Below are 54,640 nucleotides of genomic sequence, written 5' to 3' on the forward strand. Positions count from 1 at the left end.
GTGACGGTGCAGCAGGGAGAAACGCTGTGGCGTCAGGTTCAAGAAGCACTCCAAGGCAATCTCTCCAAACCCACGTTTGAGACCTGGATTCGTCCGGCCACGTGTGTCGACCTGCAGGGCAACGAGCTGCAGCTGCTGGCCCCCAATACCTTTGCTTGCGGCTGGCTGCGCAAGAACTACCTGAGCACCATTGCCGCGGTGGCCAGCGAGATCGCCGGTCGCCCGATCGCGGTCAGCGTCGAGGCCGGTGGTGAGTCCGCCCAGGGCATCACCCTGAACGGTCAGCCCCCCACGACCGCCGGGGTCGAGGTGGCCCCAGGCTCCGCTGCCCCCCAGCAGCGCACGGCCACGGGTGAGGCCCCGCGCAAGTTGGCCCCGGGCCTGAATCCCCGCTACGTCTTCAACCGCTTCGTGGTCGGGCCCAACAGTCGAATGGCCCATGCCGCGGCGTTGGCCGTCGCTGAGGCCCCCGGCCGTGAGTTCAACCCGCTGTTCATCTGCGGCGGGGTGGGTCTGGGTAAAACCCACCTGATGCAGGCCATTGGCCACTACCGCCTGGAGATTGATCCGGAGGCCCGGGTCGCCTACGTCAGCACTGAGACCTTCACGAACGATCTGATCCAGGCCATCCGCAAGGACGGCATGCAGAAATTTCGGGATCGCTACCGGGCTGCCGATTTGATCCTGGTGGATGACATCCAGTTCATCGAGGGCAAGGAGTACACCCAGGAGGAGTTCTTCCACACCTTCAACGCCCTGCATGAGGCCGGGCGCCAGATCGTGATTGCCAGCGATCGTCCCCCAAGCCAGATTCCCCGCCTGCAGGAGCGTTTGATCTCACGCTTCTCGATGGGCCTGATCGCGGATATCCAAACGCCTGATTTGGAAACGCGGATGGCGATCCTGCAAAAGAAGGCGGAGCACGAGCGGGTCAGCCTGCCCCGGGACCTGATCCAATACCTCGCGGGTCGCTTCACCTCAAACATTCGCGAGCTCGAGGGTGCCCTGACCCGAGCCGTTGCCTTTGCTTCGATCACCGGTCTGCCGATGACTGTGGAATCGGTGGCACCGATGCTCGAACCGGCCGGTGTTGAGGTGGAGGTCACCCCGGATCAAGTCTTGAACAAGGTGGCCGAGGTCTTCGGTGTGGGCGTCGATGAGATGAAGAGCGCCAGCCGTAAGCGGGCCGTGAGCCAGGCCCGGCAGGTGGGCATGTACCTGATGCGCCAGGGCACCAATTTGTCCCTGCCCCGCATTGGCGATGCCTTTGGCGGCAAGGATCACTCCACCGTGATGTACGCCGTGGATCAAACCGAGAAGAAGCTGGCGGCTGACCCCCAGTTGGGCCGTCAGATTCAACAGGTCCGCGACCTTCTCCAGATCGACTCCCGCCGCCGGACCCGCTAGGGATTAGCCGGTGATCGGTTCACTGGGGTCAAGGCCTTCGACCTCCCCGGAGAAGACGCGGCTGGCGGTGATGTCCTCCGCTTCGATCGTCATCAGATCCAGCTTGGTGAGCTGACTGCTGTTCATCACATTGAACAGGCGATTGGCTTGGCGCATCCGCGAGCGATCGATCGCATTGCGAATCGAGCGGGCATTGGCAAAGAACGGCAGTTGCATGCGCCGATCGATGTAATCCTCGAAGGCCGCCAGGGCCTCCTCGCTGAAGCGGTAGTTCTCCTCCGCCAGGATCAGCCGCGCAATGGCAAGCAGTTCGCTGGCGCTGTAATCCGGGAAGTCGATGTGGTTGGCCACCCGAGAGGAGAGCCCAGGATTGCTTTGGTAAAAAACATCCATCCGCTCCTTGTAACCGGCAAAGATCACCACCAGGTCATCGCGGTTGTTCTCCATGACCTGGAGCAGGATCTCAATCGCCTCGGCTCCGTAGTCGCGCTCATTTTCAGGGCGATAGAGGTAGTAGGCCTCATCAATAAACAGCACCCCACCCATCGCCTTTTTGAGCATCTCCCGGGTCTTGGGAGCGGTGTGGCCGATGTATTGCCCCACCAGATCATCCCGGGTGGCGGTGACCACATGGCCTTTGCGCACGTAGCCGAGCTTGTGCAGGATTTGGGACATCCGCTCGGCCACGGTCGTCTTTCCCGTTCCTGGCCGACCGGTGAAGGACATGTGCAGGCTGGGGGCCGTGGTGGAGAGTCCCACCTGCTTGCGGGCCCGGTCGACGACCAGTAGGGCGGCGATTTCACGGATCCGGGTCTTGACCGGCTGGAGTCCAATCAACTCTTGGTCCAGCTGATCGAGAACCTCTTGGACCTCGGCCCCCTCATAGGCGGCCTGGAGATCGACGGGCGTGTTGTCGGGCTGCTCAGACGAGGCCATCGATGGCAGCGGCAAACGCGAGGTCAGCCTCGCCGATGCTCGCCCCCTCCTCCTCGGGCCGGAGGGTGATGTTCACGTATGTACGCCCAAAACTGATGTCGGGGTAGCGCCCTTCCTGCTCGCAGAAATCGTTGAGGCGATCCAAAAACGCCCGGTTCCCGGCGTAGTCCTCGAACTCAATCCGGCGCTCCAGCCACTCAACGCGATCGGGCTTGGGCCGGGGATTCCAGAGTTGATCCATGGGTTGACCCTACGCCGCGAGGCAATCGGTGCGGCCAATCACCAGGCGAGCGGCCCAGGAGGCGGCATAGGCGCGATTGGCCTCCTGTTCTTCCGGGTTGGTCGTGTCCAGGGCGTGGGGCATGGTGCCGCTGATGGCGGCGTTGGTCACGCAGAACATCGACTTCTGGAAGCTGCGGCAGATCTTTTCGCGCACGTCCCCTTCTCCGCGGGTGCGCACCAGATACCACTGGTGCAATCGCTCCGGAAGATGGCGGTACATGTCCTGCATCAGCAGGCTGGGGGGCACGCCCGCACCCATCGTGGGCAGAGGGTCGGCATAGAGCGCGCCGTAGGTGAAGGTCGCCTGGTCCGGTGAGATTTGCTGGGCCTGGGCGTTGTAGCTGACGGTGCCCAAGAAGGGCATTCCCCGTAGGAAGACCGCCTCGACGTAGGGAACGGCTACATCCACCAGGAAGGTGAGCTTGGCTTCCGGCGGCAGGATCCAGAACCGTTGGCCGCCGATCATCACGCCGTATTCGATCGGGTTGGCGGCGGCGGCCACGAGCCCCTGCTTGATGAAGTCGACCACATCCGGGATCGATCGCACAGCACCGGAGCGTTCCGCCTTGGCCAGGTCGATGAACAAATCGCTCATCACCCGCCAGAACTGCCCCAAGGCATGGGTGGTGGCGGCGTTGCGAATCAGTTCGCTAAGGAAGTCGGGGAACAGGGGATGCAGGATCGCCAGCAGCGGATCACGTCGGCGCTTGGCGGCAATGATCGCCTTGCAGTTCTCGCTAAAGGCCTCACTGTCGAAGTAGGCATCCATCCCGCCGGTGGCATGCCAGAGCATGCCCTTCATGCAGTACTCGGCGTACTCGAAGTTGATGCGGTCGTGGTTGAGATGGCGCCAGATCTTGGCGGGGCTGAGGTCCCCGTCGAGGTACTTAAAGATCGGGAATGGGTTGAGGAACTGATGTTCCCCTTGGTAGATCAGGTTTTTGCTGTAGGCATCGAGCACCTCGCCATAGCTCTCGAGCACATCGACCACCTCAATGAGGTGATCGGCGGTGTCGCTCAGCAGGGTCTCACCTCCGAGGAGTTTGGCGATGATCTGCTCGGCGTCGAGGCCGGGGGTGCTGTGAACCAGCTCAGCAGGAATGACAGGCATCTCAGCTCACTCCCATCGATTGCAGGGCCAAGGCTGTGAGCGAGGTTTCGCTCAGATAGCTGAGGCCAAACGGTAAGAGGCCCAGGCCAATGATCGCTGCGGCCAGGGCAAGGGCGGGATAGGTCTCCCGGGGAGCTACCGGCGCGAGTTGGACATCCAAGCGTGCATCCCGAATGGGATCGTCGCTGTCGGGGGTAATGGAGAGGCGGCCAAAGAAGGCGCGGTTCACCAGCAGCAGGAAGTACACGGCCGTCAGTCCCGAGCCCACCATCGAAAGCAGGGTGGCGACCGGGAAGGCGCTGATGCTGCCGCGGAAGACCAGGAATTCCGAGATGAATCCGGCCATGCCCGGCAGGCCGGCGCTGGCCATCACCGCCAGGATCATCAACGTCCCCGTCAGGGGGAGACCCTTTTCAGGGCTCAACAAACCATGGAGCACCTTGAGGTCGCGGGTGCCGGTCTTGCGGTAGACGATGCCCACCAGCAGGAAGAGCAGGGCCGAGATCAGACCGTGGGCCACCATCTGGAACACCGCCCCCAGCAGGCTGATGGGGGTGTTGGCCGCGGCAGCCAGGAGCACGTAGCCCATGTGGCCGACGGAGCTGAAGGCGACCATCCGCTTCATGTCGGTCTGGGCAATGGCCGCCAGGGAGCCGTAGAGCACGGAGATGGCCGCCCAGATCGCGAGGCCAGGGGCCAGCTCAGCCCAGGCCTCTGGGAAGAGCTGCAGGCCAAAACGCAGCAGCCCATAGGTGCCGAGCTTCAGCAGCACACCAGCCAGGAGAACCGACACCGGAGTAGCGGCCTGGGTGTGGGCATCGGGCAGCCAGTTGTGCAGCGGCACCAGCGGGATCTTGATCCCAAAGCCCAGCAAGATCGCAACCAGGAGCACGATCTGACCGCCCATGGCCAGACGATCGGAGAGGACCGGGGTGATGCTGAAATCCACGGTTCCAGTCAGCAGCGCCAAGCCGAGGAAGGCGCCCAGGATCAGCATTCCTGAGATCGCTGTGAAGATCAGGAATTTCGTGGCGGCATAGGCCTTGTTCGCTCCGCCCCAGACGGAGATCAAGAGCCAGAGCGGAATCAGTTCCAGCTCATAGAAGAGGAAGAACAGCAGCAGGTTGTCGGCGATGAAGGCCCCGTTCACCGCACCGCTGATCAACAGCAGCATGGCGAAGTAGATCCGCGGTCTTCGGTCGATGTCGCGGGTGATGATCGCCGAGACCAAGGTCAGGGCGGCATTGATCAGCACCAGGGGCAAGGACAGGCCATCGATCCCGAGGGCGTAATCCAGACCAATGCCAGGGACCCAGCGGTGGAACTCCTGGAGCTGCATCCCAGCCACGCTGGGATCGAACTGGACGGTGATCACCAGGCTGGCGATCAGCTGGATCACCAGGATTCCAATCGTGATCAGCCGCAGGCGCCCCAGGGGTTGCTCCCCAGGCCAAAGCAGCAGCGCGGCGGTCCCCAGGAAGGGGATCAACAGCAGAGAACTCAGCAACATCGATTAACCCCCACGCCCCAGCTGCAGCACACCAAGCAGCAAGACAATCGCGAGGAGCACCGTGAGCACATAGCTCTGGGTCTTGCCGCTGACGCTGAGCTTCAGGCCGTTGGCTGTGGCCATCGAGAGATTGCCGACACCATCAGCCATGGCCTTGATCACGTTGAGATCGAACCAGCGGGTGAATTGGGCCAAGTTGGCCACCAGGCTCACCACCGTGCGCTTGTAGATCTCTGGTGTGTAGAAGTCGTAGGCCAGAAGGTCCTGCAGGGTTCGAACCCAAGGGGTGGTCGAGCGCGACCAGAACTGATCCAGGGGAATCACAGCCCCAATGACGACACCAATCAGACCGGAGGCCGCGACCGCAAGCCCGATGCTGAGGCTGAAGGATGCGATCCCCGGAACCGGATCAATGCGCTGCATCATCGCGGGCAGCAGCATCACGATCACGCTCAGGCTGACGATGGGCAGGGCCATCAACCAATTGACCTCTGGGGTGCGCTTGGTTTTGGGCAGTGGTTTGCCAAGGAAGACGGATCGGTAGACCCGGGTGGCGTTGGTGGCCGTCAACAGGTTGGTGATCAAGAAGACCACCGCAAAGCCCGGGTCGCTCTCCTTGAGGCTGTTGATCATCAGGCCGTAGCACCAGAAGGAGCCCAAGGGCAGCAGGCCCACAACACCGGCGCTGCCGATGATGAAGGCCAGAGAGGTCGCGGGCATGCGGGTACCAATGCCGCCCAGTTCAGTCAGGTCCTGGCAGTTGGTGGTGGCGATGATGCTGCCCACCCCCATGAACTGCAGGGCCCTTGCCAGACCGTGGGCAAAGAGCAACAGCAGTGCGATGCCAGGGCGCTGCAGCGCAATGGCGATGAAGACCAGCCCCAAATAGGAGGTGGTCGAGTAGCTGAAGGCGCGCTTGAGGTCCACCTGGGCCAACGACACCAGGGCTCCGCCGATAGCGCTGATGGCCCCCACCGCCAGCAAGACGTCTGTCGCGAGTGGTGAGAGCTGGACGATCGGCATCAGCTTCATCAGGACGATCGCGCCGCAGGTCACCACGACGGAGTTCCTGAGGATCGAGGCCGGGTTCGGGCCCTCCATGGCTTCATCCAGCCAGAGGTGCATTGGGAACTGGGCGCACTTGCCCATCGGACCGGCGATCAACCCCAGGCCAAGCAGGGTGATGCCCAGGGGGCCGAGGGCGCCACTGTCTTTCAAGCCGCCGGCCCAGTCGTAGAGGTCGGTGAACTCCATTGAGCCGGCAAAGGCCGAGAGCGCCACAACCCCCATCAACAGCAGGACATCACCGACGCGCTTGGTGAGGAAGGCGTCCCGAGCGGCCGTGACCACCAGCGGTTGGGCATACCAAAAGCCCACCAGCAGATAGGTGGAGAGGGTGAGCATCTCCAGCAGGAAATAGCTCATGAACAGGTTGCTGCTGAGCACCACCCCACTCATGGCCCCTTCAAAGAAGCCCACCAGGGCGTAGAAGCGGGCCAGCGACCATTCCTTATCCAGGTAGCCCAGGGCATAGACCTGGCAGATCAGGCTCATCGTCGTGACGAGCTCCAGGGCCGCCAGGTTCGTCAGCGAGAGATCGAAGCCGATGCGCAGGTCGAGGTCAGCGGCTTGGAACCAGGCCAGATCGAGGTGCTGGGGGCCGATCTCGTAGACCGATCGGAGCACCAGGCTGCCGTGGATCACGGCCAGCAGGGTGACAAGAAGGTTGAGGTAGGCCGCCGGGCGCGGGCCATTGCGTTTGATCCACCCCGTGGCCCAGGGCAACGACAGGAGCATCCCGCTGAACCCGTACACCGGGATCAGCCAGATCAGTTGCAGGGGAAGGGGGAGAGCAGCGCTCAAACGGTTAAAGAATTGGGCCGCCGAAAGCAGCTTCGGCGGCGGAATCTAGGCGCTTCTGATCCCGGTTGGGCAGATCCTCCAGCGCCGAATGGACTCAGAACGTGGCGCGGTCTTGCAGTGCCCCGCGGCGGCGGGAGCCATAGCGCCCGTAGCCGCGGGGACGACGCCCACCGAGCTCGTTGAGCCAGGTCTCGAGCTCCTGCATGTGGTGCTGCTCGTCCTCCAACAGGGATTGGAAGAAGGCCGCGTTGTTTTGGTCGTTGACCAAGCGACAGAAGCGGACCGCCTCGTCGTAATGGTTGACGAGCTGCTGCTCGAGATCGGCGTTCTGCTCAAGCAGACCCACTAGATCGGCGGCATGGGTCACCGGCTGCAGTTGGGAAGCAGCCGGTGCCGCGCCAAGCGACAGCATCTGTTGGACGATCCGTTCAGCGTGCTGCATCTCTTCGACGGTTTCCTCACGGAACCGATCGGCCGATGCCGCATCACCCCAGAGCCCCACGAGGGAGGCCTGGGTCATGTACTGCTGAACAGCGGTCAGCTCAAGGCTGAGGGCACGCCCAAGAAAACCCAGGACGCGCGGATGGACGGCGTCCATGGTCATCAGGCCCGGCGGTTGTTGCTGCTCACCAAAGCAGGCTCGACCTCGGAGTGGGGGCGGGCAATGATGTGGGCGGCCACGAGGCCATCACCCACGCGCTCGCAGGCATCGGCGCCGGCGCGAACGGCGGCGTTCACAGCACCGGTTTCGCCGCGGACCAGAACGGTGACGTAACCACCACCGACAAACTCGCGACCGATCAGGGTCACTTCGGCTGCCTTGGTCATGGCATCAGCAGCCTCGATGGCGGGCACCAGACCGCGGGTCTCGATCATGCCGAGAGCGATGCCTTGAACGGAAGAAGCCATGGGGGAGGTGCGAGTGGAGGGGGTGGAGCGGTTGCCGCCGGAGCCCGAGCCGGAGGCAGAGGAGCGAGAGGCGGCAGCACGGGTGCTGCTGCGACGGGCAGCGGGAGCAGCTTTCGCTGCTGTGCTGGCCGCACTCTTCGCAGGGGTCGAGGCGACCGTCTTGGCGGTCACCGTCACGGGAGCGGAGGCTGCCGCCGCTGCCGCCGGTGCGGCGGTGGTGGCCTTGGCAGCCGCCGCGGGGATTGCGGTCACCGGAGTGGTCCCGGCGGCCGGCTTGGCGGCAGCGGGCTTCGCGGCTGCGCTGGATTTAGCGCTGGCTGAAGTGCTGGTAGCTCGGGAACGTGGTGTGGCCATGACGGTGATGGGCTAAGCCCGGTGGATGGTCGCTGGAGATAACGGAGTGGACCCAGGCTGGCTGGGAGGAACCAGGGGCTCCTTAGCCGTCGGGCGACCAGTGGTCGATGATTCCGCCGATCGTGAGATCGGTGAAGAGGTTGGCGTTGCCGGTGGCATGGCGAGCGGCGGAGCCACTGGCGGTGAACACCCAGTTGCCGGGGGAGGCGCCCACCGGATCGGTGGCCACGCTCAACTTGCCTTTGTTATTGCGCAGGATTCGCAGGGTTTGGTGCGCGAAACCCTCCACCCGTTGGGTGCAGACCATCGATCCCATCACCTGCATGATTTCCATTACTTGGCGCCCCCTTGGGGTTTGCCCGCGGCCATTTCTTTGCCGGCCTCGGGATCCCAATGGTCAATGATCCCGACGATCGTCAGATCGCTGGGGTACGACTTGCTGCCGGCGGCTTCGCGGGCGGCGGAGCTACCGACGCAGATCACCCAATCCCCGGGGATGGCACCGACTGCATCGACGGCCACCTTCTGAGTGCTGCCATCGAGCACCACCTGAAGATGCTTGTGCTGAAAATCAGCGATGCGGTTGGTGGAAACCAGTGGCTTCACCACTTTGCAGATCAACATGTCAGTGCCCCCCTCCTGTGTTGAACGTGATTGAGGAACTTACGGTCTCAGCCGGCACGTGCCGATCCCGATCCCTCACGGTGAGCAGGGTGTGAAGGAGTCCTTGTTCGCAGAGCTCGCTGTAGCGGGCCTCGATCGCAGCCTTGACCCGCTCGCAGTGCTGGATGGCCCGCTCCCGGGCGCCGGGAACGGCACCGTGATAGTCGAACCGCAGCACCACAGGAATCGGTAGGCCGCGGGAGACGTTGAGGCCCTTGAAGATCTTGACCCCGACATCGAGATCAGGGGCGCCCTCTTCAACGGTGTCCATGTAGGCGAAGTAGGTCAGGTTGCGCAGGTGGATTTCCTTGAACCCGATGCCGACGCCAATGAAGCGCTCGGCGTGGCCGAAGTCGGTGTAGCTGCCGCCGTGGTACTGGCGGACGTAGTCGATCTGGGAGAGGTTGTTCTCCATCAGGCGGCTGATCAGCTTGACCATGCCCTCATCCGGTGTTGCGGCTGCTGCGGCTTTGACCTGGTTCTCGATCTCAATCCGGGCCTGATCGGCTCGCATCGAGCGGGTCGCGGCGTAGACATCGCGGGCATCCAGCCAGCTCTCGAGGTTGGTCTTCCCGTCGGCGCTGGGGACGTGGACCCGAATGGCGTCGGTGTCGGTGTCCATCCCGACCAACAGCAGATCCACCGAGGCTCCGCAGCAGAAGCTGTTCTCAACGGCCTGCTGGAAATCCTGTAGGCGCTGCAGGCCCTGGGCGGCAGCTGCCGTGTCGTCGCTGCCATGGGCAGCACAGCCCTCATGGCAGGGGTCCTTCGAGCTGAAGTGGTAGACGACGGTCTTGAGGTACCGGGTGTCGGCGTGGGCTGGATTGGGGAGCCCTTCGCGATAGCGGCGGTGTTCGGTCTTGACCCAGCGATCAACGGTGTTTTCCACGTCGAACATCGCTCCCGCGTGGGAGCGGCGGCGGACCGAGCTGAAGGGCAGCCTCAGGGCGTAGGCAATGGCATGGGCGAGGCGGCCATCGGCGCAGGGCGTGACATCCAGCAGATGGAAGCCGCACTCCAGCAAGAAGGTGTTGAAGGCTTCGGCATCAGCGCTGCCGGCCTGCGCTGCAAGGGGGTCGTCGTTGAAAAAGGAGAGGCTGGCCTGTTCATAGGCCTCAAACACACACCAAGCGAACAGGGTGCGCATGTCCAGCTGGCTGGTCCAGGCGGTCTCCAAGACCGGCTGGGGCAGCTCATGGCCGAGTTCACCGACGGCCAGGCGCTGGGCTTGCTCAACAAAGTTGTTTTCGTGCTGAAGCGCAGAGAGACGCTTCAGGACAGGCACGATCCGATCAAAGGAACCGAGGGTTTGCTCCTCGTAGGCCCGCAGTGCGGCGTTGGCCTGGCCGTTGCTCAGGGGATGCAGACCACCGGAGTGAACGGGGCCGCTGGAGCGGCGGTCCAGGACGACTTGGGTCGCCACCGGGCGCACCCTGCGTGGATTGCTCAGCTTGGACTTGATCTCAGCAACGGCTGAGGTCTTGCCCCGCACGCGGCTCGCCCTGGAGCTGCCAATGCGGGAGGCGTTCGCCAGTTCACGCTGACGCAGAACCTTGCTCAAGGCGCTGCTGGGGTTGAGCTCAGCGGGGGATTCCGCTGGGCCTGCTGACTCCTGGACCCCAGTGCCGTTTTGGCGGCGGCTGGGGGCCGTGGGAGCAAGCGGCCGCTCGTTAGTGGCGGAACGCCGACGCATTGCGGAGTGCTCCTTAGCCCCGGGCGCCGCCGGAGACCGTGATCAGGGAACCCTGATCGGTGCTGCCGCTGGAGCCGGTCACCTTGTTGTTCGGAGCAGGGACTTCCTGGTTGCGCTTGTTCTGGGCGCCAGGCATCCCGCTCATCGGGCCAACGCGGGTGGGGTTGCGGCGACGGGCAGATCTGCCCTCGGTGCCGGTGACGCGGTCTCCGCGATCCCAGTCGTCGCCGGTGATCTTGGTGCCGGAACCCTCACCGGTGACCCGGGAGACGGGCTCTTCAGCAGCGGCGATGGCGGCGGGCTGTTGCGCCTGGGCCAGACGCTGGTTGGCGCGACGGTCGAAGCGGAACTGCTCAGTGCCGGTGATCTTGCCGCTGGCCATGTCGAAAGGGCCAGTGATCCTTCCGCCTTGCTCGTAGGTGCTGCCGGTCACACGACCGGTGCTTTCGCGCTCCTGTTGGGCGGCGCGGGCAGGGGACTGAACACTGAACTGTTGCCAGTCAGCACCATTCAGAGCCTGGGGAAAGTCAGCATCGCGGCTGGGGGCGGTGCCACAGGCGCTGGCCTGTTGATCGGCGCCGACGTAGGGAGTACCGGTGACGTCTTCGCAGGCGCCACGCTCGGCGCCGGTCAGGGAACCACCAATGCCGGGCTGAATGCCGGTCATGCGGTTGGCGTTGCGAACGGGAGTCCGCTCACGGACAGCACGGACGGCAGCGGTGTTGCAGAAATCACCAGCCTGCTCGAGCCCGGCGTAGGGGGTGCCGGTGACGACTTTGCAGCTACCGGGTTCATCACCGGTGACCTTTTCGGAGCGACCGGTGCGGCTGCCGCTGACGACCTGGTTGCGGTTGGTGATGCTGAAGCCCACCTTGGCGGCTTCGGGCGCAGGGCGAGTGCCACAGAAGCTGTCGAACTGCTGACTACCGATGTATTCATCGCCAGTCACGTTGCGGCAGCTGCCGGCCTCATCGCCGGTGACCCGCTCGCTGCGGCCCACGGAGGTCCCGGTCACGCCGGTGCCACGCAGGGTGTTTTGGCTGCTGACCTTGGTCGCGGCACGGCCAGGAACACTGGCGTCGGAACCGAGGTATTGATCGCCGGTCAGATGGCGGCCTGAACCAGCCTCATCGCCAGTGACGCGCTCGCTGCGGCCCACCATGACGCCGCTGACGGCTTGGCCGCCCAGGGTCTGGCTGCGGCCCACCTTGCGGACCGAGGGGTCAACGCCACCGCAGTAGGACGCGGACTGGTTGGCCGAGATGTACTCGGTGCCGGTGACGCTCTTGCAGGTGCCGGGCTCATCGCCGGTCACTTTTTCGCTGCGGCCGACCTCATTGCCAGTGACACGGTTGCCATGGCTGGTGGCGGTGACGCGCACCTTGGCGGGTTGGTTGCTTCCTGCGGGTTGACCGCCGCAGAAGGTCTGGAAGACTTCGGCGCCGAGGTACTCGGTCCCGGTGATCGAGCGGCAGGTGGCCGCTTCGTTACCGGTGGTTTTCGCCGAGCGGTTGGCCTGGGTGCCGGTGACGGTCTGACCAGAGAGGGTCTCGCTCACACCCACCTTCCAGGCGGCATCCGCGGCTGCGGCTTGCTTGGCGCCATGGCGATTGGGGCCACTGGGGCGGGTTCCGCTGTTGCGAGCCGTACCCGCAGAACCGGTTTTGCTCTTGAGCTCACGCACCTTTTGCGCCAGCTCACGGGCACTGAGGTCGGGGTTGATCTGACGGGCCACAGCAGCTGCACCGGACTTGGCCGCCGTGCTCGCGGACTTGCCGCGCTTGCTCAGGGCTTCGCGGCGCGCCAGGACAAGTGCCCGGCTGGCGTTGTGGACAGCCGTGCCCTTGCGGGCTGCGGGGCGATTGCCTGCGGCAGCACGGGAGGAGCTGGAGGGACGCTCAGTGCTGAGGGAGAGGCTGGCGGAACGGGAAGAGGAGGTATCGCTGGTCGTCTCTTGGCACTTGCACTTGTGCTCAGCAGCCGGTGCCGATGCGGCCTTCGGGGCTTCCTTGGCGACGTCGGTGCGGGTGCGGTCCTTCGAGGTGTCGGCACGCTTGCCGCCGCGGGTCATGGCCTCGCGACGGGACAGCACCAGATCGCGGCTGGGGTTCGAAACGCGCTTGCCAGCGGAGGAACGGTGGCTGCTGGGGGCGGACAGCTGACGGGTAGGCGCCGGAGCGGCTGCGGGAGCCTCGGCTGCGGCGGGACGCGGTGCGGAACTTGGAGCGGCGTTGGTCCGGGTCGGACGGGCATCCGCGACGCTGCGGACGCGACCGCCACCACTGCCGTAGCGACCGGTGGCTTTCTTGCCGCCGTCGGTGAGGGCCTTGCGGCGCTCAAGGGCTGCTTCGCGACTCGATTTAGTGGCCATGTCCGCCCGGTGTATGGAATGACTGGATGGCATTAACGAAGCCGTTGATTTGCGTCAACACGGCATCGGAATGCTTGAAATCTGAATGCGAAAAATCGCAGTCAGATGGTTAATGAGTAAAAGAAGGAGTGGTCTCGAGGTGAATCGAGACCACAACTTTTAGAAGGCAGCTAATCAGCGGCCTTCGAACACCACGAAGCAAGCGCCTTGGCTTTGGGTGTAGGCGTCGTAGCCCACGAGACGCACGTGGTGGTCGGGGTAAGCGCGGTGGCAAGCTTCGAGCTCGTTCACGATGACGCTCAGATCCTTCTCACCGAAGAAGGGCAGCTTCCAGTAGGACCAGTAGGTGGCCATGGAGCGGCTGGGGTGGACGTGCTCAACGAGCGGGCTCCAACCCTGGGCAATGATGTACGCGATCTGGTCGTAGATCTCGTCCTGGGTCATCGGCGGGAGGAAGCCGAAGGTCTCCAGGGTGGCGACTGTTTGGTAGTCACCCACGGTGCTCTTGAAAGGCATGGGGTTCCTTGAGATGGATGGAATGAATGAACCTTGATTTGGTTCGATGTCCTGTTCCGATCACTGAATGGGATGGAGCCAACGGATGTTGACTCCGATTCCCAATCGCTTCGAAATCAGTTGACGTCGAGCTTGTCGACGGTGTCGAACTCGAACTTGATTTCCTTCCAGGTCTCGAGGGCGATGGCCAGCTCGGGGCTGTGCTTCGCGGCTTCCATGAGGATGTCGCGGCCTTCGCGCTCAATCTCGCGACCGGCGTTACGGGCTTTGACGCAGGCTTCCAGTGCCACGCGGTTAGCGGCAGCACCAGCAGCAGAACCCCAGGGGTGACCGTGGGTACCACCACCGAACTGGAGCACCGAGTCGTCGCCGAAGATGCTCACCAGGGCAGGCATGTGCCAGACGTGGATACCGCCGGAGGCCACGGCGAACACGCCGCCCATGGAGCCCCAATCCTGGTCGAAGAAGTTACCGCGGCTGCGATCTTCGGGAACGAAGGATTCGCGCAGCTGGTCGATGTAGCCGAGGGTGGACTGACGGTCGCCCTCGAGCTTGCCGACCACGGTGCCGGTGTGCAGCTGGTCACCACCGGAGAGACGCAGGCACTTGGCGAGAACGCGGAAGTGGATGCCGTGCTTGGGGTGACGGTCGATCACCGCGTGCATGGCGCGGTGGATGTGCAGCAGGATGCCGTTCTTACGGCACCAGTGTGCAAGACCGGTGTTGGCGGTGAAGCCACCCGTGATGTAGTCGTGCATGATGATCGGCTGCCCGAGTTCCTTGGCGAACTCGGCCCGCTCGTACATCTGCTCAGGGGTGGCGGCGGTGCAGTTCAGGTAGTGACCCTTACGCTCGCCGGTCTCCTGCTCAGCGGACTTCACAGCTTCGGCAACGAACTCGAAACGGTTCTGCCAGCGCTGGAAAGGCTGAGAGTTGATGTTCTCGTCGTCCTTGGTGAAGTCCAGACCGCCGCGGAGGCATTCGTAGACGACACGGCCGTAGTTTTTACCGCTCAGGCCGAGCTTCGGCTTGATGGTGCAACCCAGCAGAGGACGGCCGTACTTGTTCATACGGTCGCGCTCGACCACGATGCCGTTCGGGGGACCCATGCAGGTCTTGATGAACGCCATCGGGAAGCGGATGTCTTCCAGGCGCAGGTGGCGCAGTGCCTTGAAACCGAAGACGTTGCCGACCAGGGAGGTCAGAACGTTGGTGACGGAACCCTCTTCGAACAGATCGAGGGGGTAGGCGATGAACGCATAGAAGGATTCCTTGTCGCCAGGAACGTCTTCGATGCGGTAGCAACGGCCCTTGTAGAAGTCGAGGTCGGTGAGGAGCTCGGACCACACAGTGGACCAGGTGCCGGTGGAAGATTCAGCGGCAACAGCAGCTGCAACTTCTTCCTTGGGAACGCCTTCCTGGCCGGTGCACTTGAAGCAAGCCAGCAGGTCGGTGTCGAGGGGTACGTAGTCAGGAGTCCAATACGTGTCGCGGTACTCCTTAACCCCAGCGTCGTACTTCTTAGCCATGGAGAATCTCCGAGTGGGTCGAGGGAAATAAGTCAGAGAGATGAGTGGCCTTTAGAGGCCTAGCTCAGTCCTCAGTCCTTCGAACCAACGAAGCCAGCGCTGCTGTTGAGAGCAGGCTCCACTTCACGGTGGGGGCGAGCAATGATGTGGGCGGCAACCAGGCCATCACCCACGCGCTCGCAGGCATCGGCGCCAGCGCGAACGGCAGCGTTCACAGCACCGGTTTCGCCGCGCACCAGAACGGTGACGTAACCGCCGCCCACGAATTCGCGACCGACCAGGCGCACTTCGGCGGCCTTGGTCATGGCGTCAGCGGCTTCGATCGCGGGGACCAGACCCCGGGTCTCGATCATGCCGAGGGCGATGCCCATGGTTTCGTTAGCCATTACCTGCTCCTGGAGGAGGGGTGGAATGTTCGCCAGCAACCATGCTTCGGCAACGATCCGTAAGTCAAGACATTTGGCCCTGAATCGCGATTACCGTCACCACAGTCATTGATAAGTGGCGCTCATCAGTGCCTCACAAAACTTTGGGGATGCTTCTCTAGCTGGCGGTTGCGACGCCTCTGGGTGTCTCCAAAAGCACTGCAGCTAGAGCATTTCTGCTTCGGAGACGTAGGCCACTCCGCCGTAGTAATCGAGCAGCGGTTTGAGCTTGGTTCGCAGTTGCTCCACAACCTCGGGCTCGCAAAACGTCACGACGTGGGCATTGGCGCCAAGGCCGCTGAAGTCCATCGCTTCTGAGACGGATCCATGGGGTCCTTTCCCTGTGACGTGCTTCATCACCGAGTAACCCGCTGCACCCGCCACCTCAATTGCTTTGAGGATGGGTGTGAGCTCCCGCTCGCTCACCACGACATCAACCCGTTTCATGGCGTCAGCTTGCGGAGGGAAGGATGCGATTGATCAGCGCCATGTACAGGGGGATGCCGATCACGATGTTGAAGGGGAAGGTCAACCCCAGCGCGGTTGAGATGTAGAAGCTCGGATTGGCTTCAGGGACGGTCATGCGCATCGCCGCAGGCACCGCGATGTAGGAGGCACTGGCACACAACACAACAAAGAGCAGGGCATTGCCCGGCCCCAGTCCCAGGCCTCGGGCAATCAAGGTGCCAATCAGGGCATTGCAAAGCGGCATCAGCAGGGCGAAGCCGATCAAGAAGCTTCCTGCCGCTTGGAGATCACGGATTCGCTGGGCGGCGACGATCCCCATGTCCAGCAGGAAAAAGCTGAGGGCGCCGTAGAACAACTTGTCGGTGAAGGGCAGCATCTTTTCAACGCTGCTCGGACTCTGGCCTGCACTGAGGAAACCCACCAGCAGGCTGCCGACGAGCAGGTAGACCGAGCCATTCAGCAGGGATTCGTGCAGGACGGCCCCCCAGCGCATTCCTTCGCTGTTGGGGTTCTCCTTCGGGCCTGCCAACTTCACCAGGAGCAGGCCAACAATGATGGCTGGCGACTCCATTAAGGCCAGGGCGGCCACCATGAAGCCGTCGTGCTGGAGGTGTTGGGTTTCGAGAAAGCTTTCGGCGGTAATAAACGTCACCGCTGAAATGGAGCCGTAGGTCCCGGCAATGGCCGCCGCATTGAACCGGTCGAGCTTCAAGCGCAGTACCCCAAAGGAATAGAGGGGAACGACCAGCGACATCAAGATCGCCGCTGCAATGGTTGGCAGCACTTGCCCGCTGATGCCGCTGTGCTGTAGCTCAAGGCCCCCTTTAAAGCCAATTGCCAGTAAGAGATACAGCGAAAAGAGCTTGGGTAGGGGTGCCGGGATCTCCAGGTCCGAGCCCAAGAGCACGGCAAAAACACCGAGGAAAAAGAACAGAACCGGGGGTGTTAATAGGTTCTGCAGGACCAGGCTGGTGTCCATGGACGAACCTGCAGAGAGGGGCTGCCGTTTGACGCTAGGTGGCCGCGTTCGAACTGTTCCGTGGTGCACACATCAGGCATCAGTGCCATTGCGCGAGCGGGGCGGGATCCCTACGGTTTGAGGGAGGCAGGTGCCCCTGGATTTGTCTGGGGTGGAATGTTCAACCCAACCTGCCTCACCCCCTTAGGCGGCACAATGGCGGCCCCTGGTGTCATTGGATGCGATCTGGCACGCCCCAGCCGATCTTGGTGATTGCCAGTGGCAACCCCTACAAGGTGGCCGAGATCCAAGCGATGCTCGATGCCGTTGAGCTCGAGGTGCGTCAGCAGCCCGAGGGACTCGAGATCGAAGAAACGGGTACCACCTATCTCGAGAACGCTCGGCTGAAGGCCTGCAGCGTGGCCCGGCTCACGGGCCAGTGGGCCCTGGCTGATGACTCTGGTTTGGAGGTTGATGCCCTGGGTGGTGCGCCTGGGCTGTATTCCGCCCGCTATGCCTCCACCGATCCCGAGCGCATTCAACGCCTACTGGAGGAACTGGGAATGACCCCCTACCGCAGCGGCAGCTTTAACAGCGCCATGGTGCTCTCCGATCCCGAGGGCAATCCTGTGCTCGAGTCCCAGGGGATCTGCCGCGGCGAGATTCTCAGTAGCCCGCAGGGGCAAGGGGGCGGCTATGACCCGATCTTCTGGGTGCGGGAAGCAGGACTGACCTATGCCCAGATGGGGCAACACCTCAAGGACAAACTGGGCTCCCGGGGTAAAGCGGCCCGTGCCTTGGCCCCGGGGTTGATGCAGATCTTCGGTCTGCGCTGACTCAGCGGGCAGAGCGCCGGTTGATTTGCTCGACGGCCCGCATCGCAGCAGCAGCAGCTTCGTTGACGTCCCCTTCCCAGCCGGCCAGGGTCAGTCGGCCGAAGGCGCCGACGGCCTTGACGTCGACCACGGTGATGTTGCTGGACTTTTCCGCTTCGTTGGCGGCCAGCAGGACATAGCCGGCCGGTTCGGTCTCCAGGATGAACATGCTCATGCCGGCCTGAATCATCGAGCCGCGCCGGTTCTGACGGTTGATCAGCACGGCGTGGTCGGGGGTGATCGCCCGGATGACCTCGGTCCAGGTCACGCTGCAGCGGGTGCGCTGCTCGACGCTGCTGCCGATGGCTTCAAGGACGACATCGCCGGAGTGGAGCACATTGCTCTGGTCGCGGTGATACAGCGCGAGGGAGCCAAAGGCCCGCTCCACGATCATCTGGCCCAGGCGCACCGTGCTGGCTTTGAGGGCGATGTCCGTCACCCGGTGCACGGCCATGCCAGGGGAGACCTCAAGCCAGAGGCAGGCATCGCCTGGGATGGGCAGGAAGCCCTGGCTCACCGTCCCCATGTAGGTGGCGAGTTGGGGCTGGAGTGAATCGAGAAAGACGTAGGTCCGCAGCTCGATGGATTCGACTGCGCTGGCCTGGCTGACCAGCCGCGCTTCGCTGTCGGTCGTGATGACACAGCTGGCGGCCGATGGGTGCAGCTCATCCAAAGAGGTGCCGCTGCCGCTGAATCCCAGGTCGGTGCCAGTGATCTGCACCGATGCAGTTCGTCGCCTGGGATTGCGTTCAATCAAGGGGTCGGGCTGCTCCCTACAGACGTTGAGGTCCTCTGCTGGTCAGCGGGAGGAGCGCGGCGATCTTACCGCTCTACCGCTGTGTTTCCGCACGATGACCTGGGCGCAAAACGGTGGCGAAGGCCACAACCGCTCTGGGAGGCCTGGCTAACACGGCTTCATTCGCGGTGCGTTGGCCATGCTCACACCGTCCACCAGGCTCCGTCTTCAGAACATCGTCCACCGCATTGGCGCCGACCAGGCGGTGTCGTTGCAGGAACGCATCTACCTCCAAAAATTTGCCGATCGCGACCATGCCGTAGCGGCTTGGTTGCGCCAGGCCCGGCGCCGCCAGCAGGCCGCCTCCAGTCAGGGGCTCGATCGCTTGATGGCGGAATTGGATTTGGGCGAGGTGGACCCTGGAGCGGCCTTCCGGCCTGATCCGGAGGATCCAGGCGATCTCGGTGATTGGTTTGGACAGGCCCCGGATTGGTTGCGCCGCAGTTGATGTCCGCCGGTCTCTGGGGTCTTGCGCCCCGGGCGAGAGCCGGTACCGTCCGGCCATCCCTGCAGGACTGCCCGTGGCTGCTAAGCGCTCTGCCCCTTCTGCCTCCGCGAAGGGCGCTGCTCCCGTTCAAGACGGCGGCGATCTCAATGCTGACCAGGCTTTGGCTCTGGTCAGCATGAGCCTGATGCAGAAGCTTGCGGCCCAAGGGCAGCCCCCCTGGGTCTGGAACGAGTCCGAGGACGGTGGCGCCTGTGATGTCGCCTCCCTGCGCCAGCGCCTGGAGCTCACCCAGTTGGCTCTGCAAACGGGTGCGCCCCTGTCGACGGCAGAGGTGACTTATTTGATGGGTGCCCGTCCCGGCAGCGCCGAGGTGGAGCGGGGCGGCCTGCGGGCTAGGCGCATCAGCCGCAATGTCTGGAAACTGGGCCAAACCGCTGGTGGCGAGGAGCGCCGGGGTGAGGTCACCAGCTTCGCCAGCTTCAATGATGGCCGCCGTCGCTTCGGTTGATCAGGGCAACTCGCCGCCTGCGCTGATCTCTTGATCCCAGGCGGCGATCAGCTGGTTTTTCAGCGCTTCGCTCTGTTCTAGGGCGATCTCCAGTCCCCCCCACCAGTTGATCAAGGCCACGGGGACGGGCATGGCATTGCACTCCAGTTCATAGGACTGGATTTGCTCTTCAGCATCGATCAGGACGCAGATGCTGAACTCCAAGAGCCCGTTGGACCACGGGTGGAGTGAAACGGTCGTCACTGGGCCCAGGTCAATGCTCCACCAGGGGCAATTGGGCGTGACTTTCGGAACCCCGGCGGGAAGGTCAAGCTTGGCCCACCCCCGCAGCACCAGTTGTTCCAGTAGGTCGTTGAGGCTCGAGCGCATGGACTCCCCCGGATGGGGTGTCTTTGTCATGGCACGGCCCATGGGCTGCCAGCAAGGGCAGATCGGGCCATGGTGAGGCCAGCCGCGCGCCACAGGGGTGCTTTCGTTTGCCCGTCGTCTTTTGGGGCGTCCTCTGCTGCGCAGGGAATCGGATGCGCAGCGCCTGCCGAGCCTGATTGCGCTGCCGATCCTCTCCTCGGATGCCCTCTCCTCGGTGGCCTATGCGACCGAGGCCGCCCTGGGGGTGTTGCTTCTGGCCGGCAGCGGTGCCCTTGGTCTGTCCCTGCCGATCACGGCCTGCATCGTCGGCTTGATCGCGATTGTGGTGCTCTCCTATCGCCAGGCGATTGAGGCCTACCCCGAGGGGGGAGGCTCCTATGTGGTCGCCCGGGAGAACCTCGGCGCCTGGGCGGGGTTGGTGGCGGCGTCGGCATTGCTGGTGGATTACACCCTGACCGCCGCGGTGAGTCTGATGGCGGCGGCCCAGGCCCTGAGCTCCCTGCTTCCAGGGCTGCTGGCCCATGAGACCAGCCTCTCTCTGCTGCTGTTGGCACTGGTGGGTTGGGCCAATTTGCGGGGGCTGAAGGAGGCCGGCCGCCTGTTTGTTGTGCCGACCTACTCCTTTGTGGTGATGGTCGCGCTGCTGGCCCTGTTTGGTCTGCAGAACATCGTGTTTGCCCATGGCTTTCGCCCGGATGCAGCGCCGGCGATCGCTGCCCTGGAGCCCTTGGGCCTGTTCTTGATTCTTCGGGCCTTCAGCGCCGGTTGCTCGGCGATGACCGGTATTGAGGCGATTGCCAACGGGGTGAAGGTGTTCCGTGAGCCCTCGGCCCGCCGGGCCCAGGCCACGCTGCTGGTGATGGGGGTGTTGCTGGCGCTGCTGTTCCTGGCCGTCAGCGGTTTGGCCTATCTCTACGGGATTGCCCCCAATCCCGATCGCACCGTTCTGGCCCAGATCGGTCTGCGGGTGTTCGGTCCCGGCAATCCTCTCTATTGGTTCCTGCAGATCAGCACGTTGTTGATCTTGGGCTTGGCGGCAAACACCGCCTTCGCTGGATTCCCGCGGCTGGCGGCACTGCTGGCCAAGGACCGCTACCTGCCTCGCCAGATGGCTTGGTTGGGGGATCGTCTGGTGTTCCAGAACGGCATCGGCCTATTGCTGCTGGTCTCAGCCCTGGTGATCGTGGTCTGCCGCGGCAACACCAATGTCGCGATCAACCTCTATGCCTTGGGGGTGTTCCTGGCCTTCACCCTGTCCCAGGCGGGCCTGGTCAAGCACTGGTGGGTGCGGCGGGGCCAGGGGTGGAGCAACCGCCTAGCGCTGAACGCTCTCGGGGCGTTCACCACCGGGGTGGTGTTTGCCGTGATTGTCGTCAGCAAATTTGACGAGGGCGCCTGGATCGTGGTGCTGCTTCTCCCCCTGCTGGTCTGGGGCTTGGCCGGCATTGGGCGCCGCTACAAGCGGGTCTATGAGGCGATTGAGCTGAAACCAGGGGAGGACTGCTCAGTCCCCTGGCCAGATCGGCGCGATCCCTTGGAGAACCAGAGCATCGTTTGGTTGGCCTCCTGGAGCCGTCCGACCCTGGAGGCCCTGCGCTACGCGGCCCAAGTGTCTGATCGCGTGATCGGCGTCTGGGTCTGTGAACCCGAGGACGATTTCGAGGCCTTGCGCCTGCGCTGGCATCGACTGGTGGGCGATGCGCCTCAATTTGAGTTGCGCCTGCTGGAGAGTCCCTTCGCCTCCTTGATCGATCCCTTTGCCCAGTTCGTGGCCGAGGAGGAGGCCCGCTGCCCAGGGAGTCAATTCACGATCGTGATGCCCATGGCGATCCCCAGGCGCCGTTTTGATCATCTGCTGCTCAACCAGCGCGGCTTGAACATGCGGGAGGCCCTCAATGCTCAACACAGCCGCGTTTTTACCCTCGTTCGCTACTTCCCGCCTGCCTAGAGGGCATCGAGGCAAGACTGCAGGGCGCCGTAGCAGCGCTCCAGTTGGTCGGTGCTGGTGCAGAGCGGGGGCAAGAGATAGACGACGTTGCCCAGCGGCCGCAGGTAGACGCCTTGATCGATGCAGTGGCGCTGAACCGTTTTCCCAATCGGATTGAGATAACTGGTCTGGCCAGCGTCCAGCTCAAAGGCCGCCACGGTTCCTGTGCAGCGAGGCCGAAGCACCTTGGGGTGCTGGGCGAGGGCCGCCAGGTGGGGGGTGTGGCGCGCCTCAAAGTCCCGGTAACGCTCGGGGTTGGCCTCCAGCAGATCGAGGCTGGCCAGAGCAGCGGCACAACCGAGGGGATTGGCGGTGAAGCTGTGGCCGTGGAAGAAGGTTGCCGTGGGTTCGCTGTCGCTGATGAAGCCGGCGTAGATCCGTTCACTGGCCAAGGTCACGGCCATCGGTAAAAAACCAGCGGTGAGACCTTTGGAGAGGGCCACAAGATCCGGCCGAATCCCGGCCCGTTGGCAGGCGAACAGTGCTCCCGTCCGGCCAAAGCCGGTCATCACTTCATCGGCAATCAGCAGGGCTCCACTGGCTTGCACTTGTTCGGCGACTGCTTTTAGAAACTCCGGCCGCACCATGCGCATCCCTGCGGCCCCCTGGATCAAGGGCTCGACAATCAGGGCTGCGGTGGGTGTTTGAAGCGCCTCCCTGAGGGCCGCGAGGGCGGCCTCCTCCCGCTCCTCCACCTGCTCGTCACCCCAGTGGGTGGCGGGCCAGGGAAGTCGGGTGACATCGAAGAGCAGCTCCTCGAAGGCTTCGGTGAAGACCGAGCGATCCCCCACGGCCATCGCTCCAAAGGTGTCGCCGTGATAGGCCCCCTCGAAGGCGATCAGTTGGCGGCGTTCACTGCGCTGATTGCGCCACCACTGCCAGGCCATCTTCAAGGCGACCTCAACGGCACTGGAGCCGTTGTCGGAGAAAAACAAGCGCTCGAGGCCGCTCAAGGCGCTGAGGCGGCTGGCGAGTTCTTCCGCAGGGCTGTGGCTGAAGTTGGCAAAGATGACCTGCTCCAGCTGCTGCGCCTGGTGGCCGATGGCTTCAGCAACGCTGGGTTCGGCGTGGCCATGGAGGGTGACCCACCAACTGCTGATGGCATCAATCAGCTCCCTGCCGTCTTCGAGCTGAAGAACGGAACCCTGGGCTCTCACCACCCGAGCCGGCGCGTCGCTGCGCGCCACTTGGGTGATGGGATGCCAGAGATGGGGATGCCAGGCCATGGATCAGGTGATGGCGCTGACGGCCTGTTGCAGAGCCAGGCGACGGTCCAGGCCGGTGCGCTCCGCGGGGAGTTTCTTGTAGAGCCCCAGCTTCTCGAGGCGGCGCTTGGTGGTTCCGCTCGCCCCGACCACAAAGACCTCGCGGCCCTTCTCGATCGCTTCCTCCACGGCGTTCTCCACCGCCAGGGCTGCCGTGACGCCGAGGTGAGAGACCTCAGTTAGGTCAAAGACGACGGCGCGGCAGTCACCAATGGCGTTGTGCTCGCGGCCGATCGCCTTGGCGACGCCGAAGATCATCGCCCCGTTGAGTTGGAAGAGCAGGACCTGACCGCGGGCGGCGTCGAGGAGTTGACGCTCTTCATCACTGATCTCGAGGTCGCCGTCACCGGTGCTGATCGACTTGACGCTCTTGCTCTGCAGGGCGCTCATCTTGTCGATCGTGAGGATGTTGGCGATGAAGACGCCCACGCCCACGGCGGCGATCAGATCCACGAGGACCGTGAGGGCGATCACCAAATACATGATCAGTGCGCCGCTGATCGAGATGCGGTGAGCGCGCCTGATGAAGCCCCAGTCGACGATGTCGACACCCACCTTCAGGGCGATGCCCGCGAGGACGGCCTGGGGGATCTGGGCGGCGACGCCGGTGAGGGCGAGGATCACCACCATCAGGATCAGGGCCCGGCTGATGCCAGAGAGGGCACTGCGGCCGCCGCTCTGAATGTTGACCACGGTGCCCATGGTGGCGCCGGCGCCGGGCAGGCCACCGAAGAGGCCGGAGGCGAGGTTGCCGAGGCCCTGACCGATGAGTTCTTTATTGGAGTTGTGCTCGGTGCGGGTGATGCTGTCGGCCACCACCGAGGTCAACAGGGCATCGATGCAGCCCAGCATGCCCAGCACGGCTGCGTCGACAAACATCAACTGCAATTCGCCCAGCTCAAAGTGGGGAATCTGCAGAGCGGGGAAGCCGGAAGCGATCTCGCCGATGCGGCGAATCTCCTCGCCTCCACCGCCGCCCAGGACGGTGATCGAGAGCAGCGTCCCCACCACCAGGGCAATCAGCTGGGGTGGGGCCACTTTTTTGACGGCCGCCGGGGTCAACCAGAGGATGGCCATCGTCACCACGGCCAGGCTGATCTCGGTGGGCCGGGCGTTGGCGAGCAGCTGGGGCAAGTTGTTGAGGGTGCCCATGACGCCGCCCTTCGGGCTGGCCTGACCGAGGAAGGGTCCCAGCTGCAGGATGATCAGGATCAGGCCGATCCCACTCATGAAGCCCGAGATGACCGTGTAGGGCATCTGGGTGATGTAGCGACCGAGCCGCAGCAGACCGAAGGCGATCTGGAAGAGGCCGGCCAGCATCACAACGGTGAAGGCCATGGCGAGCCCGTGCTCGGGATTGCGGGCCGTCAAGCTCGCGATCACGGCCGTCATCACCACGGTCATGGGACCGGTGGGTTCGGAGATCAGGCTGGGGGTTCCGCCAAAGAGGGCTGCGAACAGGCCCACCAGCACCGCACCCCAGAGGCCGGCCGCTGCCCCGGCTCCTGAGGCGACGCCGAAGGCCAGGGCCATCGGTAGGGCGATCACAGCGGCCGTGACGCCGCCAAAGAGATCCCCTTTGATGTTGTTGGTGCTGATCTGATTCAGCAGGCGAAAACTTGACGCACGTTGGGACGTCGACGCCGGGGTCATGACCACTGTCAATGGGGCCAAAACGCTACGTCTGAGCCGAATCGATTGGGGCTTTGCCGGCAGGGCGTTAGCGAATCGGTCATCCTGAGCCCAGGACTTTGCGCGAGCCATGGGCGAGCCCACACCCCTGGCGTTCCTGGAGGCCAGCTTTGAGCGGGAAGCCCGCCTGGATCAGTCCTATGTGGTGCTCACCGTTGCGGCGAGCCTGATCGCCACCCTGGGACTGTTGGCGGACAGCGCCGCGGTGGTGATCGGGGCGATGTTGATTGCCCCCTGGATCCTGCCCCTGCGCAGTGCTTCCTTCGCGATCCTGGAGGGACGACTGGCCCTGGTGGGCCGTGCGTTGCTGACCCTGGCCGTGGGCGTCGGCATCACGGTGCTGACCTCAGCGGCCCTGGGTTGGGTGGCCAACCTGCCAGTCCTGGGCGATGAGGTCCTGGGGCGCACCACGCCGAACCTGCTGGATTTGGGCATTGCTTTGGTGGCGGGATCGATCGCGACCTACGGCCGCCTCAAGCCGGAGGCGGTGTCATCCGTTGCAGGCACGGCGATTGCGGTGGCCTTGGTGCCTCCGGTCTGTGTCCTGGGCCTGTTGCTGTCGCTTCAGCAGTGGGAACCGGCCAGGGGAGCAGCCCTGCTGTTTGCCGCCAACCTGCTGGGCATTCTTTCGGGGGGATTGCTCACCTTGGTGGCCACCCAGGCGAGCCTGCGCCAGCAGCTCTTCCGCAGTCAGATGGGTCTGGTGAGCCTGCTCCTGACGGGACTGCTGCTGATTCCGCTGACCGGTGGCTTTGTGACGCTGCTGGGACAAGCCCAACAGCGTCAGGCCCTTCAGGAGGTGGAGCGGGCCATCACCGAGAGCCTGCGCCAACGCACCATCACCTTGGGGCGGGATTCGGAATTGACGGACGTCAAGATCGATTGGACGCAAAACCCCCCCTTGATCAAGGCGGCGGTGCGGGTGAGTCGCCCCAACCTGCCCACCCCGAAACAGGTTGCGGCTGTTCAGGACTTCATCAACAAGACGCAAAAGTTCCGCTACCGCCTTTTGGTCCAGCGGGTCTCCATTGACGTGATCGGCCCTGAGACCGAACCCAACCCCGAACCCACCCCCGTGGAAGAACCCCAAGAGGTGGTTCCAGAGAAAGCTGAGCCGGCCGGCATCACCCCTGCTCCAGCGGTCGCCCCGCCGCCCGCGGCTCCGGCCGTGCCGGGGTAACGGCCTGAAGACATTTCGGCTGTTCTGTGCACAATTGGGCCAGTCCGCTGCTGGCCATGCCTGACGCCCTCACCTTTCTGGAGATCGTCGCGGGCATCTTGCTCCTCTTTGGCGGGGGCGAGTTGTTTGTGGCCGGAGCGGTTGCCCTGTCTTTGCTGCTGGGTATTCCTCAGATCGTCATCGGCCTGACGGTCGTTGCCTTTGGCACCAGCGCCCCTGAGCTGTTTGTGAGCTTGCTCTCGACCTTGCAGGGAAATTCCGGCGGGGACTCGATTGCCGTTAGCAATGTTCTGGGCTCCAACATCTTCAACGTGATGGTGGTGTTGGGCGCCAGCGCGGCGATTACCTCCTTACGCGTTCGTAGTCGCTTGGTGCGGCGGGATGTGCCGTTGCTCATCGCCGTGTCGATGGCCACCTGGGCGATGGCCTCATCCGGGAGCTTCTCCTGGGTTGCGGGTCTGGCTCTGTTGACAGCCCTGGTGATCACCCTGGTCTGGGAGGTGCGCTCAGCGCGGGAAGACCACGAGGACGGTCTTGATGACATTGATGCGGAAGGGGCCTCCACCACACCCGTGGCCATCGTCAAATTGGCCCTGGGTCTGGTGTTGCTGGTGGTGGGCTCCCAGGTTCTGATCAAAGGCGCCATCGCTGCGGCCCAGACCCTCGGGGTGAGTGAGGCGGTGATCGGTCTGACGATCGTTTCGGCTGGCACCTCGATGCCAGAACTGGTGACGTCCCTGGTGGCGGCTTACCGGGGTAAGGCGGATCTGGCCATCGGCAACGTGGTGGGTAGCAACCTGCTCAACCAACTCTTGATCCTGGGTCTGTGCGCCCTGCTCTCGGGTCAGGACGGACTGTTGGTCAGCCCTGAATTGTTGCGCCGTGATTTCCCAGTGATGGTGCTGACGACCTTGGCCTGCCTGCCGATTTTCTGGAGTGGCGGCGTGATCAATCGCCTTGAGGGGTGGCTCTTGCTTGGCGCCTACGGCCTCTATTTGGTTGAGCAGATCCTCAGCAGTACGGCGGCTCCGGGTATTGATGAATTCCGCTTGTTCGTCTTGGTGGCAGCTCTCCCCCTGGTGTTGGTCTTCCTGACTTGGACCTCACTGCGCTGGATGCAACAGCGCAAGAGCGTTGGTTAGGAGCAGACAACGCTCGGGAGCATGGACACGCTGACCCCTGCGGCGGTGGCGTCGTTGTAGAGGCTTTCGCTGCTCTGGCGGTTCAGATTGACCTGTCCTGAGCAGATCAAGTCCCAGGTTTCATCGGCGAAGTGGGTTTGCAGCCAGAGCATCCCCATCACCGTGCGGTGCTTGAGGTTGTAGCTCTCTCCGACGGACGTCAGGGTGATGTCCATGGCCCACAAAAAAACCTCCCCCTATTGGAGGGGGAGGCGTTGGACGCTGATGTATCAATACGAACCAAAACCAAAAGCCTTGGTTTTGGGTCGGAATCAGCCTTGGTTGACCTGGGAAGCGGCCTCGGCCTGGCGGTGGTTGTAGTGATGCCCGCGGTACTGCAGATCGACAGTGGCGTCGACGGAAGCCGCTTCGTGACGGAGGGGCGCTTCGAAATGTTGGCCGCGGTAGGCGTGCTCAACGGGAGCGCTGGTGGGCTGTTCGTGGTTGGCGTTGTCGTAGGTGACGCCGCGGTACTGGAGTTTGCTCATGGTGGTCATCGGGCCTCGAAGGGTTGGCTGGTTGTCCGCTTCGTGGGAAGGAGCGTTGCTTCGCCTCGCGGTGGGCTACTTCCGGTGGAGCCAGGCCCAAAGGGGGCTCACTCAACGTTTTGTCCTTCTGCAGCATTTCTAGCTGATGAAGAATGTTCAGAGTGAACAAAAGCCTCTTTTTTGTCTTTTTTGTAATAGTTACTGTGGCCCGTTGAACGTTTTTTCTTCACTTTCCTTCTGCTGCCATAGCGCAATTCCTGATGGACTTGCGAATTGGTAGCGAATGCAACCTTGACGGTGGTCTGTGATGCGGAACATTGGCACCTAATGGCGGTAATCCGTCATCCACCCAGCGACTGCTTTTTGATGACTGTTGCTTCTCCTGTCTCTCGGCCTCGGTCGAAGAGCCTGCAGGAAGCGAGCTTGCTGGAGGCTCCTCAGCTTCTGCTCCGCAAGGTGCGAGGACTGTCCTCCGGCCGTTCGCTGACCTGGCTGGCTTGTGTGCCTCTGGCTCTTTTCGGCCTGGGCGTGTTCAACCTTTCGGCCCGCGCCGCTGAGCTCCCCGAGCTCAACGCAGCGTTCCTGGCCAACAACATGTGGCTCCTGGTGGCCACGATCCTGGTGATCTTCATGAACGCCGGTTTCGCCATGGTCGAAGCCGGGATGTGTCGCCAGAAGAACGCCGTCAACATCCTTGCCAAGAACTTGTTCGTGTTCGCCCTCGCGGTGACCGCCTACTGGTTCATCGGTTATTCGCTGATGTACGGCGGATCCCTGGTGGATGGCTGGCTTTATTTCAACGGCCTCTTCTTTGACCCCACCGTCACCGCTGAGATGGTGACCGAGGGAGCCTTGGTTCCCACCGTTGACTTCCTGTTCCAGGCTGCCTTCGCCGGCACCGCCGCCACGATCGTTTCTGGCCTCGTGGCTGAGCGCGTCAAGTTCGGCGAGTTCGTGATCTTCGCGCTGGTTCTGACTGCTGTTATCTACCCGGTCTCCGGTTCCTGGCAGTGGAATGGCGGCTGGCTGAGCGAGCTGGGCTTCATTGATTTCGCTGGCTCCTCGATCGTCCACTCCGTGGGTGCTTGGGCCGGCCTGGTGGGCGCAATGCTGCTTGGCCCCCGCATCGGCAAGTTCGTGGGCGGTAAGCCCCAGGCCATCCCCGGCCACAACATGTCGATTGCAACCCTGGGTGCCCTGATCCTCTGGATCGGCTGGTACGGCTTCAACCCCGGCTCTGAGCTGGCGATGGACCAGTACGTGCCCTACGTGGCTGTGACCACCACCCTGGCGGCTGCAGGTGGCGCCATCGCTGCCACCATCGTCTCCACCCTGACTTCTGGCAAGCCCGACCTGACGATGATCATCAACGGCATCCTGGCCGGTCTGGTGAGCATCACTGCCGGTTGCGGCAACATGACCCTGGTGGGCTCCTGGGTCGCTGGTGCCGTCGGCGGCATCATCGTTGTCTTCGCAGTCTCCGCACTGGATGCCTCTGGCATTGACGATCCCGTCGGCGCCTTCTCCGTCCACGGTGTGTGCGGCGTCTGGGGCACCCTCGTCATCGGCCTCTGGGGCGTTGATGGCATGGACGTCGGTTCTGCAGGCCTTGGCCTCTTCAATGGCGGCGGCTTCAGCCAGCTCGGCATTCAGGCCCTGGGCTGTGCGGCCTACGCCATCTGGACCCTGGTCACCTGCTGGATTGCTTGGTCCGTGATCGGCGGCCTCTTCGGCGGCATCCGCGTCACTGAGCAGGAAGAGATCGAAGGTCTCGACATCGGTGAGCACGGCATGGAGGCTTACCCCGATTTCGCTTCGGCGAAGTGATCCTCTGAGCTCTGCTCGATGGGCCCGCTTCGGCGGGCCTTTTTTATTGCCTCAGGGCCTTGGCTGGCAGCATGGACGGGCCCAAGGGTGCCGCTTTTGCCCTGCCCCCGCTGCGGTGCGCGCTTGCTCACCAAAACCGAGGAGCGCCCTCCGCGCTTGGTTTGCGTGGACTGCCGGCAGGTCTTGCCCCAGTCGGTCCAGGTGCCGCTCATCACCCTGGTGGTGCGTCACTTTTTGGGCGTGATGCTGCTGCTGGGCCTCGTGGTGGTTCCACTGCTGGTGATGAGTCTTTCGCCCTGGATTGATCGGGTTCCCCGGGCGCCCCGCACCAACTTGAGTGCCATTAGATGAAGTACATCGCTTGCGCCTGAAGCAGTGCATCCCGTTGGGCGAGAAGGTCCGCGAGGGATGTGGACTCCAGTAGGGCCAGGCGCTGTTCCTGCAGTTGGCTCCCAAGCGAGTGCAGCACCTGCTGCTCCAGGCTCTGTTGAGCCGCTGGCTGCGGTTCGGACCTGCCCTCGAGGCAGTCGATTACCTCGGCCAGCCGGATGTCCGCAGCGGGTCTGGCCAGTTGGTAGCCCCCCTTGGGGCCACGGCTGCTGTTGAGCAGGCCCCCCTTGCGCAGGCTGGTCATCATCTGCTCGAGGTAGCGCTCGGGAATGCCCTGTCGCTGCGCGATGACCGAGACCTGGAGCCGTCCTCCTTGGGCCTGGATGCCAGCGAGTTCGATCAGGGCGAGCAGTCCGTAGCTGGTTTTGGCGTTGAAGGGCAACGGACGTGCTTGAGGCAATTCCACGGTAAAGCACTTGGGAATTGGTATAGCCAAGTTCCCTTTAGGAGACTCGGCTCTGGCTGAACTTTTCTCGCTGTGCTGTTATTCCCGATCCGTGTGCCGTGTTTTGCGAGCTGTAGGCTGAGGGCCTTGCCCGATCGCCCCTCCCTTGGCTGATCTTGTTGCTGCCGCTCTGCAGCCCGGAGCCCTGATCACGCTGGTGGTGTTGCTGGGCTCCGTGGTCCTCTTCATCTCCGGTTGGCTGGCGCCCGATCTCACGGGGTTGCTCGCCGCCGGCCTGCTGGTCAGCTTCCACGTGATCGAGCCCCGCGAAGCCCTGGAGGGTTTTGGCAGCCCGGCCCTGATCACGCTGGCTGGTTTGTTCGCCATCTCCGCTGGGCTGTTCCGCAGCGGGGGACTGGATCGTCTGCGCGCCTTGATCGGCTCAGACGCCATTCGCAGCCCGAAGCGAATGATTGCCTTGATGGTGGCGGTGGTGGGTCCCGTTTCTGCGGTTGTTCCCAATACCCCGATCGTCGCCAGCCTGCTTCCGGTGGTGGAGGGCTGGTGCAAACGCCGCCGCATCTCCCCGTCGAAGGTGCTGCTCCCGTTGTCCTTTGCCACGGTGCTCGGGGGGACGATCACCCTGCTGGGCAGCTCGGTGAACCTGCTGGCCAGCGAGGTCAGTAGCCGTCTGGGCTACGGCAGCTTTGGCTTATTCAGCTTTACCCCGATCGGTCTGGGGGTCTGGCTGCTGGGCGGTTCGCTGATGGTGCTGCTCGCCGATCGCTTTCTGCCGGATCGGGGCCGCGATGACGACGACCTGATCGCTGACCTCTCCAGCAGTGGATACCTGACCGAGGTCAAGATTCCATTGGGTTCTGAGCTCATTGGCCAGTCGCTCCACGCCACGCGGCTGCAACGGCGCTTTGACCTCGACGTTCTGGAGCTGCACCGCGGCACGGAGCGCTTTATGCCTCCCTTGGCCGACCGCACCTTGATGCTCGGGGATCGTCTGCTGCTGCGCTGCAGCCGCGAGGACCTGCTGCGCCTCCAGCAGGACCACACAGTGGTCTTGGCCCCCACGCCGGAGCAACCGCTCAGCCTGGAGCAGGACAACAGCCAGCGGATGGTGGAGGTGCTGTTGCCCTCCGGCTCCACCCTCGCCGGTGACTGCCTGCGCGATCTGCGTTTCCGGCAGCGCTACAACGCCACGGTGTTGGCCCTGCGGCGCGGCAATGCCGTGCTGCGGGAACGGCTCGGGCGCGCCCAACTCCGTGAGGGGGATGTGCTGCTGCTGCAGGGTCCCAAGGACGCCATCCGCGGCCTGGCGGCCAGTAATGACCTGGTGGTCCTGGAGCAGTTGGAGAAGGACCTGCCCACGGTCAGCCGCAAGCGCGTGGCGCTGCTCATTGCTGCCCTGGTGCTGCTGTTGCCCAGCTTTGAGATCATCCCCTTGGTGGCGTCCGTGCTGCTGGGCACGGTGGCCATGGTGGTGACCGGTTGCCTGCGCGCCGGTGAACTGCAACGGGTGGTCCGCCTGGATGTACTGGTGCTCCTGGGCTCGCTGGCGAGCTTCAGCGTTGCCCTGGAAAAAACGGGTCTGGCCTCTGCCCTGGCCCAGGCCCTGTTGCTCGGCTTGAGCAGCTGGCCGGTCTATGGCGCCATGCTCGTGGTGTTCCTGTTCACCGTCGCGTTGACCGAAGTCATGAGCAACGCGGCGACGGTGGCGATGTTGATTCCCATCGCGGGTCAGTTGGCCCAGGGGCTTGGCCTACCGCCGATGGCCTTGATTTATGTGGTGCTCTTCGGCGCCAGCCAGAGCTTTCTCAGTCCGATTGGCTACCAAACCAACCTGATGGTCTATGGCCCGGGTCGCTATCGCTTCTTGGATGTCTCCCGCTATGGCTTCCCCTTGACGATTGCGATGGCCATCGCCGTTCCTTGGATGGTCTGCCGCTGGTTCGGCCTGTAGAACGTGAGCTCGCAAGGCCCGCGGGGTTGGATGAAGCGCCTCAAACAGTGGTTGCTCTGGCTGTGGCATCACGAGGCCAGTCGCGGCCAGAAAGCCCGGGGCTTGGCGGCAGGGGTGTTCATGGGCTGCTTCCCGATCTTCGGTCTGCAGACCTTGCTGGGCATCGCCCTGGCCAGCTTGGTGCGCGGGAACCACATCCTGGCTGCGGCGGGTACTTGGATTAGCAACCCCCTGACCTACATCCCCCTCTATTGGTTCAACTACAGCGTCGGTTGCTGGTTGCTGGGCCCTGGCCCTGCCTTGCCCACCCTTGAGGCAATCCAGCAGGGGGGCATCTGGGAGCTCGGGCTGGCGATCTCCAGCCGTCTGTTGCTGGGCTCCACCCTGGTGGGATCCCTCAGCGCAGCGCTGTTTGGTGGGATCTACTGGTGGTTGCTCAAGCGCAGCCAGCAGGGCCGCGCCCATACCTAGCCCTCGGGGACCCGCTTCCAACCGGCCAGCACCCCAAGGATGTCGGCGGCGCTGACCAGGCCGACGAAGGCCCCGAACTCGTCGACAACAACCCGCACGGAGCTGCGGTCGCCGCGCCGGAAGCTGGTGAGCAGCCGATCGGCACGGATCATCTCGGGGACGAATTGCGGCGCATCACAGAGCTGGCTGATCAGGCGGTAGCCCCCACCGCTGAGCAGCTCAGCCATGGCTCGCTCGCGGCTTTGAACCCCCAGCACCTCATCCACCTCTTCCCCCAGGACAACCCACCAGGCGTCATCGGCGGCCTCAAGGATCTCCTGGCGAACCGAGTCCAGGCTGGCGCCGCCTGAAAGGGACGGGGTCGCCACCCGTGAAACCATCAGATCCCTGGCGGTGAGGTCGTTGAGGGCAAAGACCTTGCCGATCATCGCGGCCTCGTCGGCTTCGATCTGGCCCTGCTGGGAGCCCAGGCGCGCCATCAGGTGGATCTCACGTTCGTTGGTGGTGAGTTCACTCGTGGCTGTGATGGCCGGCATCAGCTTCTCCAGCACCAGCAGCAGCGGCAGGGTCAGCCGCTCGAGCATCAGCAGAATGCGGGCCGAGACCAAGGAGATCGGCATGGCGAAGCTGTTGCCGATCGTTTTGGGCAGGATTTCAGCGAAGAGGATCACGGCCACCGTGAACCCGACGTTGAAGAGCAGCAGGGCCCAGCGGCCCCCGACGCTTTCGAACACCTGGTTTGCCTGGCTACCGAGCAGGATTGAACCGGAGATGTTGAACAGGTTGTTGATCACCACCAGCAGCACCAGGGCCCGCCCGGGCCTGGCCTTGATGCGCTCCAGTGCCCGTGATCCCGGCACCTTTTGCTGCTTGAGGGTGTGGACCTGAATCGGATTCACCGTCAGCATGGCGGCTTCCGTACTGGAGGCCAAAGCCGAGCCCACCAGGATCAGCACCGCCATCACCAGCAGCACAACGATCGGATTCATCGACTGGCGCAGGCTGCGAGATCGATCGGACCTTACCTACGGTTTGCGGGATGAACCCGTCTTCGAGCAATCCAGTCCGGGCGCTACAGCGTTGGCGCCATCAGCTCACGGTGCCGCAGTTCACCGTGGTGACGGGCCTGCTGGTGATCGTTTTGGCGACACTGCTGCTCTCGACGCCGCTCTGCTCCAACTCCAACGTTGGTTTGTGGCAGGCCCTGTTCACGGCTACCTCGGCGATCACTGTGACCGGTCTTTCGGTGATCGATATCGGAGAGGATCTGACCTTCGCAGGCCAGGTGGTGCTCGCGGGCTTGATCATCACCGGTGGTCTCGGACTGATGGCGATCACGACCTTCCTGCAGGGGTTTGTGCAGGGCCGATCCGGCTTGCGTAATCGTTTGGACAAGGGCCGTGCCCTTGATGAATTCGGGGTCGGCGGCATCGGACCCACCTTCCACAGCATCCTGCTGGTGGCCCTCTGTGTGATGGGCTTGGGCACGGTGGTGCTCTACAGCTTTGGTTTTACCGACATCGAGGACCCTGGCAGACGGCTTTGGGCTGCGATGTTCCATGCCATCAGCGCTTACAACAACGCCGGATTTGGCCTCTGGTCCAACAGCCTGGAGAGCTATCGCGATAACCCCGTGGTGACTGGGGTCATCGCTTTCATGATCGTCATCGGTGGCATTGGTTGGCGGGTGGCCAATGACATCTGGAACAACCGCTTTCAGTTGGGTCGCCTGCGTCGCCTGAGCCTTCACACCCGCCTGGTCATTCGCAGTACGGCGCTGTTGATCGTCATCGGCGCGGTGGGTCTGTTGATTACCGAGCACATCGGCTACGGCGCCTCGGCGATGGAGCCCTATGGCTGGCTTGAGGATCTGCAGATCGTGCTCTTTCAGTCGATCACCACCCGCACCGCCGGCTTCAACACGATTCCCCTCTCCGCCCACCAGATCACCGACGCCGGGCTGCTGCTGATCATCCTGTTGATGTTCATTGGCGCCAGCCCCGGCGGCACCGGTGGCGGGGTGAAAACAACGACCTTCGCCATCCTGATGGGGGCCACCCGCTCGACCCTCCAGGGCCGCAGCCATGTGCTGCTGCACCGCCGGCAGATTCCCGATGCCACGGTGCTGCGGGCCGTGGGGGTCACCTTGGCTTCGGCCCTGTTTGTGGTGCTGATGGCCTTGACCTTGGGTTTGGGGAATTCCCTAGGGCAGCAGCAGGTGCAGTCCTTCAGTTTCCTGGAGAAGCTCTTCACCTGCGTCTCCGCCTTTGGCACGGTCGGCCTGGACCTGGGGGTCACGGCCCATCTCAACCGCTGGGGCCAACTGGTCTTGATGGTGGGGATGTTCGTGGGGCGGGTGGGAATCCTGTTGCTGCTCTCCGCGCTCTATGGCACCCGGCCCCAGAGCCGGGTGGGCTATCCCAAGGAAGATTTGTATGTCTAGTGGCTTCAGCACTTAGAACAGGGGCGACGAGCACCGGGCTGTGAATCAGTGGCTGTGAATCAGTGGTGGCAGTGGAGCGCTGAAGCCGGGGTACGCCGCGGCAGTTTTGCCGTCATCGGGGTCGGACGTTTTGGCTCCTCGGTCTGCTCGGAGTTGCTTCAGTCCGGGGCGGAGGTGTTGGCCATTGATTCCAACCAGCGCGCCATCGATGAGCTGCGCCAGATCGATCCCGCCATCGAAGCGCGGGTGGTGGACTGCACCGATGAAGAGGCCCTGCGGGCGGCAGGGGTGCTGGACATGGAGACGGTGGTCGTGGCCATGAGTGAACCGCTGGAGGCCAGTGTCACCGCGACCTTGATCTGCAAGGACTCCGAAGGCAGTCGGGTGAAGCAGGTGATCGCCCGGGCCACGAGCGACATCCACATGAAGATGCTCAAGCGCGTCGGCGCGGACCGCGTGGTCTTCCCCTCAAAAATGATGGGTCAGCGGCTCGGGATGGAGCTGGTCCGCCCGAATCTGCTGGAGCAGTTGCGTTTGGACGACCGCAGCAGCATTGAAGAAATCAAGGTCCCCGCAGCTTTCATCGGCCATTCGCTGCGGGATCTCAACCTCCGCAAGCACTACAACGTCAATGTCCTGGCGGCAGGACCGGCGGGCGAGCTGCATGTGAACCCCCCGGCCTCCCATGTCCTGGCTGAGGGCGAGCTGCTGGTGGTGATGGGCTCTGAGGATTCCCTGCGGGCGTTGCCCGCCAGTTGAGGGATGGGCTTTGTGCGCTTTCCCTCACCCCGTTAATGACAGCTTGTGCCCAAAGCCCCCCTAACCCCCCAAGCCGGAGCTAGCCCGGGTCGATAGCGCTCACCAAAGGGGGCTGGCTGTGATGGTCAGTAGCTCAGTTGCTTCGACGGCTTTACCACCACCGCTGAAGGAAAGCGGTCAGCGGGAGGTGTTTTGCGGCCTGACCTCGATCGTCTGGTTGCATCGGCGCATGCCGGATGCCTTTTTCCTGGTGGTGGGCTCCCGCACCTGCGCCCACCTGATCCAGAGCGCCGCCGGGGTGATGATTTTTGCCGAACCCCGCTTCGGCACCGCGATCCTTGGCGAGCGCGATCTGGCCGGCTTGGCGGATGCCAACGAGGAGTTGGATCGACTCGTCGCGCAACTGCTGGAGCGCCGCCCCGAGATCCGCACCCTGTTCCTGGTGGGGAGTTGCCCCAGTGAGGTGATCAAGCTCGACCTGGCGAAGGCCTCGGAGCGGCTGAATCAGCAGCACGCCGGGCGCGTGACGGTGATCAACTACACCGGCAGTGGCATCGAGACCACCTTCACCCAGGGGGAGGACAGCGCCCTGCAGGCGCTGGTTCCCCTGATGCCTAAAACGGACCAGCCCCAGCTGTTGATCGCAGGGACCCTGGCGGATGCGGTCGAAGACCGTTTGGTCGGCCTGTTCCAGAAACTCGGCATTGAGCGGGTGGTGAGCCTGCCGCCACGGCGTTCCACTGAGCTTCCCCCGGTGGGCCCGGGGACCCAGCTGCTCCTGGCGCAGCCCTTCCTCTCCGGTACGGCTCGGGCCTTGGTGGACCGCGGAGCCACGTTGGTGCCTGCGCCCTATCCCTTTGGTGTTGAAGGCAGCCGGGACTGGATGGCCGCGGCGGCCAGGGCCTGTGGCATTGCGCAGGACCGGATTGATGCCGTGCTGGATCCCCTGGTGGAGCGCGGCCGGCGGGCCTTGGCTCCCCACCGGGAGGTGTTGGCGGGCAAACGTCTCTTTCTGCTTCCCGATTCCCAGCTGGAGCCGGCCCTGGCGCGCTTTCTCTCGCGGGAGTGCGGCATGGAGCTGGTGGAGGTGGGAACCCCCTACCTCGACCGTCAGTTGATGGCCGAAGAGCTGGCGCGCCTGCCCGAGGGCACGCAGCTCAGCGAGGGGCAACATGTCGAAAACCAGCTGCAGCGGGTGCGCGAGGGGCGTCCCGATCTGGTGGTTTGTGGTTTGGGCCTGGCCAATCCCCTGGAGGCAGAGGGGATGGCCACGAAGTGGTCCATCGAGTTGGTCTTTAGCCCCATCCATGGCATTGATCAGGCCGGAGATCTGGCTGAACTCTTTGCCCGTCCCCTGCGTCGCCGCGGCGCGCTGCAGTTCTCCTGATTTACCGCCGATGGAACTCACGCTCTGGACCTACGAAGGCCCCCCGCACGTTGGGGCCATGCGCATCGCCGCCTCCATGGAAGGGGTGCACTACGTCCTGCATGCACCGCAGGGCGACACCTACGCCGACCTGCTGTTCACGATGATTGAACGGCGGGACCGCCGCCCGCCTGTCACCTACACCACCTTTCAGGCCCGGGATCTGGGGGGTGACACCGCCGAACTGGTGAAGCGCTCCATCACCGATGCGGTCGAGCGCTTCAAGCCCGAGGCCCTGCTGGTGGGCGAGAGCTGCACGGCAGAGTTGATCCAGGACCAGCCAGGAGCCCTGGCGGCGGGCATGGATCTGGGCGGGATCCCGATGGTCAATCTGGAGCTGCCGGCCTATTCGAAAAAGGAAAACTGGGGGGCGGCTGAGACCTTCTACCAATTGGTCCGCAGCCTGCTGAAACCGCAGCTTCCGCCGCCCGGACAGCCGAAGCTCGATCCAACCCGCTGGCGCGCAGAAAACCGACGCCCGCGGGTGAACCTGCTGGGTCCGTCCCTCTTGGGTTTCCGCTGCCGCGATGACGTGCGGGAGCTCACCCAGCTGCTGGCGAGCTACGGCATCGATGTGGCTGTCGTTGCCCCCCTCGGTGCTCGGCCGGCTGACCTGCTGCGCATCCCGACGGCTGACGCGAACCTCAACCTCTACCCCGAGGTCTCCGGTTCGGTCTGCAGCTGGCTGGAGCGTCAGTTCGGCTTCCCCACGGTGAAAACGGTTCCGATCGGCATCGGAGCCACGGTGGAGTTCCTGCGGGAACTGCATGGCGTCCTTGGCCTGGAGCCGCCCCAGGATCTGCAGCCCGGCGCCGATGGCCTGTGTGCAGCGGAGCGTCGCTCGCGTCTGCCCTGGTACTCCCGCTCGGTGGATTCCACCTATCTGACGGGGAAGCGGGTTTTCGTGTTCGCCGATGGCACCCACGCCCTGGCCGCGGCGCGGATCGCCAGCCGCGAGCTGGGCTTTGAAGTGGTGGGCCTGGGCACCTACAGCCGTGAGATGGCCCGGGAGGTCCGGGCGCTGGCGGCGGAGTTAGGGCTGGAGGCCCTGATCAGCGACGACTACCTCGCCGTTGAGGCGGCCATGGCCGCCGCGGCTCCGGAGTTGGTGCTCGGCACCCAGATGGAGCGCCACAGCGCCAAGCGCCTGGGCATTCCCTGCGCTGTGATCAGCGCCCCCTTGCACGTTCAGGACGTCCCCGCCCGCTATGCCCCCCAGATGGGCTGGGAGGGGGCCAACGTCATCTTTGACAGCTGGGTGCACCCCTTGATGATGGGTCTGGAGGAGCACCTGATCGGCATGTTCCGCCATGACTTTGAGTTCGTGGATGGTCACCGCAGTCACCTGGGCGATGGCGCCCCGGCCTCGCCCGTGGCACCTGCCGAGGAGATCACGCTGCCCCCAGTGGATGGGTCGCAGTTGTCCTGGAGTGCCGACGGTGAGGCTGAACTGGCCAAGATTCCCTTCTTCGTGCGGGGCAAGGTGCGTAAAAACACCGAGGCCTATGCCCGCGATCAGGGTCTGGCGGTGATTGATAGCGAGGCCCTCTACGAAGCCAAGGCCCACTACAGCCGCTAAGCGCAGTAGTGGGCTGGGTATTACTACCTACAAATGTGTGTTTAAACCCTCAATTTTCTCCTTAACTGTTTCGCTTTGCATGGCCCCTCGGGTCAACGGGCACGGCCAGGTCTTGGATGGGAAAGAGCTTTAAAACCAGGGTTCCTGTGTTCCTGGTTTTCCTTGTTTTATGACCACCACGCTCAAGCGCCCCGATGGTGAGGGCAGCGTTCAGGTTCATCAGGATTCCTCGATGCAAATCGAGGAGGGAGCGTTGGTCATTGCCGTCTACGGCAAAGGTGGGATCGGCAAAAGCACCACTAGCTCAAACCTCTCTGCGGCCTTCTCCAAGCTCGGCAAACGGGTGCTCCAAATCGGCTGCGACCCCAAGCACGACAGCACCTTCACCCTGACCAAGCAAATGGTCCCGACGGTGATCGACATCCTCGAGGGGGTGGACTTTCACACCGAGGAGTTGCGCCCAGAGGACTTCGTCTTTGATGGCTTCAATGGGGTGCAATGCGTCGAGTCCGGTGGCCCTCCGGCGGGTACCGGCTGCGGCGGCTATGTCACCGGACAGACGGTCAAGTTACTCAAAGAGCACCATCTCTTGGAAGACACCGATGTGGTGATCTTTGATGTGCTTGGCGACGTGGTTTGTGGTGGATTTGCGGCCCCTCTGCAGCACGCCCACTACTGCCTGATTGTCACGGCGAATGACTTCGATTCGATCTTTGCGATGAATCGGATCATTGCGGCCATTCAAGCCAAGGCCAAGAACTACAAGGTGCGCCTCGGTGGGGTCGTGGCGAACCGCAGCCGCGACACCGACCAGATCGATCGCTTTAACGACCGGGTGGGCATGAAGACCATGGCCCACTTCCCCGATCTCGATGCGATCCGCCGCTCGCGCCTGAAGAAGTGCACGATTTTCGAGATGGAATCCACCCCCGAGGTGGAGGCCGTCCAGAACGAATATCTACGCCTCGCTCAGTCGATGTTGGAGAGCGTGAAGCCCCTGGAGGCTGAACCGCTCAAGGATCGCGAGATCTTTGACCTGCTCGGGTTCGACTGAACCCTTAAAGCCGAACCTTGGTGACTTCGGCTTTGATGCTTCCGCCGCGGGTTCCCACCTCAATGGGCGCCCGCGTGAAGATCTCGACGCGAATCCCGCTTCTGGCAATCCGCCAGAGCACCTGAGCCAGCAGCGCCACGCTGGCCAGGACCACAAGGGGCCAGAGCAGTGGTTGCAGGGACTGTCTGTTGAGGAGTTGTGCTGCAGCCAGTCCGCTGAGGAAGCCCAGCAGCACGAGCAAGCAGGACAGGGCTGCGCGGTTCAAGAGCTCAGGCTGCTGCAGGCATCCAGCAGGAGTTGCTCCGCCGGAGTTCCAGCGCCGGGAACCCGCCAGTCCCCCCAGTTGGAACCAGCCCGCTTGCGGTTGAGGGTCAGATCACGGCAGTTCACCGCGAGTGCCCGATCGGGCACGTTGCTCTTGGGATTGCTCTCTGGCGTGGAGGGCCAGCTCAGGCCTCCAATGGCCGTGGGGCGGGTGATCGCCCGTCGCCAGGGGGTGACCCAGATATAGGGGTGACTGTCGTACGGCTTCCAGCTGGTCCAATCCACCTCCACATCACCGAAACGACGCCAGCGTTCGTGCTCTTGCGCTTGCCGCTCGCGCAGGCGCTCCAGCAGTGCCTGTTGCTCTGCGCTGGTCGCTGTTTCGGCCCGTACTGCGGCGATACCGCCGCTGCCCATTAGGAGCATCAAGCTGCCCGAGAGCAAGGGGAGGAGGGGGACGCGTTGAGTCATGGCCGGCGCCTCAGGGGAGCGGGGGGAGCGGTAGCGGTGAAACGGCCTTGAGGGCGTCCTTGATCGTGACGGTGACATTGCCGCCGATCTGGTTCACCCCCACTTCGCCATTGACCAGCAGCGGTTCATCGCTGACGATCTCGACGGGTTCAACAATTTTCTCAACGGTCACCGGCTTGGCGATGCGTCCAACGTCAACCGGGAGTGAGTCGTTGGCCTTGACCGGAAGGGCTGCTTTGGCACTGACGGCAACCGGTAGGGCGCCGTTGGCTTGGACCTGGACTGGGGTCAGGATTTTCTCGACTTGGATGGGCCCCTTGAGGACCACGGGGAAGGGCTGTTGGCGCTTGACGGCAATCGGTATGGGTTGCCCCAAGATCTGGATTGCCGCCATGGCCGCCGACCAGGTGGCCAGCACAACCGCCAGGGGCCAACGGCAGGCCATCGCCAGTAGGAACCAGCGCGGCTCATCCTGAGGGTTCAGTGGAATCACAGGCCTTCCCATCGGCAACCCTGCAAGGCTTGCCGTAGGCATACATCAGGGATAAGGGCTTGTCATCCCTACTGCAGGTGAGCCGTTGGACTAGCGCAAGCCGACCAACTTGAGTGATTCATCCCAAACCCCTTGTGCCGTTTCGGGATTGCTGGCCTTATCGGAGAGCTCTTGGCTGAACTGCTGGCCGCCCTGCTTCTGGCGGTTACCCCAGCTCCAATGCACCCCGGATGTGCCAAAACCTGGATCGGCGACCACCTGGGCCACCCGCTCTCCGGCGAGGGCTTGGCTGACGTAGCCACCGGTGACGTTCTTTTGGAACCAGGGGAAGATCTTCTGGAAGGCCCGCGGGGTATTGCGGAAGAGGGGGGTGTCCGCGACGCAACCGGGGTACAGCGAGCTGAAGACGATCCCCGTGGAGTGGTGCAGGCGGCGATGCAGCTCCTGCGTGGTGATCATGTTGCAGAGCTTGCTGTCCTTGTAGGCCTTGCCAGGTTTGAAGGCCTTGCCGTTGGCCATGGCGATGGGTGCCTTGAAGCCCGCTTTGAAGCCGCTGAGGTCGCCCAGGTCCGCCGGAGCGGGGATGGGGATTTTGCCGCCCAGTTCTTTCGAGTTGGCTGTGACGGTGCCGAGGATCACGACCCGCTTGGAGGGATGCTGCGAGGCCTGCAGCTGCGGCAGCAGCAGTTGAATCAAGAGGAAGTGGCCCAGGTGGTTGGTGGCCATGGAGAGCTCATAGCCCTGGGGAGAGCGCTCGGGTTCTTTAAGCCTGGGTTTGTAGACCGCCGCATTGACGACCAGGGCATCGAGGCCAAAGCCCAGGGAGTCGACCAGGGTCTCAACGCCGACACGGACACTGTCGAGATCCCCGAGGTCCATGCGGATGTGGTGGAGCTTGTCGCTGGGGATGCCCAGGGAATCGGCGGCGGCTCCAGCGCGCACCGGATCCCGGTTCGCCGTGACCACCGTCCATCCCCGATCGGTCAGGGCCTTGACGGCATTCAGGCCAACCCCTGAGGTGGTGCCGGTCACCAGGACCGCTCCGGCGGGTCCGCCTGCGTTCGTGAGGTTGCTTGAAGCGGTCATGGACCCAAAAACTGCCCGCAACAACTTACGGAAAGACAGGCCTCAAGGGGTCTGGATTGCGTTGGACGGTTGCTGATTGGAATCCGGGCGCAGTTGCTTCCAGACCACCCGCAGGCGGTTCGGGGCGATCCACTGGTCCTGCTCCTGGATCAGCTTTTGCTCACCACCAACGTTGAACAGGCGATCAAAACGGGTCTGGGCTTTGAGCAGCTTTGCTTTTTGGATGTCCAGAACGGCGGTGATCTCGCCGTAACGATCCAGGCGCTCCTGGTAGGCCCCCGCCAGTCGAACCAAGCTGACCACGGCCACCAGGGAGAGGCCGATCTTCAGGGAGAGACCGATGGAGCCGTAGAGCAACTCCTGGCTCGGACTTGAAGGCCTGATCTGCTGCGAGGGTGCCGGCTCAACAACGCTCAAGTTGGCGTCACTGCGGTGCTGGCGACGGCCTCGAGCGGGCTCCGCTTTGGGATCTTGAGCAGTCCGTTTCCGATTTGCGGATCGCCGCTGCGATAGCTGGGCAGATCGGGAGGGGCTCAAGGGTGAGGAGGAGTGGGGAGAGACGCACCGCTTCTAGCAGGTCGTCTCTCCCGTGCCAAGGGATCAGGCGCGGTAGAGGCTGGCGGCGAGACGCACTGCGAGCACGCCAGCGTGGGCGGCCACCACCAGGGCGATCAGAATTTCAGCCTGGGTGAGGGACATGACCGTTGAGAAAAACACCAATTCATTTTCACGCAGATGGTGGGGCTGGCTAGGGCCTGGGCCTGGGCCTGTCACAGCTCGACACCCCTAGGGGATGGGCTCGCTACGGTCGATCGACAGTTCTGCAGGGTTCTTTGGTGTCTGGTCTGGCTCCTGATGGAACGGTGTCGATCTCAGCGCAACAGGTTCAAGACCAGAGCCTTGAGCCCCTGCAGCCTTGGTTCGCCTTGGACCCCAAGGACCTGCTGCAGGCCAGCGGCAGCCTGACGCTCCAGTTCGACTGGCCCCGTTCAGCGGAGGACCCGCGCGAGCTCTCGGAGATCACGGAGCTGCGCCTCTGGAGCCTGCGCGCCGATGCCCTCTGCCCGTGGCTACCGCTGCTGCTGGAGCGCAGCAGTGGCCAATTGACCCGCCACGTGGCGATGCTGCTCCCCCATCAGTTCAGCCGCAGCGAGGGGATTCGCTTCGCCCCAGACAGCCTTGAGCTCTGGATGACCCATCGCCTCTACCTGCTGGATCACTGGTCCAGGGGGTATGGCTTGAACTGTCGCGGCAATCTGGAGCAGATGGCGGCCGTGCTCGGCTTTGAGCTGGACGGCAGCTTCTGGAAGGACCACGAGCGCTAGAGCCAGAGCAGAACGGCCCGCCGTCCGACGTCCACGGCCAGCAGCACGCACAGCAGCCGGATCAGTCCCACCAGGCGTTGTTCCGGCACCTTCTGCAGGTGCCCGGCCGACCACTGGGCGGCTGAGGCGGCCGTTGCCCCCAGCACCAGGCCGATCAGCAGTTGGGCCCTGCCGTCTCCCCAAAAGGTGAAGGAGGCGACCAAGGAGGAGGCGAAGACCGCCATCGTGCTGAGCCGGATCGCCTGGTAGACCCCAAGGCGCAGCCCGCGAACCATCAGCGGCACCATCACCAGGCCGCCTCCGACACCCAGCAGGCCGCTGGAGAGGCCCGCCACCAGGCCTACGCCGATCAGTCCCCGCACCGGCACGGTTGAAGCGCTGTTGCCGCCCGTGCGTCTGGGCTCGATCACCAGGGCCAGCAGCCCGTACATCAGCGCCTGCAAGGCCAGCAGTTGCCAGCCCTCAAGGCTGTGGCCGAGCCGGCTGAAGAGGCCCCCGCCAAAGGCGGCGCCAGCGCTGATCGCGAGGGCCGCTTGCGCTGGCACCTGACCGCTGCGCCAGTGGGTCAGGCTGCCCGCCATGGTGGTGGGAACAATCGCCAGGGTGCTGGTGGCCAGGGCCTGATGGGGCGGCAGGCCAATCCAGAGCAGCAGGGGAGAGAAGACCAGGCCTCCACCAATTCCCAGCAGGCCTGAGAGCAAGCCGGCCAAGATGCCTAGAGGCAGCAGAGGCAGCAGCTCCCAGCCCATGGCGCATGCCGCACGTCTCACCCGCATCCTGCCAGCTCCATGAGGTGGCGTTGGATCCCTCCACTCACGGCCGATGCCGGCCTGCAGATGGCGATCGACCGTTGGATGCTGCAGCAGCAGTGCGTCGGTCAGGGCGATCCGATGCTGCGGCTCTACCAGTGGAATCGGCCGACGCTCTCATTGGGCCGGCACCAACGCCAGATCGATCCCCGCTGGATCGCCCTGGCCGAGCAGGGCCGTTTGCACCTGGTGCGGCGTCCCAGCGGCGGTCGGGCTGTTCTGCATGCGGGTGAACTCACCTATGCCCTGGCCTGCCGGCCGGCCACGACCCATCGCCTGACGGCCTATGCCGAGGCCTGTCAGTGGCTGCAGGTGGCCTTCGCGGCCCTGGGCGTTCCCCTGGAGTTCGGCTCGGTGAAGGCTGCGGAGGCGGCCCAGCGGGGCAACTGTTTTGCCAGCGGCACGGCTGCAGATCTGGTGCAGGCCAATGGCGCCAAACGGATCGGTAGTGCCCAGCTCTGGAGTGGGGCCTGCCTGCTGCAGCACGGCAGTGTCCTGCTCTCTCCCCCCCAGGACCTCTGGCGGGAGGTCTTCAACTCTCCAGCGCCAAACCTGGAACCCCTACCGCAAGCGGCCGTGATGGCGGAGCTCCAGCGGGCGGCACGGGATCACCTCTGTAGCGGTGCGCTCCAGACTGTGGCCCTCAGCGCCAGGGAGTGGCAGCAGATCCAGCTGTTGGAGGACGCGGCTCCCCTGGGCTGAACCCCTCAACCCTCGGGGTTGCTTTCGATGGTTCGTGCCACGGGCGCCAGCATCATCCCCAGGGGGTAGACCCCTTGGCGGCGCGCGGCCTCGAGGATCGGTAGAGGCAGCCGCACGCCGAGTTCTTTCAGGACCCGCTCCGCCAGTTCCGGTCGCTCCAAGGTGCCGGTGGGGAGGCCCGCTGGACCGAGCACCAGCAGCCGATTCACCTCCGGTTGGTCGAGCTGCAGGATCGCCTGCCAGAGCGGTGTCCCATCGCCGATGCTCGGGAGTTGATCGAGGGGTTGCAGGTGCTCGCCAACGCTGTCCTCATCCCAGCGCTGCACCGGCAGGCTCTGCAGGGGGGCATCGGTGATGAACCCCTTCCAGCGGCCCTGGTCACAGACCAGTAGCCAGTCCGCCAGACCCTTCTCGTCGCTGACCCGCAGGCGGCTGAGTTCCCGCAGTTTCGTGTTGGCCTCGAGTACGCGGTAGCGCCTCTGGGCCGCATCCTTGACCTGCAGCCTGCGCAGCACGCCCTGCAGCGCCAGCATCTGCGATTGGTTGCGGGCGGCGCCCAGGCCAAACCAGCCCAGCAGCATCAACCAAATCCCCGCTACCCCGGCTCCTCGCAGCAGCAGGAAGGCTCCAAGACCAATGGCGCTGAAGGCCAGCACCTTGCCGCTGGCGGTGGCCACCTGGATTCCCTTGCGCTGGCTTCCGGTGAACTGCCAGACCAGGGCCTTGAGAATCAGGCCGCCATCGAGCGGGAGTCCCGGCAGCAGGTTGAACAGGGCCAGGATCAGATTCAGCACGCCCAGCTCACTGACCATGGCTCCGAGCAGGGGCCAGGCATGGCTGGCGCTATGGCTGCTGAGGAGCAGCAGGGCGGAGAGCACCAGGCTCACCAGGGGGCCAGCGGCCGCCACCCAGAAGGAGCCCATGGCGGTTGGGCACTCGCGCTCCACGCTGGCCACCCCGCCCAGCAGGAACAGGGTGATGCTGCGGACCTTGACCCCCTGACTGAGGGCCACCAGGGAGTGCCCTAACTCATGGAGCAGCACTGAGAGGAACAGCAGCAGGGCGGTGAGCAGGCCAATCAGCCAGAGCCAGGCCTCCTGGGTTTGCGCGGCGAATTGCTGGCTGTACTGCTGTTGGAAGGCCACCGTGGCCAGGGCCAAGATCAGAAACCAGCTGGGGTGAATGCGTAGGGGGATGCCCCGAATCCGCAGTAGCTGCCAGCCTTCCCCCACACGTCCTCATCCGTTGCCCCGATCCTAGAAAGGTTGGGCTTCCTGGGGCCACGGCATGACGGCGCGTCCAACTTCCCCCATTGGCCACCAGCCATGGCTGAAGGTCTGTGGACTGCGCCATCCCGAGCAGGCCAGTGCCGTGGCCGCCCTGGGCGTCGATGCGATCGGGGTGATCGGTGTTGAGGCCTCCCCCCGCTGGTTGTCCCCTGGCGCCCGGCCGGCGCTGTTTGCGGCGATGCGCCAGGCCTCAAGCCGCTGTCTTGGCGTCCTCGTGGTGGCCGATCCCAGTGATGGGGAACTGTCCCAGTTGGGGGCGGCCGGTGGTCATCAGGTGCTGCAACTCCATGGCCAGGAAACGCCAGAGCGCTGCCGGCAACTGCGGCAGGCCCTCGGCCCGGATCTCTTGTTGTGGAAGGCGCTGAGAATTCGCCAGCCCGAGGATCTGCAGCGGGCGGCCGACTACGGCGCGGTCGTCGACGCTCTGCTGCTGGATGCCTGGTTGCCCGATCAGCTCGGCGGCACGGGCCACCGCATCCCGATCGATTGGCTCGGTGGTTTTTGCTCCCCTCTGCCCTGGTGGCTCGCTGGCGGCTTGAATCCCGATCGGGTTGCCCCGGCCCTACGGGCCCTGCAGCACCGGCCCCCCTCTGGATTGGATGTCTCCAGCGGGGTGGAGCGGGCTCCGGGGGATAAGGATCTCGCCAAAGTGCAGCAGCTGGTGGCCGCCTTGGCTCCCTTTCGCCAGGATTTGATCAGCTAATCCTTGGCCATGGCTGCTCTGCGCTCTGCCCCTGTGCTCCTGGGCTTGGCCCTGGCGCTGTCCCCAGCCCTGCGCGCCCAGGACCTGGTCGGTTGCCGCCTGGTGGGCGCGAGCCTGCAGTGCATCCCCGGCGTCACGGAAAGTGCCCAGCAGCAGATCAGCACCTTCCGCGATCAGATCTCTGCGGATCTGGAGTTGGAGGGTGCGATCGAGCAGCAGATTGATGGCCTGCGTTCACTCGTGATTGCTGGTCAGGCCATTCAGGGTGGGCTGCTCCAGGCCACGGTCGAGGCCGACGCCAATGCCGCCCTGGCGAACGCCCAGTACCACTGGTACCGGAAGGATCCCTCGGCACGCACCTGGCTCTTGATTGAAACGGCCCAGGGCACCAGCTATGTCCCGGGACCGGTGGATGTCGGCCAGAACCTCATGGTGGTGGCGGTCGTCAACCAAAACGGTCAGGTCAAACGCATCGCCTCAGCCCCCGTCGGGCCGGTGCTGGCGCCTTAGCCCAGCATCGACTCCTGCTGCTTCACCAGTTCGAAGAACTCAGCCTTGAGGCTGGAGTCGTGGCGGAAGTCACCGCGGACAACGGAGTTCACCATGCTGGTTTGGGGCTCCTTCACCCCGCGCCACTTCATGCAGTAGTGCTGCGCCTTGACCAGGATGGCCAGGCCCTGGGGTTCGCAGAGACGCTCGATCTCATCGGCCAGGATCATCACCGCCTCTTCCTGGATGTGGGGACGGGAGAAGACCCAGTCGGCCACGCGCGAGAACTTGGAGAGACCAATCACCCGTTCGCCGGGCTTGATCCCAATCCAGCAGTTGCCCAGGATCGGCACCAGGTGGTGGGAGCAAGCCGAGCGCACCGTGATCGGGCCCACGGTGTAGATCTCGTCGAGCTTTTTGACGTTGGGGAAGCTCGCGATCTTCGGCTGGGGATGGAAGCGACCCTTGAAGACCTCATGGAGGTACATCCGGGCGACACGCTCGGCGGTCTCCTCGGTGTTGTGGTCGTTGTCGATATCGATCACCAAGCTGCGCAGCAGCTCGCGAACCTTTCCGGCAACCTCGATTTCCAGTTGATCGAGTTCGCCGTCCTTGAGGTGTTCGGCGATGTTGTCGTTCGCCAGGAAGGGCACGCCGGCGGACTCGAGGCGTTCACGGATGCGGCGGCTCACGGGAGCCAACTGGCCGGGAATGCTCGAGGACAGGGTTGAAGTCATGAACGGGTCCCGAGATGCGTTCAAAGAACGCCCGCTGCGGGCATAAGGGTTAGATCCTCCACAACATTGGAGGAAGGTTGCTGAGCCAAAGACAGCAGTGTCTCGGCCACGCGCTCTGGGGTGAGCATGGCACGGCGGTCGAAGGAACTGTGGACGGTCTCGCTGTCCCAGAGGGGGGTATTAACCGCACCCAAGGTGAGCGTCGATACACGGATTCCGTGCTGGCGCTCCTCTTCCGCTAAGCAGCGACTAAAGGAGGCCAAGGCGGCCTTGGTGGTGCAATAGGCCCCCCATTCCGGAAAGGCATTGCGGGCCGCATGGCTGCTGACGTTGATGATCAAACCCTGGGTCTGGCGCAGGGCCGGCAGGACCGCCTGGCAGGTTTGAACAACGCTGGTGAGGTTGAGCTGCAGCAACCATTGCCATTGCTCCAGGGGCATCTCCGCTAGGGCCCCCGTGTAGGCCGCTCCGGCGTTGTTGATCAGCACCGTTGGAACCAGTCCCCGGGAGAGCAGGTTCTCCAGGGCAGGGGCGATGGCTTGTGGATCGGAGAGATCCACAGCGATCGTTTCCACCCGGCAGCGCTCACTGCGCAGCTCCTGGGCCAGCTGCTCAAGATCGGCTTGGGAGCGGGCCAAGAGCAGCAGCTGATAGCCGGCTTGGGAAAAAGCCCTTGCTGCGGCTGCTCCGATCCCCCTGGAGGCGCCAGTGATGAGGGCAACGGGCGCTGAAGCGGAGACAGGGGAACTCAACGGCGGGGGCGGGCCGCAAGGACCCCGATCAAACCAACGAAAACCTTACGAGCTCAGGCTTGCGTCCTGGGCGCCGGATTCCAGGAAGCGACCCATCCGGCGGAACTTGGCGTAGCGCTGATCCACCAGTTGCTCCTCGCTGAGGGCCTGCAGGCCTGCGAGTTGCTGTAGGAGAGCCGCCTTCAAATTCTCTGCCGCCTGACGCGGGGCCCAGTGGTTGCCGCCCGAAGGCTCGGCAATGATTTCATCGATGATCCCCAGCTTCAGCAGATCGGGCGCGGTGATCTTCAACGCCTCAGCGGCCACCGGAGCTTTACCCGCATCGCGCCACAGGATGGAGGCGCAGGCCTCGGGGCTGGCCACCGTGTAGACGCTGTGCTGGAACATCAGCAGCCGGTCCGCCACGCCGATGCCCAGCGCACCACCTGAGCCCCCCTCACCGATCACCGTGGCCAGGATCGGAACGCGCAGCTTGAACATCTCGCGCAGGTTCACGGCGATGGCCTCGCCCTGGCCCTGCTCCTCCGCCAGCAGTCCGGCGTAGGCGCCCGGGGTGTCGATGAAGCTGAGGATCGGCAGGCGGAAGCGATCGGCGTGCTCCATCAGGCGCATCGCCTTGCGGTAGCCCCCAGGTGAGGCCATACCGAAGTTGCGAGCCACGTTTTCCTTCGTGTCGCGTCCCTTCTGGTGGCCCAAGAGGACGACGCCTTGATCGCCAATGCGTCCGACGCCCCCCACGAGGGCTTGGTCATCGCTGCCGCGCCGGTCCCCGTGCAGTTCGATGAATTCATCGGTCAGCACCTGGATGTAATCGAAGGTGCTGGGGCGTTGGGGGTGGCGCGCAACCTGAATCTTTTGGGCGGGACTCAGGTTGCTGAAGATCTCTTCCCGCCTGCGGGCCGCCAGGGTCTCCAGTTGGAGCAACTGCTGGCTGACGTCGACTTCAGAGTCTTTGGCGAGCTGCCGGATTTGGTCGATCTGCTCCTCCAGCTCCACCAGGGGCTTCTCGAAGTCGAGCAGGGGACGACGGGCCATGGCAGCGGGTGTAAGGGGCAGGGGGGCGAGCGTTGAACCGGGAGGCCTTAAGCAGCGGCCAGTTCAAGGTCGGGGTTGCCGGAGCTTGCTGGGGCTTGGTTCAGGCCAATGGCCCGGAACCCGTGCCGCAGGGAGGCTTCACCAATGAGCTCCATGTTGGCGATGGAGATGCGGTTGCGGCCCCAGCTGAAGTTGGTGTGGATACCCTCGAATTCCAGCAGCATCGCCTCTGCAAAGCAAGCGAACAACTGGCGTTTGGGGTTTTCCATCTCCACGACTTCCATCATCTGCCAGCTGATGTCCTGCCAGAACTCGACGATGCCGCCCTTGAGGACATGGACCCCCTCACCGGCCACCTTGGCGTCGAGATTCTTGGGGTAGCCGCCGTCAATCATCAGGCAGGGCTTGCGCAGGCTGCCGTGGTCGATGGTCAGGGTCTGGGGAAGGCTGGCCACCCACACCACCACGTCGGCTTCGGGGAGCGCCTCCTCCAGGGTCAGGATCCGGCCACCGCCGAGGGACTCCTGCAGATCCAGCAGCCGCTGCTGCTGCCGAGCGACCAGGAGCAGTTCACCCACGCCTGTTTTTTGGCTGAGCCAGCGGCAGACCGCGCTGCCGATGTCACCGGTGGCGCCGACCACGGCGACTTTGGCCTGGCTCAGGTCGATGCCCAGCAGAGGGGCATTGGTCTCGACCTGTTGGCAGATCACCCAGGCCGTGTGGGTGTTGCCTGTTGTGAAACGCTCCCACTCGAGGGTGGTGTTGCGGATCTGCTGGAACTTCGAGAGGTCGTAGTTCTCGAAAATGATCGAGGTGAAACCGCCCAGGGCTGTGACGTTGATCCCGTTCTTCTGCGCCAATTCCATGGCGTTTTGAACCTTGCGGGTCGCGGTCTTGAAGCGGCTCAGCATCTCCGGCACGAAGCAGGAGTCGATGTAGGTCCCTTGGATGGTGGCCCCCGTTTTGCTGGTGACCTCGAAGGTCTCCAGCAGCTGAGGTGGAGCCGAGCACCAGGAGAGGAGGTCCGCTTCGGCCATCTCCTCTAGCCCCAGGTCGCGGGCCTTTTCCTGGGCCTGCGCAAAGCTGCTGGAGTGACCGATCAGACCAAACATTCGCGGGGGCTCTCCTGGTTACACACCGGCCGAGAAGACACCTGATTAAAGGGCAGCGTCGACTCGTTCAGGCTGATCGCTTCAGCCGATCAGAGCGGCGGCCGCCATGCGGGCGATTTCGCGGGTGGTGAAACCGATCTCGGTCAGAGCTTCCTGGTAGGCGATCAGGAAATCCTCGATCAGATCCTCCTTGTCCATCTGCAGAACAGCGGCGTCACCGGCCACCTGATCGAGCATGCGGCGGATCAGGGGGAGGTTCTCGCGGTTGGCCTCTTCGAGCTCCTCACGGCAGCTCTCCAGGTTGGCCTTGAGCCAGACCTCGCCGTAGTTGAGGTGGGTGTACTCGTCCTTCACCACGCCCTCGGTGATCTTGCGGGCGAAGGGATCGGCGACCGGGATATAGATGTGATACGCCGAGATCGCGAAGGCTTCGATCAGCAGGGCCTGGATCAGCAGGCAGGTCGGAACCTTGCCCTCTTTCAGGGCTTTTTGGAAGTTGCCGTGCAGGGGGGCGAAGAATTCCTTGGCGAACGCCATGTCGGCGGTTACACCCAGGTTGTTGGCACAGGCGGTGAAGCCCTTCATGTGCTTCAGCTCCATGCGAGCCAACTTCGTCAGTTCGTCGGCCTGCTCGGGCAGCAGCGTGCCGATGGACATGTAGTTGTCGTGGGCTTCCTGCTCGCCCTCGATCACGATCGCGTTGATCCGGCTGTAGGCGTCCTTGTAGTTCGCGCAGGTGAAATCGGGAAGCGCAGTCGCGCCCGCCGTAGGCAGATCAGTGGCTTCGAGGGTCGCCATGGCTACCGAGAACACGTTGCAATGGGGTTGACTGTAACCATCTCCACAAGCCTCAGATGGGCTTTGGCAGCTTTTGCCAACTTCCCGTCGCCCGCTGACCCCGATTCCTCAGCGCTGGTCTCGCTTTGGTTTGGGCTCCCGGGGGGGCCAGTCGCTGCCCAGGAGACTGCCGAAGAGCGCGCTCCAGCCCTGGACCAACCGCTGCTGGAGCGCCTCGCCTTGGGCCCCATCGGCCTGGCTGGGATCGCCAATGACGCCACTGCTGCTGAGGTCCTGGGTCAGCCAGGCATTCGGCACGGCCCCCTCCAGGCTCCATCCCTGGGGCGGCTGTTGGGCCCCCAGGCCATCTGCGGTCCGCTTCGGCCCGACGAGCTCAGGATTGAGCTGCAACATCAAGCTCGTCTCGACCTGTCCGGCGTGGAGGCCTTCACTGCGCTCGGGCTCCTCGATCAGCTTTCCGATTCCCTTGGGGCCGCTCCAGAGGAAGCATGGCAACACCCCAAGCGAGGGATGGGCGGCGCGCAGTTGTCGGGCGGCGACCTGGAGCAGGGCGATTTGACCGCCATGGCCGTTGAACAGCACCAGCCGCTCGAAGCCTGCCGCCGCCAGCTGGCCGCCAACGGTTTCGATGCTGCGGATCAGGAGCTCGGCCGGGAGGCTCAGGGTTCCTGGGAAGCCCAGGTGCTCCGGTGAAAAGCCGATGCTCTGCAGCGGCAGCCGCCAGATCGGCGCCTCCTGGGGGAAGGTCTCGAGCACCTGGTCAAGGATTTGCTCAGCGAAGAGTGCATCCGTTCCCAGGGGAAGGTGAGGACCGTGCTGCTCGAAGGCGCCAAAGGGCCAAACCACCGTGCTGCCGCAGGTCTGGGCGGCCGCCTGGAAGGCGGGCCAGGTCAGGCGCTCGAGGCGACGGGATCCCTGACAGGCGTATGCGTCGTCGCCCATGGGTCCGTCTTCGATCAAGGAGGGTCGTCCCTACAGTGTGGCGCTGTGCGTCTTTGCTTGGTCATGGCCGGTTCCGGCACTCCCCAGCCCCCCCAGCCCTTCTCCAAGCAGCAACCCACCTCGGCTCGTCCGGTGCCTCCGTCGCCTCAGCGTCCCGCCGCTGCGCCGCCGCCGGTTCGCAAGCCGCCCCAGGTTCTGCAGATCAATAAGAAAGAAGAGCAGCTGCGCCTGGAGCGTGAAGCCGCTGAGGCCCGTGCCGCCGCCGAAGCCGCTGCGCAGCGGGCAGCTGAATTGGAAGACGCCGCACGGGCGGCCCGAGGTGAGGCGCCGGTCGCGCCCCAGCGCCCGGCGGCTTCCCCAGCATCAGGCGATGACGACCTCTTCGACATGAGCGGCTTTGAGGGGCTGTCCATGGCGGACCTGCTGGGCCCCGACGACCGCAACAAGGGTCGCCGCTCCGGTGGCTCCCGCATGGCGCAGCCCCAGTCCAAGCCGGCGGCGGTTCCCACCCGTTCGGTCGATGACTTCGACTTTGACGAGGAGGCCTTTCTGGCAGCCCTCGATGAGCAGGATTTCGTCGGCACCACCGGTGAAGTCGTCACCGGCACGGTGATCGGCATGGAGAGCGACGGTGTCTATGTCGACATCGGCGGCAAGGCCCCTGGCTTCATGCCCAAAAAGGAGTGTGCTCTTGGGGTGATCACCAACCTCAAGGAGCGCTTCCCGAAGGGGTTGAGCGTTGAAGTGCTCGTCACCCGCGAGCAGAACGCCGATGGCATGGTCACCATCAGCGCCCGTGCCCTGGCCCTGCGCCAGAGCTGGGAGAAGGTTCGTGCCCTCGAGAAGGAAGGCAAGGTACTCCAGGTGAAGGTCAACGGTTTCAACCGTGGTGGCATCACCTGTGATGTCGAAGGTCTGCGCGGTTTTGTGCCCCGCTCCCAGCTGCAGGAGGGTGAAAACCACGAGGCGCTGGTGGGCAAAACCCTCGGTGTGGCCTTCCTGGAGGTCAATCCGGACACCCGCAAGCTGGTGCTCTCTGAGAAGAAGGCGGCCACGGCGGCCCTGTTCCAGAACCTCGAGGTCGGTCAGCTGGTTGAGGGACAGGTGGTGGCCATCAAGCCCTATGGCCTCTTCGTGGACCTGGGCGGCATCAGCGGACTCCTGCACCACTCCGTGATTACGGGTGGTCAGATGCGTGATCTGCGCGAGGTCTTCGGCCAGGGCGATCGCGTGAAAGCACTGATTACTGAATTGGATCCCGGTCGCGGTCGCATCGCCTTGAACACTGCTCTGCTGGAGGGGCAGCCGGGTGAGTTGTTGATTGAGCGCGACAAAGTGATGGCGGAGGCCGCCGATCGCGCCAATAGGGCTCGTAACGTGCTGCGTCAGCAGGAACAATCCGCCGGATGATTCAGGCCACCGAGCCCGCGAGTCCTGCCCGTCTGCAGGCGGATTGGGAGCTGGATTACTACTCCCGTCCAATCCTGGAAGAGGACGGAAAGAAGCGCTGGGAGCTGCTGATTTGCAGTTCCCCCAATGCGGA

Annotated in this window: 61 protein-coding genes (1 of these 61 cut by a window edge); 23 read left to right on the forward strand and 38 right to left on the reverse strand. The window is 63.8% G+C overall.

Translation table 11 applies throughout. The features are described 5' to 3' along the window. Nucleotides 1-1,407 (forward strand): chromosomal replication initiator protein DnaA, encoded by a 1,407-nt coding sequence (dnaA, locus tag LY254_RS00005; RefSeq protein ID WP_247477741.1) that lies wholly within the window; start codon nt 1-3, stop codon nt 1,405-1,407. Between the two features lie 3 nt (nt 1,408-1,410). Here the strand turns inward: dnaA and cbbX are convergent, their stop codons facing one another. The 7 genes from cbbX to LY254_RS13035 form a co-directional block, all read right to left on the reverse strand. Then, a complete protein-coding gene (gene cbbX / locus LY254_RS00010; RefSeq protein ID WP_010316507.1) occupies nt 1,411-2,343 on the reverse strand; it encodes a CbbX protein in 933 nt (310 codons plus the stop codon). Beyond that, complete coding sequence (locus LY254_RS00015; protein ID WP_247477744.1) at nt 2,330-2,584, reverse strand: 4a-hydroxytetrahydrobiopterin dehydratase; 255 nt, start codon at nt 2,582-2,584, stop codon at nt 2,330-2,332. The genes cbbX and LY254_RS00015 overlap by 14 nt, the downstream gene beginning before the upstream one ends. A 9-nt stretch (nt 2,585-2,593) precedes the next feature. Then, entirely contained in the window at nt 2,594-3,736 is a 1,143-nt protein-coding gene (locus LY254_RS00020) for a CO2 hydration protein (protein ID WP_247477747.1), read from the reverse strand. A 1-nt stretch (nt 3,737) separates the two neighbouring features. Continuing rightward, a complete protein-coding gene (locus LY254_RS00025) occupies nt 3,738-5,246 on the reverse strand; it encodes an NADH-quinone oxidoreductase subunit M (protein ID WP_247477750.1) in 1,509 nt (502 codons plus the stop codon). Between the two features lie 3 nt (nt 5,247-5,249). Continuing rightward, nucleotides 5,250-7,109: an NAD(P)H-quinone oxidoreductase subunit F gene (locus LY254_RS00030; RefSeq protein ID WP_247477753.1), complete on the reverse strand. Its 1,860-nt coding sequence runs from the start codon at nt 7,107-7,109 to the stop codon at nt 5,250-5,252. 94 nt (nt 7,110-7,203) lie between these two features. Continuing rightward, nucleotides 7,204-7,713 (reverse strand): ferritin-like domain-containing protein, encoded by a 510-nt coding sequence (locus LY254_RS00035; protein WP_247477754.1) that lies wholly within the window; start codon nt 7,711-7,713, stop codon nt 7,204-7,206. Next, nucleotides 7,713-8,018 carry a BMC domain-containing protein gene (locus LY254_RS13035; RefSeq protein ID WP_029626246.1) on the reverse strand — a complete coding sequence of 102 codons (306 nt, stop codon included), beginning with the start codon at nt 8,016-8,018 and terminating at the stop codon, nt 7,713-7,715. Before LY254_RS13035 ends, LY254_RS00035 begins: the two co-directional genes overlap by 1 nt. Between LY254_RS13035 and LY254_RS13040 the strand changes: the two genes are divergently transcribed. Then, complete coding sequence (locus LY254_RS13040; RefSeq protein WP_247477757.1) at nt 8,017-8,388, forward strand: hypothetical protein; 372 nt, start codon at nt 8,017-8,019, stop codon at nt 8,386-8,388. The genes LY254_RS13035 and LY254_RS13040 overlap by 2 nt on opposite strands. A 66-nt stretch (nt 8,389-8,454) precedes the next feature. Here LY254_RS13040 and LY254_RS00050 read toward each other — a convergent pair whose 3' ends face one another. The 9 genes from LY254_RS00050 to LY254_RS00090 all read right to left on the reverse strand — a co-directional run bounded on the left by LY254_RS00050 (nt 8,455) and on the right by LY254_RS00090 (nt 17,016). Then, nucleotides 8,455-8,706, reverse strand: a complete 252-nt coding sequence (locus LY254_RS00050) for a carboxysome peptide B (RefSeq protein WP_010316530.1) — start codon at nt 8,704-8,706, stop codon at nt 8,455-8,457. Next, nucleotides 8,706-8,996: a carboxysome peptide A gene (locus LY254_RS00055; protein ID WP_247477759.1), complete on the reverse strand. Its 291-nt coding sequence runs from the start codon at nt 8,994-8,996 to the stop codon at nt 8,706-8,708. Before LY254_RS00055 ends, LY254_RS00050 begins: the two co-directional genes overlap by 1 nt. A 1-nt stretch (nt 8,997) precedes the next feature. Beyond that, a complete protein-coding gene (locus tag LY254_RS00060; protein WP_247477762.1) occupies nt 8,998-10,728 on the reverse strand; it encodes a carboxysome shell carbonic anhydrase in 1,731 nt (576 codons plus the stop codon). 13 nt (nt 10,729-10,741) lie between these two features. Further along, entirely contained in the window at nt 10,742-13,099 is a 2,358-nt protein-coding gene (locus LY254_RS00065) for a CsoS2 family carboxysome shell protein (protein ID WP_247477765.1), read from the reverse strand. A gap of 174 nt (nt 13,100-13,273) precedes the next feature. Continuing rightward, nucleotides 13,274-13,615, reverse strand: coding sequence for a ribulose bisphosphate carboxylase small subunit (locus LY254_RS00070; protein ID WP_010316537.1), 342 nt, complete (start codon nt 13,613-13,615; stop codon nt 13,274-13,276). A gap of 116 nt (nt 13,616-13,731) precedes the next feature. Continuing rightward, complete coding sequence (locus LY254_RS00075; RefSeq protein WP_010316539.1) at nt 13,732-15,144, reverse strand: form I ribulose bisphosphate carboxylase large subunit; 1,413 nt, start codon at nt 15,142-15,144, stop codon at nt 13,732-13,734. A gap of 71 nt (nt 15,145-15,215) precedes the next feature. Beyond that, nucleotides 15,216-15,530: a BMC domain-containing protein gene (locus LY254_RS00080; RefSeq protein ID WP_010306728.1), complete on the reverse strand. Its 315-nt coding sequence runs from the start codon at nt 15,528-15,530 to the stop codon at nt 15,216-15,218. 204 nt (nt 15,531-15,734) lie between these two features. Further along, nucleotides 15,735-16,016 carry a P-II family nitrogen regulator gene (locus tag LY254_RS00085; RefSeq protein WP_247477768.1) on the reverse strand — a complete coding sequence of 94 codons (282 nt, stop codon included), beginning with the start codon at nt 16,014-16,016 and terminating at the stop codon, nt 15,735-15,737. A gap of 4 nt (nt 16,017-16,020) precedes the next feature. Beyond that, on the reverse strand, nt 16,021-17,016 hold the full coding sequence (locus tag LY254_RS00090) for a sodium-dependent bicarbonate transport family permease (RefSeq protein ID WP_247477770.1): 996 nt from the start codon (nt 17,014-17,016) through the stop codon (nt 16,021-16,023). Nucleotides 17,017-17,234: 218 nt separating this feature from the next. On the opposite strand from LY254_RS00090, the gene rdgB reads away from it, so the two are divergent. After that, on the forward strand, nt 17,235-17,831 hold the full coding sequence (gene rdgB, locus LY254_RS00095) for an RdgB/HAM1 family non-canonical purine NTP pyrophosphatase (protein ID WP_247477772.1): 597 nt from the start codon (nt 17,235-17,237) through the stop codon (nt 17,829-17,831). A 1-nt stretch (nt 17,832) separates the two neighbouring features. Here rdgB and LY254_RS00100 read toward each other — a convergent pair whose 3' ends face one another. Continuing rightward, a complete protein-coding gene (locus LY254_RS00100) occupies nt 17,833-18,591 on the reverse strand; it encodes a BMC domain-containing protein (RefSeq protein WP_010316545.1) in 759 nt (252 codons plus the stop codon). A gap of 214 nt (nt 18,592-18,805) precedes the next feature. On the opposite strand from LY254_RS00100, the gene LY254_RS00105 reads away from it, so the two are divergent. Continuing rightward, nucleotides 18,806-19,114, forward strand: a complete 309-nt coding sequence (locus LY254_RS00105) for a hypothetical protein (RefSeq protein WP_010316546.1) — start codon at nt 18,806-18,808, stop codon at nt 19,112-19,114. 73 nt (nt 19,115-19,187) lie between these two features. Next, nucleotides 19,188-19,622, forward strand: coding sequence for a hypothetical protein (locus LY254_RS00110; protein WP_247477775.1), 435 nt, complete (start codon nt 19,188-19,190; stop codon nt 19,620-19,622). On the opposite strand, the gene LY254_RS00115 is transcribed toward LY254_RS00110, so the two are convergent. Then, nucleotides 19,623-20,021: a hypothetical protein gene (locus tag LY254_RS00115; protein WP_247477778.1), complete on the reverse strand. Its 399-nt coding sequence runs from the start codon at nt 20,019-20,021 to the stop codon at nt 19,623-19,625. Between the two features lie 67 nt (nt 20,022-20,088). Here LY254_RS00115 and LY254_RS00120 point away from each other — a divergent pair, with 67 nt between their 5' ends. Then, nucleotides 20,089-21,939, forward strand: coding sequence for an APC family permease (locus tag LY254_RS00120; RefSeq protein ID WP_247477780.1), 1,851 nt, complete (start codon nt 20,089-20,091; stop codon nt 21,937-21,939). Here LY254_RS00120 and bioA read toward each other — a convergent pair. Together bioA and LY254_RS00130 are read right to left on the reverse strand one after the other, a co-directional pair. Next, the gene (gene bioA, locus LY254_RS00125) at nt 21,936-23,204 is read right to left on the reverse strand and encodes an adenosylmethionine--8-amino-7-oxononanoate transaminase (RefSeq protein ID WP_247477783.1); all 1,269 of its coding nucleotides are present in this window, start codon (nt 23,202-23,204) and stop codon (nt 21,936-21,938) included. The genes LY254_RS00120 and bioA overlap by 4 nt on opposite strands. Nucleotides 23,205-23,207: 3 nt before the next feature. Beyond that, complete coding sequence (locus LY254_RS00130; protein WP_247477786.1) at nt 23,208-24,896, reverse strand: SulP family inorganic anion transporter; 1,689 nt, start codon at nt 24,894-24,896, stop codon at nt 23,208-23,210. 109 nt (nt 24,897-25,005) lie between these two features. Between LY254_RS00130 and LY254_RS00135 the strand changes: the two genes are divergently transcribed. Further along, nucleotides 25,006-26,115: a DUF389 domain-containing protein gene (locus LY254_RS00135; RefSeq protein ID WP_247477789.1), complete on the forward strand. Its 1,110-nt coding sequence runs from the start codon at nt 25,006-25,008 to the stop codon at nt 26,113-26,115. A 56-nt stretch (nt 26,116-26,171) separates the two neighbouring features. Beyond that, nucleotides 26,172-27,257, forward strand: coding sequence for a calcium/sodium antiporter (locus tag LY254_RS00140; RefSeq protein WP_247477791.1), 1,086 nt, complete (start codon nt 26,172-26,174; stop codon nt 27,255-27,257). Here the strand turns inward: LY254_RS00140 and LY254_RS00145 are convergent. Together LY254_RS00145 and LY254_RS00150 are read right to left on the reverse strand one after the other, a co-directional pair. Continuing rightward, entirely contained in the window at nt 27,254-27,472 is a 219-nt protein-coding gene (locus LY254_RS00145) for a hypothetical protein (RefSeq protein ID WP_247477794.1), read from the reverse strand. The genes LY254_RS00140 and LY254_RS00145 overlap by 4 nt on opposite strands. A gap of 96 nt (nt 27,473-27,568) precedes the next feature. Further along, complete coding sequence (locus LY254_RS00150; RefSeq protein ID WP_247477807.1) at nt 27,569-27,793, reverse strand: DUF4278 domain-containing protein; 225 nt, start codon at nt 27,791-27,793, stop codon at nt 27,569-27,571. A gap of 357 nt (nt 27,794-28,150) precedes the next feature. On the opposite strand from LY254_RS00150, the gene LY254_RS00155 reads away from it, so the two are divergent. Both LY254_RS00155 and LY254_RS00160 read left to right on the forward strand, forming a co-directional pair. Further along, complete coding sequence (locus tag LY254_RS00155) at nt 28,151-29,611, forward strand: ammonium transporter (RefSeq protein ID WP_247477818.1); 1,461 nt, start codon at nt 28,151-28,153, stop codon at nt 29,609-29,611. A gap of 87 nt (nt 29,612-29,698) precedes the next feature. After that, complete coding sequence (locus LY254_RS00160) at nt 29,699-29,962, forward strand: hypothetical protein (protein ID WP_247477820.1); 264 nt, start codon at nt 29,699-29,701, stop codon at nt 29,960-29,962. Here the strand turns inward: LY254_RS00160 and LY254_RS00165 are convergent. Next, entirely contained in the window at nt 29,955-30,407 is a 453-nt protein-coding gene (locus LY254_RS00165; RefSeq protein ID WP_247477822.1) for an Rrf2 family transcriptional regulator, read from the reverse strand. The two genes, LY254_RS00160 and LY254_RS00165, sit on opposite strands and share 8 nt — an antisense overlap. Nucleotides 30,408-30,552: 145 nt before the next feature. Between LY254_RS00165 and LY254_RS00170 the strand changes: the two genes are divergently transcribed. Both LY254_RS00170 and LY254_RS00175 read left to right on the forward strand, forming a co-directional pair. After that, nucleotides 30,553-32,358: an SLC13 family permease gene (locus tag LY254_RS00170; RefSeq protein WP_010316568.1), complete on the forward strand. Its 1,806-nt coding sequence runs from the start codon at nt 30,553-30,555 to the stop codon at nt 32,356-32,358. A gap of 30 nt (nt 32,359-32,388) precedes the next feature. Then, nucleotides 32,389-32,829: a DUF2062 domain-containing protein gene (locus LY254_RS00175; RefSeq protein ID WP_010316569.1), complete on the forward strand. Its 441-nt coding sequence runs from the start codon at nt 32,389-32,391 to the stop codon at nt 32,827-32,829. Here LY254_RS00175 and LY254_RS00180 read toward each other — a convergent pair. Continuing rightward, nucleotides 32,826-33,818 carry a CNNM domain-containing protein gene (locus LY254_RS00180; protein ID WP_247477824.1) on the reverse strand — a complete coding sequence of 331 codons (993 nt, stop codon included), beginning with the start codon at nt 33,816-33,818 and terminating at the stop codon, nt 32,826-32,828. The two genes, LY254_RS00175 and LY254_RS00180, sit on opposite strands and share 4 nt — an antisense overlap. A gap of 50 nt (nt 33,819-33,868) precedes the next feature. Between LY254_RS00180 and LY254_RS00185 the strand changes: the two genes are divergently transcribed. The 5 genes from LY254_RS00185 to bchL all read left to right on the forward strand — a co-directional run bounded on the left by LY254_RS00185 (nt 33,869) and on the right by bchL (nt 40,090). Further along, entirely contained in the window at nt 33,869-35,272 is a 1,404-nt protein-coding gene (locus tag LY254_RS00185) for a TrkH family potassium uptake protein (protein WP_247477827.1), read from the forward strand. Nucleotides 35,273-35,326: 54 nt separating this feature from the next. After that, complete coding sequence (locus tag LY254_RS00190; protein WP_010316572.1) at nt 35,327-36,031, forward strand: TrkA family potassium uptake protein; 705 nt, start codon at nt 35,327-35,329, stop codon at nt 36,029-36,031. Between the two features lie 121 nt (nt 36,032-36,152). Further along, nucleotides 36,153-37,418: a ferredoxin:protochlorophyllide reductase (ATP-dependent) subunit N gene (locus LY254_RS00195; RefSeq protein WP_247477842.1), complete on the forward strand. Its 1,266-nt coding sequence runs from the start codon at nt 36,153-36,155 to the stop codon at nt 37,416-37,418. Nucleotides 37,419-37,428: 10 nt separating this feature from the next. Continuing rightward, nucleotides 37,429-39,036 carry a ferredoxin:protochlorophyllide reductase (ATP-dependent) subunit B gene (locus tag LY254_RS00200; RefSeq protein WP_247477845.1) on the forward strand — a complete coding sequence of 536 codons (1,608 nt, stop codon included), beginning with the start codon at nt 37,429-37,431 and terminating at the stop codon, nt 39,034-39,036. Nucleotides 39,037-39,205: 169 nt separating this feature from the next. Beyond that, the gene (bchL, locus tag LY254_RS00205; protein WP_010316575.1) at nt 39,206-40,090 is read left to right on the forward strand and encodes a ferredoxin:protochlorophyllide reductase (ATP-dependent) iron-sulfur ATP-binding protein; all 885 of its coding nucleotides are present in this window, start codon (nt 39,206-39,208) and stop codon (nt 40,088-40,090) included. 4 nt (nt 40,091-40,094) lie between these two features. Here bchL and LY254_RS00210 read toward each other — a convergent pair whose 3' ends face one another. The 6 genes from LY254_RS00210 to psaM all read right to left on the reverse strand — a co-directional run bounded on the left by LY254_RS00210 (nt 40,095) and on the right by psaM (nt 43,103). Beyond that, nucleotides 40,095-40,355: a hypothetical protein gene (locus LY254_RS00210; protein WP_247477848.1), complete on the reverse strand. Its 261-nt coding sequence runs from the start codon at nt 40,353-40,355 to the stop codon at nt 40,095-40,097. Beyond that, on the reverse strand, nt 40,352-40,825 hold the full coding sequence (locus LY254_RS00215; protein WP_247477850.1) for a hypothetical protein: 474 nt from the start codon (nt 40,823-40,825) through the stop codon (nt 40,352-40,354). Before LY254_RS00215 ends, LY254_RS00210 begins: the two co-directional genes overlap by 4 nt. A 10-nt stretch (nt 40,826-40,835) precedes the next feature. Continuing rightward, the gene (locus LY254_RS00220; RefSeq protein ID WP_247477853.1) at nt 40,836-41,270 is read right to left on the reverse strand and encodes a hypothetical protein; all 435 of its coding nucleotides are present in this window, start codon (nt 41,268-41,270) and stop codon (nt 40,836-40,838) included. A 138-nt stretch (nt 41,271-41,408) separates the two neighbouring features. Beyond that, nucleotides 41,409-42,404 carry a protochlorophyllide reductase gene (locus LY254_RS00225; RefSeq protein WP_247477856.1) on the reverse strand — a complete coding sequence of 332 codons (996 nt, stop codon included), beginning with the start codon at nt 42,402-42,404 and terminating at the stop codon, nt 41,409-41,411. 42 nt (nt 42,405-42,446) lie between these two features. Further along, on the reverse strand, nt 42,447-42,821 hold the full coding sequence (locus LY254_RS00230; protein WP_247477858.1) for a hypothetical protein: 375 nt from the start codon (nt 42,819-42,821) through the stop codon (nt 42,447-42,449). 183 nt (nt 42,822-43,004) lie between these two features. Continuing rightward, on the reverse strand, nt 43,005-43,103 hold the full coding sequence (gene psaM / locus LY254_RS00235; protein WP_010316586.1) for a photosystem I reaction center subunit XII: 99 nt from the start codon (nt 43,101-43,103) through the stop codon (nt 43,005-43,007). A gap of 134 nt (nt 43,104-43,237) precedes the next feature. On the opposite strand from psaM, the gene LY254_RS00240 reads away from it, so the two are divergent. Next, nucleotides 43,238-43,729 carry a CRR6 family NdhI maturation factor gene (locus tag LY254_RS00240; RefSeq protein WP_247477860.1) on the forward strand — a complete coding sequence of 164 codons (492 nt, stop codon included), beginning with the start codon at nt 43,238-43,240 and terminating at the stop codon, nt 43,727-43,729. Here LY254_RS00240 and LY254_RS00245 read toward each other — a convergent pair. Further along, entirely contained in the window at nt 43,726-44,505 is a 780-nt protein-coding gene (locus LY254_RS00245) for a sulfite exporter TauE/SafE family protein (RefSeq protein ID WP_371820475.1), read from the reverse strand. The genes LY254_RS00240 and LY254_RS00245 overlap by 4 nt on opposite strands. Nucleotides 44,506-44,517: 12 nt before the next feature. Between LY254_RS00245 and LY254_RS00250 the strand changes: the two genes are divergently transcribed. Then, nucleotides 44,518-45,240 carry a lipoate--protein ligase family protein gene (locus LY254_RS00250; protein WP_247477863.1) on the forward strand — a complete coding sequence of 241 codons (723 nt, stop codon included), beginning with the start codon at nt 44,518-44,520 and terminating at the stop codon, nt 45,238-45,240. Between the two features lie 5 nt (nt 45,241-45,245). Here the strand turns inward: LY254_RS00250 and LY254_RS00255 are convergent, their stop codons facing one another. Beyond that, the gene (locus LY254_RS00255; protein ID WP_247477865.1) at nt 45,246-46,472 is read right to left on the reverse strand and encodes a site-2 protease family protein; all 1,227 of its coding nucleotides are present in this window, start codon (nt 46,470-46,472) and stop codon (nt 45,246-45,248) included. Between the two features lie 55 nt (nt 46,473-46,527). On the opposite strand from LY254_RS00255, the gene LY254_RS00260 reads away from it, so the two are divergent. Then, nucleotides 46,528-47,232: a phosphoribosylanthranilate isomerase gene (locus LY254_RS00260; RefSeq protein WP_247477868.1), complete on the forward strand. Its 705-nt coding sequence runs from the start codon at nt 46,528-46,530 to the stop codon at nt 47,230-47,232. Nucleotides 47,233-47,241: 9 nt separating this feature from the next. After that, nucleotides 47,242-47,742 carry a hypothetical protein gene (locus LY254_RS00265; RefSeq protein ID WP_247477870.1) on the forward strand — a complete coding sequence of 167 codons (501 nt, stop codon included), beginning with the start codon at nt 47,242-47,244 and terminating at the stop codon, nt 47,740-47,742. On the opposite strand, the gene folE is transcribed toward LY254_RS00265, so the two are convergent. From folE to LY254_RS00295, 6 genes are all read right to left on the reverse strand, one after another. Next, entirely contained in the window at nt 47,739-48,458 is a 720-nt protein-coding gene (folE, locus tag LY254_RS00270; RefSeq protein ID WP_010316599.1) for a GTP cyclohydrolase I, read from the reverse strand. The two genes, LY254_RS00265 and folE, sit on opposite strands and share 4 nt — an antisense overlap. Before the next feature lie 20 nt (nt 48,459-48,478). After that, on the reverse strand, nt 48,479-49,150 hold the full coding sequence (locus LY254_RS00275) for an SDR family oxidoreductase (protein ID WP_371820543.1): 672 nt from the start codon (nt 49,148-49,150) through the stop codon (nt 48,479-48,481). A 105-nt stretch (nt 49,151-49,255) separates the two neighbouring features. Then, nucleotides 49,256-50,245, reverse strand: coding sequence for an acetyl-CoA carboxylase carboxyltransferase subunit alpha (locus LY254_RS00280; RefSeq protein ID WP_010316603.1), 990 nt, complete (start codon nt 50,243-50,245; stop codon nt 49,256-49,258). A gap of 47 nt (nt 50,246-50,292) precedes the next feature. Further along, a complete protein-coding gene (locus tag LY254_RS00285; protein WP_247477873.1) occupies nt 50,293-51,357 on the reverse strand; it encodes a long-chain acyl-[acyl-carrier-protein] reductase in 1,065 nt (354 codons plus the stop codon). A gap of 81 nt (nt 51,358-51,438) precedes the next feature. After that, on the reverse strand, nt 51,439-52,155 hold the full coding sequence (locus LY254_RS00290; RefSeq protein ID WP_247477888.1) for an aldehyde oxygenase (deformylating): 717 nt from the start codon (nt 52,153-52,155) through the stop codon (nt 51,439-51,441). 108 nt (nt 52,156-52,263) lie between these two features. After that, nucleotides 52,264-53,097, reverse strand: a complete 834-nt coding sequence (locus LY254_RS00295; protein WP_247477891.1) for a creatininase family protein — start codon at nt 53,095-53,097, stop codon at nt 52,264-52,266. A 63-nt stretch (nt 53,098-53,160) separates the two neighbouring features. Here LY254_RS00295 and LY254_RS00300 point away from each other — a divergent pair, with 63 nt between their 5' ends. Then, nucleotides 53,161-54,507, forward strand: coding sequence for a S1 RNA-binding domain-containing protein (locus tag LY254_RS00300; RefSeq protein ID WP_247477894.1), 1,347 nt, complete (start codon nt 53,161-53,163; stop codon nt 54,505-54,507). Further along, nucleotides 54,504-54,640 carry the start of a Tab2/Atab2 family RNA-binding protein gene (locus tag LY254_RS00305; RefSeq protein ID WP_247477896.1) on the forward strand. Its footprint extends 763 nt past the window's final position, so the window shows 137 of its 900 coding nt (coding positions 1-137); the start codon lies at nt 54,504-54,506; its stop codon lies beyond the right edge, outside the window. Before LY254_RS00300 ends, LY254_RS00305 begins: the two co-directional genes overlap by 4 nt.

The organism is Synechococcus sp. NB0720_010 (assembly GCF_023078835.1).
Lineage (GTDB): Bacteria > Cyanobacteriota > Cyanobacteriia > PCC-6307 > Cyanobiaceae > Vulcanococcus.

Bases quoted from the DNA above. Each gene is read 5' to 3' on its own strand.
- psaM (WP_010316586.1), bottom strand. From the start codon at position 43,103: ATGTCCCTCACCCAGGCTGAAATTCTGATCGCCCTGGTGGTGGCCGCC.
- LY254_RS00075 (WP_010316539.1), bottom strand. From the start codon at position 15,144: ATGGCTAAGAAGTACGACGCTGGGGTTAAGGAGTACCGCGACACGTAT.
- LY254_RS00130 (WP_247477786.1), bottom strand. From the start codon at position 24,896: ATGACCCCGGCGTCGACGTCCCAACGTGCGTCAAGTTTTCGCCTGCTG.
- LY254_RS13035 (WP_029626246.1), bottom strand. From the start codon at position 8,018: ATGGCTTCTTCCGTTCAAGGCATCGCTCTCGGCATGATCGAGACCCGC.
- LY254_RS00245 (WP_371820475.1), bottom strand. From the start codon at position 44,505: ATGCGGGTGAGACGTGCGGCATGCGCCATGGGCTGGGAGCTGCTGCCT.
- LY254_RS00285 (WP_247477873.1), bottom strand. From the start codon at position 51,357: ATGTTTGGTCTGATCGGTCACTCCAGCAGCTTTGCGCAGGCCCAGGAA.
- LY254_RS00080 (WP_010306728.1), bottom strand. From the start codon at position 15,530: ATGGCTAACGAAACCATGGGCATCGCCCTCGGCATGATCGAGACCCGG.
- LY254_RS00280 (WP_010316603.1), bottom strand. From the start codon at position 50,245: ATGGCCCGTCGTCCCCTGCTCGACTTCGAGAAGCCCCTGGTGGAGCTG.
- LY254_RS00065 (WP_247477765.1), bottom strand. From the start codon at position 13,099: ATGGCCACTAAATCGAGTCGCGAAGCAGCCCTTGAGCGCCGCAAGGCC.
- LY254_RS00265 (WP_247477870.1), top strand. From the start codon at position 47,242: ATGGCTGCTCTGCGCTCTGCCCCTGTGCTCCTGGGCTTGGCCCTGGCG.
- LY254_RS00155 (WP_247477818.1), top strand. From the start codon at position 28,151: ATGACTGTTGCTTCTCCTGTCTCTCGGCCTCGGTCGAAGAGCCTGCAG.
- rdgB (WP_247477772.1), top strand. From the start codon at position 17,235: ATGCGATCTGGCACGCCCCAGCCGATCTTGGTGATTGCCAGTGGCAAC.
- LY254_RS00300 (WP_247477894.1), top strand. From the start codon at position 53,161: ATGGCCGGTTCCGGCACTCCCCAGCCCCCCCAGCCCTTCTCCAAGCAG.
- bioA (WP_247477783.1), bottom strand. From the start codon at position 23,204: ATGGCCTGGCATCCCCATCTCTGGCATCCCATCACCCAAGTGGCGCGC.
- LY254_RS00115 (WP_247477778.1), bottom strand. From the start codon at position 20,021: ATGACAAAGACACCCCATCCGGGGGAGTCCATGCGCTCGAGCCTCAAC.
- cbbX (WP_010316507.1), bottom strand. From the start codon at position 2,343: ATGGCCTCGTCTGAGCAGCCCGACAACACGCCCGTCGATCTCCAGGCC.
- LY254_RS00175 (WP_010316569.1), top strand. From the start codon at position 32,389: ATGAAGCGCCTCAAACAGTGGTTGCTCTGGCTGTGGCATCACGAGGCC.
- LY254_RS00050 (WP_010316530.1), bottom strand. From the start codon at position 8,706: ATGGAAATCATGCAGGTGATGGGATCGATGGTCTGCACCCAACGGGTG.
- LY254_RS00185 (WP_247477827.1), top strand. From the start codon at position 33,869: ATGAACCCGTCTTCGAGCAATCCAGTCCGGGCGCTACAGCGTTGGCGC.
- LY254_RS00035 (WP_247477754.1), bottom strand. From the start codon at position 7,713: ATGACCATGGACGCCGTCCATCCGCGCGTCCTGGGTTTTCTTGGGCGT.
- LY254_RS00020 (WP_247477747.1), bottom strand. From the start codon at position 3,736: ATGCCTGTCATTCCTGCTGAGCTGGTTCACAGCACCCCCGGCCTCGAC.
- LY254_RS00215 (WP_247477850.1), bottom strand. From the start codon at position 40,825: ATGACTCAACGCGTCCCCCTCCTCCCCTTGCTCTCGGGCAGCTTGATG.
- LY254_RS00250 (WP_247477863.1), top strand. From the start codon at position 44,518: ATGAGGTGGCGTTGGATCCCTCCACTCACGGCCGATGCCGGCCTGCAG.
- LY254_RS00150 (WP_247477807.1), bottom strand. From the start codon at position 27,793: ATGACCACCATGAGCAAACTCCAGTACCGCGGCGTCACCTACGACAAC.
- LY254_RS00070 (WP_010316537.1), bottom strand. From the start codon at position 13,615: ATGCCTTTCAAGAGCACCGTGGGTGACTACCAAACAGTCGCCACCCTG.
- LY254_RS00085 (WP_247477768.1), bottom strand. From the start codon at position 16,016: ATGAAACGGGTTGATGTCGTGGTGAGCGAGCGGGAGCTCACACCCATC.
- LY254_RS00140 (WP_247477791.1), top strand. From the start codon at position 26,172: ATGCCTGACGCCCTCACCTTTCTGGAGATCGTCGCGGGCATCTTGCTC.
- LY254_RS00105 (WP_010316546.1), top strand. From the start codon at position 18,806: ATGCTCACACCGTCCACCAGGCTCCGTCTTCAGAACATCGTCCACCGC.
- LY254_RS00220 (WP_247477853.1), bottom strand. From the start codon at position 41,270: ATGGCCTGCCGTTGGCCCCTGGCGGTTGTGCTGGCCACCTGGTCGGCG.
- LY254_RS00200 (WP_247477845.1), top strand. From the start codon at position 37,429: ATGGAACTCACGCTCTGGACCTACGAAGGCCCCCCGCACGTTGGGGCC.
- LY254_RS13040 (WP_247477757.1), top strand. From the start codon at position 8,017: ATGGGGGAGGTGCGAGTGGAGGGGGTGGAGCGGTTGCCGCCGGAGCCC.
- LY254_RS00090 (WP_247477770.1), bottom strand. From the start codon at position 17,016: ATGGACACCAGCCTGGTCCTGCAGAACCTATTAACACCCCCGGTTCTG.
- LY254_RS00145 (WP_247477794.1), bottom strand. From the start codon at position 27,472: ATGGACATCACCCTGACGTCCGTCGGAGAGAGCTACAACCTCAAGCAC.
- LY254_RS00180 (WP_247477824.1), bottom strand. From the start codon at position 33,818: ATGAATCCGATCGTTGTGCTGCTGGTGATGGCGGTGCTGATCCTGGTG.
- LY254_RS00260 (WP_247477868.1), top strand. From the start codon at position 46,528: ATGACGGCGCGTCCAACTTCCCCCATTGGCCACCAGCCATGGCTGAAG.
- bchL (WP_010316575.1), top strand. From the start codon at position 39,206: ATGACCACCACGCTCAAGCGCCCCGATGGTGAGGGCAGCGTTCAGGTT.
- folE (WP_010316599.1), bottom strand. From the start codon at position 48,458: ATGACTTCAACCCTGTCCTCGAGCATTCCCGGCCAGTTGGCTCCCGTG.
- LY254_RS00195 (WP_247477842.1), top strand. From the start codon at position 36,153: ATGGTCAGTAGCTCAGTTGCTTCGACGGCTTTACCACCACCGCTGAAG.
- LY254_RS00290 (WP_247477888.1), bottom strand. From the start codon at position 52,155: ATGGCGACCCTCGAAGCCACTGATCTGCCTACGGCGGGCGCGACTGCG.
- LY254_RS00135 (WP_247477789.1), top strand. From the start codon at position 25,006: ATGGGCGAGCCCACACCCCTGGCGTTCCTGGAGGCCAGCTTTGAGCGG.
- LY254_RS00225 (WP_247477856.1), bottom strand. From the start codon at position 42,404: ATGACCGCTTCAAGCAACCTCACGAACGCAGGCGGACCCGCCGGAGCG.
- LY254_RS00055 (WP_247477759.1), bottom strand. From the start codon at position 8,996: ATGTTGATCTGCAAAGTGGTGAAGCCACTGGTTTCCACCAACCGCATC.
- LY254_RS00060 (WP_247477762.1), bottom strand. From the start codon at position 10,728: ATGCGTCGGCGTTCCGCCACTAACGAGCGGCCGCTTGCTCCCACGGCC.
- LY254_RS00025 (WP_247477750.1), bottom strand. From the start codon at position 5,246: ATGTTGCTGAGTTCTCTGCTGTTGATCCCCTTCCTGGGGACCGCCGCG.
- LY254_RS00295 (WP_247477891.1), bottom strand. From the start codon at position 53,097: ATGGGCGACGACGCATACGCCTGTCAGGGATCCCGTCGCCTCGAGCGC.
- LY254_RS00015 (WP_247477744.1), bottom strand. From the start codon at position 2,584: ATGGATCAACTCTGGAATCCCCGGCCCAAGCCCGATCGCGTTGAGTGG.